The sequence below is a fragment of the Mesorhizobium sp. RCC_202 genome (assembly GCF_041355295.1).
In the GTDB taxonomy this organism is placed as follows: Bacteria; Pseudomonadota; Alphaproteobacteria; order Rhizobiales; family Rhizobiaceae; genus Mesorhizobium.
The window spans coordinates 1-55,455 of sequence record NZ_JBFUPO010000007.1 but is presented as its reverse complement, the minus strand read 5'-3'; the positions used below and the strand labels follow the sequence as shown (position 1 = coordinate 55,455).

At 63.9% G+C, this 55,455-nt stretch carries 54 protein-coding genes and 1 tRNA gene (1 of these 55 only partly in view); 21 read left to right on the top strand and 34 right to left on the bottom strand.

The window, feature by feature from the left end; translation table 11 throughout:
• From AB6802_RS17280 to AB6802_RS17230, 11 genes are all read right to left on the bottom strand, one after another.
• A protein-coding gene (locus AB6802_RS17280; RefSeq protein WP_371011360.1) for a hypothetical protein crosses the window boundary here: on the bottom strand, positions 1 to 3,163 show its 5' portion. 269 nt of this gene lie to the left of the window's left edge; only the first 3,163 of its 3,432 coding nucleotides appear in the window; the start codon lies at positions 3,161 to 3,163; its stop codon lies beyond the left edge, outside the window.
• Positions 3,164 to 3,174: 11 nt separating this feature from the next.
• Positions 3,175 to 4,929: a hypothetical protein gene (locus AB6802_RS17275; protein ID WP_371011359.1), complete on the bottom strand. Its 1,755-nt coding sequence runs from the start codon at positions 4,927 to 4,929 to the stop codon at positions 3,175 to 3,177.
• A 551-nt stretch (positions 4,930 to 5,480) separates the two neighbouring features.
• A tRNA-Leu gene (locus AB6802_RS17270) sits at positions 5,481 to 5,565 on the bottom strand.
• 121 nt (positions 5,566 to 5,686) lie between these two features.
• Positions 5,687 to 6,307: a 2,3-bisphosphoglycerate-dependent phosphoglycerate mutase gene (locus AB6802_RS17265; RefSeq protein WP_371011358.1), complete on the bottom strand. Its 621-nt coding sequence runs from the start codon at positions 6,305 to 6,307 to the stop codon at positions 5,687 to 5,689.
• 84 nt (positions 6,308 to 6,391) lie between these two features.
• Positions 6,392 to 7,213 carry a 4-hydroxy-tetrahydrodipicolinate reductase gene (gene dapB, locus AB6802_RS17260; RefSeq protein ID WP_371011357.1) on the bottom strand — a complete coding sequence of 274 codons (822 nt, stop codon included), beginning with the start codon at positions 7,211 to 7,213 and terminating at the stop codon, positions 6,392 to 6,394.
• Positions 7,210 to 9,060: an ABC transporter ATP-binding protein gene (locus AB6802_RS17255; RefSeq protein WP_371011356.1), complete on the bottom strand. Its 1,851-nt coding sequence runs from the start codon at positions 9,058 to 9,060 to the stop codon at positions 7,210 to 7,212. Before AB6802_RS17255 ends, dapB begins: the two co-directional genes overlap by 4 nt.
• Before the next feature lie 138 nt (positions 9,061 to 9,198).
• Positions 9,199 to 10,218 carry a glucokinase gene (locus AB6802_RS17250; protein ID WP_371011355.1) on the bottom strand — a complete coding sequence of 340 codons (1,020 nt, stop codon included), beginning with the start codon at positions 10,216 to 10,218 and terminating at the stop codon, positions 9,199 to 9,201.
• Between the two features lie 80 nt (positions 10,219 to 10,298).
• On the bottom strand, positions 10,299 to 11,318 hold the full coding sequence (gene mepA, locus AB6802_RS17245; protein ID WP_371011660.1) for a penicillin-insensitive murein endopeptidase: 1,020 nt from the start codon (positions 11,316 to 11,318) through the stop codon (positions 10,299 to 10,301).
• A 150-nt stretch (positions 11,319 to 11,468) separates the two neighbouring features.
• The gene (locus AB6802_RS17240) at positions 11,469 to 12,365 is read right to left on the bottom strand and encodes an SDR family oxidoreductase (protein WP_371011354.1); all 897 of its coding nucleotides are present in this window, start codon (positions 12,363 to 12,365) and stop codon (positions 11,469 to 11,471) included.
• An 8-nt stretch (positions 12,366 to 12,373) separates the two neighbouring features.
• Entirely contained in the window at positions 12,374 to 13,528 is a 1,155-nt protein-coding gene (gene queG / locus AB6802_RS17235; RefSeq protein ID WP_371011353.1) for a tRNA epoxyqueuosine(34) reductase QueG, read from the bottom strand.
• Complete coding sequence (locus AB6802_RS17230) at positions 13,509 to 14,201, bottom strand: glutathione S-transferase family protein (protein ID WP_371011352.1); 693 nt, start codon at positions 14,199 to 14,201, stop codon at positions 13,509 to 13,511. Before AB6802_RS17230 ends, queG begins: the two co-directional genes overlap by 20 nt.
• A gap of 212 nt (positions 14,202 to 14,413) precedes the next feature.
• Between AB6802_RS17230 and AB6802_RS17225 the strand changes: the two genes are divergently transcribed.
• The gene (locus AB6802_RS17225; RefSeq protein ID WP_371011351.1) at positions 14,414 to 15,220 is read left to right on the top strand and encodes an undecaprenyl-diphosphate phosphatase; all 807 of its coding nucleotides are present in this window, start codon (positions 14,414 to 14,416) and stop codon (positions 15,218 to 15,220) included.
• A 234-nt stretch (positions 15,221 to 15,454) separates the two neighbouring features.
• Here the strand turns inward: AB6802_RS17225 and AB6802_RS17220 are convergent, their stop codons facing one another.
• Together AB6802_RS17220 and rsmI are read right to left on the bottom strand one after the other, a co-directional pair.
• Positions 15,455 to 15,835, bottom strand: a complete 381-nt coding sequence (locus tag AB6802_RS17220) for a YraN family protein (protein ID WP_371011350.1) — start codon at positions 15,833 to 15,835, stop codon at positions 15,455 to 15,457.
• Positions 15,825 to 16,733: a 16S rRNA (cytidine(1402)-2'-O)-methyltransferase gene (rsmI, locus tag AB6802_RS17215; protein WP_371011349.1), complete on the bottom strand. Its 909-nt coding sequence runs from the start codon at positions 16,731 to 16,733 to the stop codon at positions 15,825 to 15,827. Before rsmI ends, AB6802_RS17220 begins: the two co-directional genes overlap by 11 nt.
• 160 nt (positions 16,734 to 16,893) lie before the next feature.
• On the opposite strand from rsmI, the gene AB6802_RS17210 reads away from it, so the two are divergent.
• Entirely contained in the window at positions 16,894 to 17,082 is a 189-nt protein-coding gene (locus tag AB6802_RS17210) for a hypothetical protein (protein ID WP_371011348.1), read from the top strand.
• On the opposite strand, the gene AB6802_RS17205 is transcribed toward AB6802_RS17210, so the two are convergent.
• The 6 genes from AB6802_RS17205 to rph all read right to left on the bottom strand — a co-directional run bounded on the left by AB6802_RS17205 (position 17,079) and on the right by rph (position 20,994).
• Entirely contained in the window at positions 17,079 to 17,399 is a 321-nt protein-coding gene (locus AB6802_RS17205; protein ID WP_371011347.1) for a low molecular weight protein tyrosine phosphatase family protein, read from the bottom strand. The genes AB6802_RS17210 and AB6802_RS17205 overlap by 4 nt on opposite strands.
• A gap of 30 nt (positions 17,400 to 17,429) precedes the next feature.
• Positions 17,430 to 17,750, bottom strand: coding sequence for a hypothetical protein (locus AB6802_RS17200; RefSeq protein ID WP_371011346.1), 321 nt, complete (start codon positions 17,748 to 17,750; stop codon positions 17,430 to 17,432).
• Positions 17,751 to 17,845: 95 nt separating this feature from the next.
• Positions 17,846 to 19,024: a radical SAM family heme chaperone HemW gene (gene hemW, locus AB6802_RS17195; protein WP_371011345.1), complete on the bottom strand. Its 1,179-nt coding sequence runs from the start codon at positions 19,022 to 19,024 to the stop codon at positions 17,846 to 17,848.
• The gene (gene rdgB / locus AB6802_RS17190; RefSeq protein ID WP_371011344.1) at positions 19,021 to 19,683 is read right to left on the bottom strand and encodes an RdgB/HAM1 family non-canonical purine NTP pyrophosphatase; all 663 of its coding nucleotides are present in this window, start codon (positions 19,681 to 19,683) and stop codon (positions 19,021 to 19,023) included. Before rdgB ends, hemW begins: the two co-directional genes overlap by 4 nt.
• On the bottom strand, positions 19,683 to 20,093 hold the full coding sequence (locus AB6802_RS17185) for a VOC family protein (protein ID WP_371011343.1): 411 nt from the start codon (positions 20,091 to 20,093) through the stop codon (positions 19,683 to 19,685). The genes rdgB and AB6802_RS17185 overlap by 1 nt, the downstream gene beginning before the upstream one ends.
• A 184-nt stretch (positions 20,094 to 20,277) precedes the next feature.
• Positions 20,278 to 20,994, bottom strand: coding sequence for a ribonuclease PH (gene rph / locus AB6802_RS17180; protein ID WP_371011342.1), 717 nt, complete (start codon positions 20,992 to 20,994; stop codon positions 20,278 to 20,280).
• 281 nt (positions 20,995 to 21,275) lie between these two features.
• Between rph and hrcA the strand changes: the two genes are divergently transcribed.
• From hrcA to AB6802_RS17145, 7 genes are all read left to right on the top strand, one after another.
• A complete protein-coding gene (gene hrcA, locus AB6802_RS17175) occupies positions 21,276 to 22,373 on the top strand; it encodes a heat-inducible transcriptional repressor HrcA (RefSeq protein WP_371011341.1) in 1,098 nt (365 codons plus the stop codon).
• Between the two features lie 34 nt (positions 22,374 to 22,407).
• Positions 22,408 to 22,605, top strand: a complete 198-nt coding sequence (locus tag AB6802_RS17170; protein ID WP_371011340.1) for a hypothetical protein — start codon at positions 22,408 to 22,410, stop codon at positions 22,603 to 22,605.
• A gap of 92 nt (positions 22,606 to 22,697) precedes the next feature.
• Complete coding sequence (locus AB6802_RS17165) at positions 22,698 to 24,044, top strand: sorbosone dehydrogenase family protein (RefSeq protein ID WP_371011339.1); 1,347 nt, start codon at positions 22,698 to 22,700, stop codon at positions 24,042 to 24,044.
• Between the two features lie 145 nt (positions 24,045 to 24,189).
• Entirely contained in the window at positions 24,190 to 25,530 is a 1,341-nt protein-coding gene (locus tag AB6802_RS17160; protein ID WP_371011338.1) for a sorbosone dehydrogenase family protein, read from the top strand.
• 336 nt (positions 25,531 to 25,866) lie between these two features.
• Positions 25,867 to 26,484 carry a LysE family translocator gene (locus tag AB6802_RS17155; protein WP_371011337.1) on the top strand — a complete coding sequence of 206 codons (618 nt, stop codon included), beginning with the start codon at positions 25,867 to 25,869 and terminating at the stop codon, positions 26,482 to 26,484.
• A 190-nt stretch (positions 26,485 to 26,674) separates the two neighbouring features.
• The gene (gene cysK, locus AB6802_RS17150) at positions 26,675 to 27,655 is read left to right on the top strand and encodes a cysteine synthase A (RefSeq protein WP_371011336.1); all 981 of its coding nucleotides are present in this window, start codon (positions 26,675 to 26,677) and stop codon (positions 27,653 to 27,655) included.
• A gap of 111 nt (positions 27,656 to 27,766) precedes the next feature.
• A complete protein-coding gene (locus tag AB6802_RS17145) occupies positions 27,767 to 28,396 on the top strand; it encodes a glutathione S-transferase family protein (RefSeq protein WP_371011335.1) in 630 nt (209 codons plus the stop codon).
• A 4-nt stretch (positions 28,397 to 28,400) separates the two neighbouring features.
• Here AB6802_RS17145 and AB6802_RS17140 read toward each other — a convergent pair whose 3' ends face one another.
• The 5 genes from AB6802_RS17140 to AB6802_RS17120 all read right to left on the bottom strand — a co-directional run bounded on the left by AB6802_RS17140 (position 28,401) and on the right by AB6802_RS17120 (position 32,821).
• On the bottom strand, positions 28,401 to 29,648 hold the full coding sequence (locus AB6802_RS17140; RefSeq protein ID WP_371011334.1) for an RNA polymerase sigma factor: 1,248 nt from the start codon (positions 29,646 to 29,648) through the stop codon (positions 28,401 to 28,403).
• A gap of 7 nt (positions 29,649 to 29,655) precedes the next feature.
• Entirely contained in the window at positions 29,656 to 30,024 is a 369-nt protein-coding gene (locus AB6802_RS17135; protein WP_371011333.1) for a YciI family protein, read from the bottom strand.
• A gap of 90 nt (positions 30,025 to 30,114) precedes the next feature.
• Positions 30,115 to 31,863: a DUF4166 domain-containing protein gene (locus AB6802_RS17130; RefSeq protein ID WP_371011332.1), complete on the bottom strand. Its 1,749-nt coding sequence runs from the start codon at positions 31,861 to 31,863 to the stop codon at positions 30,115 to 30,117.
• Between the two features lie 9 nt (positions 31,864 to 31,872).
• A complete protein-coding gene (locus AB6802_RS17125) occupies positions 31,873 to 32,325 on the bottom strand; it encodes a thiol-disulfide oxidoreductase DCC family protein (RefSeq protein WP_371011331.1) in 453 nt (150 codons plus the stop codon).
• Between the two features lie 169 nt (positions 32,326 to 32,494).
• Positions 32,495 to 32,821, bottom strand: a complete 327-nt coding sequence (locus AB6802_RS17120; RefSeq protein ID WP_371011676.1) for a hypothetical protein — start codon at positions 32,819 to 32,821, stop codon at positions 32,495 to 32,497.
• Between the two features lie 162 nt (positions 32,822 to 32,983).
• Between AB6802_RS17120 and AB6802_RS17115 the strand changes: the two genes are divergently transcribed.
• Positions 32,984 to 33,847, top strand: coding sequence for a Ku protein (locus tag AB6802_RS17115; protein WP_371011330.1), 864 nt, complete (start codon positions 32,984 to 32,986; stop codon positions 33,845 to 33,847).
• Between the two features lie 12 nt (positions 33,848 to 33,859).
• Complete coding sequence (gene ligD, locus AB6802_RS17110) at positions 33,860 to 36,364, top strand: DNA ligase D (RefSeq protein WP_371011329.1); 2,505 nt, start codon at positions 33,860 to 33,862, stop codon at positions 36,362 to 36,364.
• Between the two features lie 239 nt (positions 36,365 to 36,603).
• On the opposite strand, the gene AB6802_RS17105 is transcribed toward ligD, so the two are convergent.
• On the bottom strand, positions 36,604 to 37,278 hold the full coding sequence (locus tag AB6802_RS17105) for an ArsR/SmtB family transcription factor (protein ID WP_371011328.1): 675 nt from the start codon (positions 37,276 to 37,278) through the stop codon (positions 36,604 to 36,606).
• A gap of 166 nt (positions 37,279 to 37,444) precedes the next feature.
• Here AB6802_RS17105 and AB6802_RS17100 point away from each other — a divergent pair, with 166 nt between their 5' ends.
• Positions 37,445 to 37,783, top strand: a complete 339-nt coding sequence (locus AB6802_RS17100; protein ID WP_371011327.1) for an NIPSNAP family protein — start codon at positions 37,445 to 37,447, stop codon at positions 37,781 to 37,783.
• Positions 37,784 to 37,867: 84 nt separating this feature from the next.
• Entirely contained in the window at positions 37,868 to 38,212 is a 345-nt protein-coding gene (locus AB6802_RS17095; RefSeq protein ID WP_371011326.1) for an antibiotic biosynthesis monooxygenase, read from the top strand.
• Between the two features lie 161 nt (positions 38,213 to 38,373).
• Here AB6802_RS17095 and mbfA read toward each other — a convergent pair whose 3' ends face one another.
• On the bottom strand, positions 38,374 to 39,357 hold the full coding sequence (gene mbfA / locus AB6802_RS17090) for an iron exporter MbfA (RefSeq protein ID WP_371011324.1): 984 nt from the start codon (positions 39,355 to 39,357) through the stop codon (positions 38,374 to 38,376).
• Positions 39,358 to 39,524: 167 nt separating this feature from the next.
• On the opposite strand from mbfA, the gene AB6802_RS17085 reads away from it, so the two are divergent.
• Positions 39,525 to 39,848, top strand: a complete 324-nt coding sequence (locus AB6802_RS17085; protein ID WP_371011322.1) for a hypothetical protein — start codon at positions 39,525 to 39,527, stop codon at positions 39,846 to 39,848.
• Positions 39,849 to 40,186: 338 nt separating this feature from the next.
• Positions 40,187 to 41,161: a threonine/serine dehydratase gene (locus AB6802_RS17080; protein ID WP_371011321.1), complete on the top strand. Its 975-nt coding sequence runs from the start codon at positions 40,187 to 40,189 to the stop codon at positions 41,159 to 41,161.
• A 68-nt stretch (positions 41,162 to 41,229) separates the two neighbouring features.
• On the opposite strand, the gene AB6802_RS17075 is transcribed toward AB6802_RS17080, so the two are convergent.
• The 4 genes from AB6802_RS17075 to AB6802_RS17060 are packed head-to-tail and all read right to left on the bottom strand — an operon-like array spanning position 41,230 to position 44,934.
• The gene (locus AB6802_RS17075; RefSeq protein ID WP_371011320.1) at positions 41,230 to 42,366 is read right to left on the bottom strand and encodes an ABC transporter permease; all 1,137 of its coding nucleotides are present in this window, start codon (positions 42,364 to 42,366) and stop codon (positions 41,230 to 41,232) included.
• The gene (locus AB6802_RS17070; protein ID WP_371011319.1) at positions 42,363 to 43,283 is read right to left on the bottom strand and encodes an ATP-binding cassette domain-containing protein; all 921 of its coding nucleotides are present in this window, start codon (positions 43,281 to 43,283) and stop codon (positions 42,363 to 42,365) included. The genes AB6802_RS17075 and AB6802_RS17070 overlap by 4 nt, the downstream gene beginning before the upstream one ends.
• Positions 43,280 to 44,233: an HlyD family secretion protein gene (locus tag AB6802_RS17065; protein ID WP_371011318.1), complete on the bottom strand. Its 954-nt coding sequence runs from the start codon at positions 44,231 to 44,233 to the stop codon at positions 43,280 to 43,282. The genes AB6802_RS17070 and AB6802_RS17065 overlap by 4 nt, the downstream gene beginning before the upstream one ends.
• Entirely contained in the window at positions 44,230 to 44,934 is a 705-nt protein-coding gene (locus tag AB6802_RS17060; protein ID WP_371011317.1) for a CerR family C-terminal domain-containing protein, read from the bottom strand. The genes AB6802_RS17065 and AB6802_RS17060 overlap by 4 nt, the downstream gene beginning before the upstream one ends.
• 90 nt (positions 44,935 to 45,024) lie before the next feature.
• On the opposite strand from AB6802_RS17060, the gene AB6802_RS17055 reads away from it, so the two are divergent.
• Together AB6802_RS17055 and AB6802_RS17050 are read left to right on the top strand one after the other, a co-directional pair.
• A complete protein-coding gene (locus AB6802_RS17055) occupies positions 45,025 to 45,498 on the top strand; it encodes a CYTH domain-containing protein (protein WP_371011316.1) in 474 nt (157 codons plus the stop codon).
• On the top strand, positions 45,495 to 46,421 hold the full coding sequence (locus AB6802_RS17050; protein WP_371011315.1) for a CHAD domain-containing protein: 927 nt from the start codon (positions 45,495 to 45,497) through the stop codon (positions 46,419 to 46,421). The genes AB6802_RS17055 and AB6802_RS17050 overlap by 4 nt, the downstream gene beginning before the upstream one ends.
• 40 nt (positions 46,422 to 46,461) lie before the next feature.
• On the opposite strand, the gene AB6802_RS17045 is transcribed toward AB6802_RS17050, so the two are convergent.
• Entirely contained in the window at positions 46,462 to 47,259 is a 798-nt protein-coding gene (locus AB6802_RS17045; RefSeq protein WP_371011314.1) for a helix-turn-helix domain-containing protein, read from the bottom strand.
• A 112-nt stretch (positions 47,260 to 47,371) separates the two neighbouring features.
• On the opposite strand from AB6802_RS17045, the gene AB6802_RS17040 reads away from it, so the two are divergent.
• The 3 genes from AB6802_RS17040 to AB6802_RS17030 all read left to right on the top strand — a co-directional run bounded on the left by AB6802_RS17040 (position 47,372) and on the right by AB6802_RS17030 (position 49,705).
• Entirely contained in the window at positions 47,372 to 48,226 is an 855-nt protein-coding gene (locus AB6802_RS17040) for an SMP-30/gluconolactonase/LRE family protein (RefSeq protein ID WP_371011313.1), read from the top strand.
• Between the two features lie 99 nt (positions 48,227 to 48,325).
• Positions 48,326 to 48,706 carry a nuclear transport factor 2 family protein gene (locus tag AB6802_RS17035; protein WP_371011312.1) on the top strand — a complete coding sequence of 127 codons (381 nt, stop codon included), beginning with the start codon at positions 48,326 to 48,328 and terminating at the stop codon, positions 48,704 to 48,706.
• A gap of 78 nt (positions 48,707 to 48,784) precedes the next feature.
• Positions 48,785 to 49,705, top strand: coding sequence for a DMT family transporter (locus AB6802_RS17030; RefSeq protein WP_371011311.1), 921 nt, complete (start codon positions 48,785 to 48,787; stop codon positions 49,703 to 49,705).
• Positions 49,706 to 49,725: 20 nt separating this feature from the next.
• Here the strand turns inward: AB6802_RS17030 and AB6802_RS17025 are convergent, their stop codons facing one another.
• The 3 genes from AB6802_RS17025 to AB6802_RS17015 all read right to left on the bottom strand — a co-directional run bounded on the left by AB6802_RS17025 (position 49,726) and on the right by AB6802_RS17015 (position 52,574).
• Complete coding sequence (locus AB6802_RS17025) at positions 49,726 to 51,435, bottom strand: SulP family inorganic anion transporter (RefSeq protein WP_371011310.1); 1,710 nt, start codon at positions 51,433 to 51,435, stop codon at positions 49,726 to 49,728.
• A 76-nt stretch (positions 51,436 to 51,511) separates the two neighbouring features.
• Positions 51,512 to 51,781 carry a helix-turn-helix domain-containing protein gene (locus tag AB6802_RS17020; protein ID WP_371011309.1) on the bottom strand — a complete coding sequence of 90 codons (270 nt, stop codon included), beginning with the start codon at positions 51,779 to 51,781 and terminating at the stop codon, positions 51,512 to 51,514.
• A gap of 91 nt (positions 51,782 to 51,872) precedes the next feature.
• Entirely contained in the window at positions 51,873 to 52,574 is a 702-nt protein-coding gene (locus AB6802_RS17015) for a phosphatase PAP2 family protein (RefSeq protein WP_371011659.1), read from the bottom strand.
• 615 nt (positions 52,575 to 53,189) lie between these two features.
• Here AB6802_RS17015 and AB6802_RS17010 point away from each other — a divergent pair.
• Positions 53,190 to 55,187, top strand: coding sequence for a PhoX family phosphatase (locus tag AB6802_RS17010; protein WP_371011308.1), 1,998 nt, complete (start codon positions 53,190 to 53,192; stop codon positions 55,185 to 55,187).
• Positions 55,188 to 55,455 lie beyond the last annotated feature (268 nt).

The window sequence follows — 55,455 nt, the reverse complement described above, 5'->3', positions numbered from 1 at the left end:
CGGATATTTCTGGTCCGACATCTCGAATCGTTGCCCTCACTGCTGGATTTGGGTCGTTTTCGTCCTGATCGGCGTACTGTATTTCAATACTATTAGGGCAAGACACATCAGCCAGCGATGAAGTTTTTCCCGTTTGGCCATTTTGTTGCCCGCAATATGTTTCATCACGAAATATAACGATTTTTTTTAAATCAACATCCAACGAAAAGGGGCCTTTGTTACACTTTCGAAGCCGTATATCCGGCCTACCTCTTGCAGATACATCTGTATATTTACAGATATCCGCTTGGTCCCACTGAATTTCGTTCTCCTCGCCGGCCGGTATGTGATCGTCAGGATCACTGAGCCCCGTAGTCGTCCACAAGATGACATCACCTAATGAATCTGGTTTGCTTTGCGAGCCGTCCGATCTATATGCGGCGCCACTTTCCTGACATCGTTCAGCCTTGGGAATGATTGTCGCCCAGAATCCGATGACAGGCGCCGATCTGAATAGATATGCGCATAATTGAAGGGTTGGATCCGCTAACCGCGTCAAAAATCCGCCAGGATTTTTCAGCTTCAGCAAGCGAGCCGAATTTTCTGCAGAACTTGGTATCCTCGGAAAAGACAGCAATGTTGCGGAACGCCAAATTTGCACGGCATTTACCCTTGTGCCGAACCACAAGTTCCATTCTCTGTCACTCGATTGGCACAACCACCCTTCGCCGGGTTGATCGTCAGCTAGCAATTGTCGGCAGGCCGCCAGTTCGTCTTTCAGCTTGAAGTGTTCTATCTCCGTACCGATCCCCATCGAAAGGAATTGAATATTCATATCCGAGCCAAAAGTCCTCCTGGTTGCTTCATCTATGCTTCCCGCGATTTCTCTAAGTAATATCTTTTGACGCTTAGACATGAGTCCGAAACTAGACGCATACTCGGTGTAAGTTCTCTGAATAACATATTCAAGCATTCTGTCATGAATAACGCTTCTTGTGGGTGGGCTGATTGCCTCATTAGCCTCAAGAGTAAGTAATGTAAAATGTGATATTAGCCCTTGCGAATACATTGCGAAAATCAAAAAGGAAGATATTACAAAAAATAAGCTTACACGGGTTATAATATTAATGTTCCTTTTGAAGGATTTACCGTGACGCTCCCACCATTTCGCCCATAGTCTGGCCTGCCTTATCTCCTCTATGCTCGACATCTGGGCGCCTATGCTCGACATCTGGGCGCCGAGCACGCCTTGTGCCCAGGCCTGGCTGTACGGCGCGTCATCCGCGAATATTTCATCAAGGGCATACGCATTCACCGCCGGAATTACCTCCGCCACTTTGGCGGCCAGGCCGAAATGGAGCCACTTCGACTCGGTCCAGTGTTGCGTTCCCAGGCTTTGGACGCTCTTTGCCGTATTAAGAAAGGCCGTTTCAATGTCGTTTTTCTTTTCCAGCCGTGCCCGGTATTCGCCCCAATTGCGGATGAAGGCCTCATGGGTGACATTATATTTCGGTGGGTCTCCCGGCGTCGGCGAAGGAAGTGCCTCGATCATGCCGGCGGTCACGAATTGTCCTAGCGCGTCGGCCAGGCGAGACCGCAATTCGTCCATAGCGCCATCAGTCCGACCCAATCGCTCGGCGCCTCCCGAAGCCTGCAGCATGCTGTCGATGGTAACAAAGCGGCGCACCGGCTTGCCGTTGTCGTCGAGCTGAGCAAGAGCGGTGAATGCCGCCCTCAGGATGTCTTCCGCGTTCCTGGCGAGGTCGGCGGCTGCTATGGCTCGATTGGGCGCGGCGTAGTTGACGAATATGTTCTTTGCTTTTGTGAAGACGCCGTTGGCATTGGCGTTGAGGCAGCGCTCCAGTTGGCTCTTGCCGACTTCACCCTGCGTTTTGACCCATCCCGGCACGGTCTCGAGATGCCGGGTGCCGATCTCGAACATCGCGCCGGCATCGCTGTCGCGGCGCCGGATCCAGTCGTTGACAGCGCTTTGCCACACCAGCGGCAGCATGTGCTGCAGCAAGGGCAGTCGATCGGCGGTGTGCACCGCCGCGTCGCCGGCCTGCCAATATGCATTTTGCAGCGCCCGGACAGTCTCCTGGGTATAGGGAGCAAACGACCTGTTCGAAGCGATATCAAGCGGCAACTGCCACAGTCTGGCGAGACGTTGGGCCGGATCGACAATGACGGATTCGATGTCCTCGCCGGCAACCAGGTCGACAAGGTACATCGACGAATTGATGACCTGCGACATGCCGGCATATTCGGAGAACCGGTGGATCTCCTCGCTGCGCATGGTCGCGACCGCGAACAGGCGCTCGGGCTTGTAGTCATGGATATCGCGCACCAGCTTGATCAGCGCCTCGCGCCCGGCCGCATCACACTCGTCGCGGAAGACTTCCTCGAACTGGTCGATATGCAGGAACAGCAGCGGCGAAACGCTGCGCTCCACACCGAAGCTCGCCGCGCCGTCGAAGGCCTTTAATGCGTTGTCGACGAAGTCGAACAGCGCCGAAGCCGAAATCGTGCCGGGACGCGGAGATATCTTGCGCGCCAGCCAACGCCGGACGCCCCCTTCAGCGGCCTCGCTGTTGTCGGCCCACTCAATGCCGAGACCCCGCGCCACCGTTGCTATTCTTTCGCCTGCCTGCTTTACCGAGGCGGCCTTTTCGTCGGCCGGCCTTTCGGAGAAATCGCCCTTGCCGTCGGAGGCATCACCGGTTTTGCCGAAAGAAAGCTCCACAAAGGGGCGCAGCAGCTGCCAAAGCGAATCGAGCAGCTGCTGGACCGGGTCGGTCTCAGGCCGCGTGTCTATGACATACCAGGCCCCCCACTGATCCTCGATCGGAATGCTGTTCAGTTCGGCGATAAGCCCGGCCCGGGTAAGCGAGGATTTGCCGCTGCCGGACCCGCCCACGACGAAGGTCATTCTTCCGGAGCTGCCCGCCTCCGTGCCGCGCCGATCGGCAAAGAACTTTTTCAGGTCCTGCTTCTGGTTCTCGCGGCCGCAGAAGAACCGGTTCATGTCCACCCTGAAGCTGCGCAGCCCCGGATAGGGAACGGTCGTCAGAATGCCGGGGCGCTGGGGTGTGCAATACACCTCCCCGCCCTGCCATCTGCGCACGAAAGTCTCAACCAGGCTCTCGGGACGGGCGACTGTTGTCGTCGGATCGGCCGTTTCCATCGACTGCCCCTTCAGGCTTGCAGCATCTCGTCGACCGTGTCCTTCAGATACCTCACATTCTCATCGTCGAAGGTCCACGCACCGGGGCCGCCGCGAAGCTTGAGCAGATTCCAGCGGCGGACCGTGAGCCCTTCGGCGAAGCGAAGACCGTCGAATTCATCGAAATTCTGGAAGAGCACTGCGATGCGCAGAACCTTGGGCTCGTGTCCGGGGAAATAGGCGGCGAGATTCCGGTCGATCATCGCGTCCCAATCCTCAAAATGGCTTATGGTGCGCTGCTTGTCGCCGGGCGCCACTCGCTGATCGTGCGCGGCGACGATGTTGAGCCTGGCTCGGTCGAATTTGCGGATGCTTTCGGGCAGAATGCCGAGAGATACCGGCACCGTATCGTCCTCCTCCTGCTCGGCGGCTTCTCTCAGGCCCTGAAGGCTTGCGGAAAGCAGGTTGCGCTTGGGATCGTCGGCCGGCAGATCCTCGAAACGGGTACGTATCGTGGTTCCGGGAATATCCTTGAAGCCCGCGAGATTTAGCAGCGTCGCGCCAATAGACTCCAACGGCCCGACAAGCGGGTATTCACCATCCTCGGCCGATATCATATCCGGCCAATCCCCTTCCGGGCGCCAATAGACACGTTTGAACTTCCCGGCCGTTTCCTTCGCCGTCTGGAATTCGTCCGGCCTATAGCCAAGCGCCGAGAACAAAGATGGTATCAACACGCCCTTTATCGCCCCCATCGTCGCATCCTTGCTGGCCGTGGGGCGCACGAAGATCGGTTCAGACTTGAAGAGCTGCTCTCGGTTTCCCGGGTCCAATCGCTTTGTCGCAGCCCAGCCGTCCTGCCAATATTGGACCAGCACCGGATTGCGTTTTTTGAGATAGGCAACCAAACCGAAGCCATCCAGCGGGGCAGCGGCAGCGGCAGCGGCGGCAGTTGGTTCCCCCAAAACAACGACGCCAAACGGCCCCCTGGGAACCGGGTTCGTCAGAAACCAGTTGATGGCATCTTTCTCCTTGGCCAAATCACCGCTGACATCCGGCACTTTCAGCACGAAGAACGACTTGTCGTCGAAAGGCGAATTGGCCGTGGCGAAATCGTCCCGCATGCGCCATTTGTCCCACCATGACACTGCAGCCGGACCGAAGAGCAGCAATATGAACCGCTTGCGCCGGAGGCCATGTTCGTCGACGGATTTTCGCCAGTCTTCGAAGGCGCTGACAAAGGCGCCCTGATCGGAAACGCGGGCGGCGACATCGTCCTGCGTCATAATCGCAACAAAGTGGCTGGACTGCTCTATCTGTTCCTTGGTGCGGTCGCTCACCTCGCCCCATACCTCACAAGAAAAAGGATGACATTTGGCGAAGTATTCAAACAGGCCCGATTTGACGCTCTTGTCGTAAGCCAATCCGGGGGTATACGAACGAAACCACGTCTGCCCGTCCACATCGCCTGGTTTCAGCAACGACCAGGTATCCAATAAGCGCTCATCCAAGAGGTCGCTTCTCATTCCAATGTTGTCGTTTTGAAACAGTTCAGCCAAGGATCGCAGAAGAAATGGCATCGCCTGTTTCGCTTCGACCTCGTCAAGGTATCGCTTTGTAAACTCCGCGAATCCTCCGTTTTCGTCTATCTCGGGGAATCCCGGAAGCTGGCCCACGGCCAAGCCATCGATAAACATTTCAAATTTGGTTCTGTCTGTGAATCGCCCATTTGGCGGGATAATAACTGCTCTAAGTTTATCTAGCTCTGGCCCGGTCAAATATGCCATGGGAACACCGCCTCAATACGTCCTGGCTTAAAATTTGTAGTTGGGCGGCAAAGCCGCCATCATCGGGCTGGCACCGGCAGGTCGATATGAAGCGGCGGCATATTTCGAAACAGCAACGGAAAACCCGGTCCGGCGCCGCCACACCAGAATCGCTTCACTGATATCTCATAAGCCAGCCCCTGCCCGGCTTGCCAGCTTTCAAACCCAGCTTAGTTTGCGCCGCGATTTGGCTGTTTGCAAGTCTTTGCTTAAATGGAGGCAGAAGAGGCCGTGTCGAATCTTGCTGACCTGCTTGCTGGGAAATGGGTGAGGTTGGCTATTTCATCCTCGGGCAAGACCGTTGAAGATGATTAAAAGTCTACCGATGCTCAAGCCGGCGGACGAGCATAGAATAGTGACGGGCTGTTCCAATCGGCGAGCGCTAAGAGACGTCAACAGCGCACCAACAGTTCAGTCGGCGCCGACAGACTGCCCAGTGGGCATCCGGTCAACAAAAAAGCCCGCTTGCGCGGGCTTTTAAAGGGGCCGTCATCGACGGCCCCAAAGGGATTTGGTGCCCAGAAGAGGACTCGAACCTCCACTCCTTGCGGAACACGGACCTGAACCGTGCGCGTCTACCAATTCCGCCATCTGGGCTGGTGCGGGCTCATGTAAGCGGGGGAACGAAGCCTGTCAACGCGCTTTTTTCAAGCGCTTGCCGCTTGCCGGCTTACGGCCGTGAAAGGCCGCCCGCCCAAACCCGCCGGCAGCAATGCGCTCAGCCTTCCAGCACCTCTTTCGAGGCCACGGTGGAATCGGCGTTGAGCTTGTAGATCACCGGCACGCCGGTGCCGAGCTCGAGCTTGACGATCTCCTCGCCGCTCTTGCCGTCCAGCGCCATGATCAGCGCGCGCAGCGAATTGCCGTGGGCGGCGACCAGCACGGTCTCGCCGCGCAGCACATGCGGCTGCACCTCGTGCAGGTAATAGGGCCACACGCGCGCGCCGGTGTCTTTCAGGCTTTCGCCGCCGGGCGGCGCAATGTCGTAGGAACGGCGCCAGATATGCACCTGCTCCTCGCCCCATTTCTGGCGCGCGTCATCCTTGTTGAGGCCGGAGAGGTCGCCATAGTCGCGCTCGTTGAGCGCCTGGTCGCGGATGGTCGTCAAATCGCTCTGGCCGACGACGTCGAGAATATGCTGGCAGGTCTTCTGCGCCCGCTTCAGTGCCGAAGTGTAGGCGATGTCGAATTTCAGCCCGAGCGCCTTGAGTTTTTCGCCGGCGGCAAGCGCTTCGGCATTGCCCTGCTCGGTCAGGTCGACGTCGCGCCAGCCGGTGAACAGGTTTTTCAGGTTCCATTCGCTCTGGCCGTGGCGCACGAGCACGAGAGTTCCCGACATGTCATCTCCTCGTTTCGGATTTGAGCAATTCCAGGAAAAGTGTGTAGCGGTTTTCCGTCCGGAATTGCGTAAAGAAAAACAACCTCAGCTCAGCCCGAGCACATCCCGCATTGAGTAGAGTCCGGGCTTCTTCGCGCGCGCCCAGAGCGCCGCTTTCACCGCCCCACGGGCAAAGATCGCGCGGTCCTCGGCATGGTGGGAAAGCGTGATGCGCTCGCCGGTGCCGGCAAGGATCACGGAGTGATCGCCGACCACCGAGCCGCCGCGCAGCGTGGCAAAGCCGATCGTGCCCGTCTTGCGCACGCCGGTATGGCCGTCGCGCACGCGCACGCTGTTGTCGGCAAGATCGACGCCGCGTCCCTTAGCGGCTGCATCGCCGAGCAGCAGCGCCGTGCCCGACGGTGCGTCGACCTTGTGCCGGTGGTGCATTTCCAGGATCTCGATGTCGAAATCGTCGGCGTCGAGCGCCCGCGCCGCCTGCTCGACCAGCACGGCCAAAAGGTTGACGCCAAGGCTCATATTGCCGGATTTGACGATGGTCGCGTGGCGCGCGGCCGCCTCGATTTTTGCATTATCGTCCGCCGAGCAGCCGGTGGTGCCTATGACATGGACGATGCGCGCCTGCGCGGCATAGCCGGCGAATTCGACGCTTGCGGCGGGCATGGTGAAATCCAGCACGCCATCGGCCTTGGCGAAGGCCGGCAGCGGGTCGTCGACGATCGGCACGTTGATGATGCCGATGCCGGCGAGCTCGCCGGCATCCTTGCCGAGATAGGGCGATCCGGGCCGCTCGACCGCGCCGGCGACGCATGCGCCAGGCATGGTGTGGATGGCGCGGATCAGCGTCTGGCCCATGCGGCCGGCCGCGCCGACCACCACCAGACCCATATCGCCCGTTTCGCTCATGCCTTGCTCCCGACCGCCTTCTTCACGCGCCGCGAAGTTTGTACGGGCTTGCTGTCGTCGACAAGCCCCAACCCCTTCTTGCCCTGGATGCGGTGGAAGCGGGCATAGATGCTGTGCGGATCGGCCATCAGCGAGGCATGCGTGCCTTCCTCGACCAGCCGTCCCTCTTCCAGCACGATGATATGGTCGGCATTGACCACGGTCGACAGCCGGTGCGCGATGACGATGGTCGTGCGCCCTTCCATGACATGGGTCAGCGCCTCCTGGACACGCGCTTCCGCTTCGTTGTCGAGCGCCGAGGTCGCTTCGTCGAGCAGCAGGATCGGCGCCTGGCGCACGATGGCGCGCGCGATCGAGACGCGCTGGCGCTGGCCGCCCGACAACGTCGAGCCGCCCTCGCCGACCGGCGTGTCGTAGCCCTTCGGCTGCTGGCGGATGAACTCGTCGGCGGCGGCCAACCTCGCCGCCTGCTCGATCTCGGCATCGGTGGCGGAGAGCCGGCCGTAGCGGATGTTGTCGCGGATCGAACCTTCGAACAGATAAGGCGCCTGCGAGACATAGGCGATCGATTGCCGCAGCGACCGCTTCGTCACCTTGGAGATGTCCTGGCCGTCGACCGTGATACTGCCCTTGTCGACATCGTAAAAGCGCTGCAGCAGCGCCACCATGGTCGACTTGCCGGCGCCCGAAGCGCCGACGACCGCCGTGACCTTGCCGGCGGCGGCGGTGAAGCTCAGGTCCCTGAGCACCGGCATGTCGGTGCTGTAGCCGAACGTCACATTATCGAAGCGCACCTCGCCGGTGGTGATCCTGGCTTCGACGGCGTCGGCCGCATCGCTCTGCTTCGGCTCGAGGTCGAGCAGTTCGTAGATCATGCGCGCATTGACCAGCGCGCGTTCCATCGTCACCTGCATGCGGGCGAGGCGGCGTGCCGGATCATAGGCCAGGATCAGCGCGGTGATGAAGGAAAAGACCGAGCCCGGCGGTTGCCCAAGCACCAGCGCCCGGTAGCCGGAATAGCCGACGACCGCGGTGACGGCGAGGCCGGCCAGCATGTCGGAAATCGGTGACAGCCGCTCCGAGACACGCGCGATCTTGTTGCTGCGCCGCTCGGCGGTGTCGGCCATGATGCCGATGCGGCGCGCCAGTTCGTCCTCCATGGTGAAGGCCTTGACGATGGCGATGCCTTGCGTGGCCTCCTGGACGGATCCGCTCAGCCGCGAGTTGATCAGCACGGACTCCCGGTTGATCTTGCGCACCCGACGGGTGATGTAGACGACGGCCCAGATCAGCGGCGGCCCGATCAGCAGCGAGCTGAGCGACAGCACTGGATCCTGATAGACCATGAGGCCGATAAGGCCGAGCAGGGTTACCGCGTCGCGGGTGATCGAAATCAACGTCAACGACAAGAGATCGCGGATGCCGCTGACATTCTCGTCCAGCTGCGCCGCCAATCGGCCGGAGCGTGTGTCGTTGAAGAAGTTGACGCCGAGCTTCATCAGATGGTCGAACGTGCGCTTCTGGTAGCGGGCGATCAGATTGTTGCCGATCGTGGCCAGAACCACCGCCTGGCCGTAACCAGCAAAGCCGCGCACGATGAAGGCGCCCATGATGCCGGTGCAGATCCAGACCACCGAGCCGCCGCTCCGTTCGTAGAAGATCTGGTTGACCATCGGCGACATGATCCAGGCCGAGAAGGCGGTCGCGCCCGAAACCAGCAGCGAGCAGACGATGACGATCGCATAGGCCCCGCGATGGTCACGGCCATTCTCGGCGATGATGCGGCGAAGCACGGCGGTGACTTCGCCGGGGCGCGCTTTCTGTTTTTTGGGGGTTAGAAAGGTCAAATCAAGAGCGCTTTGTGGTTCTCACGGGGACGGGGAGGCTGCAAATTCGGCACTCCTCTTAGCGCCCCGGCTCCGGCTTGCCTATGGCGAAACTTCGTCGCGGGCCTGGATTGCGGGCCGGAGCCGCTCCCGGCACGCCTAGACCCGCCAGTGCCGCCCCGCCGTCTGCACGCCGAACAGCGAAGGCGTCCTTGCATAGGCGGCAAGCCCAAGCAGCGCCGCCAGCGGGTGGGTGATGACATAGACCGGCATTTCGCGCATCAGCGCGCTGTGCGGCGCCTTGTCCTCGAAGGCGGCGCGGAAATTGCCTGATTTCAGGGCCGGCACGATCTTTTGCGCGATGCCGCCGGTGAGGAAGACGCCGCCACGGCTCTTGAACACCAGGGCCAGGTCGCCCGCGGTGCGGCCGAGGCAGGTGACGAACAGCTCCAGCGCCTCTTGCGCCACCGCGTCGGATTGGGAGAGCGCGGCGGCCGTGACCTGGGCCGGGGTCGTGAACGGCGCGGGCTGGCTGTCGGCCATGGCGACGGCGCGATAGACATTGACCAGCCCGCGGCCGCACAGGATCTGCTCGCCCGAGATGCGGCCTTCGAGCTTCTCGATATGCGCAAACACGTCGAAATCGCGCGGCGTGCGCGGGCCGATGTCCATATGCCCGCCTTCGCCCGGCACCGGTATCCAGTGCTGCAGCGCGTAGATCAGCCCGGCGACGCCGAGCCCGGTTCCCGGACCGAGCACGACCCGGCTGGCATTCGGCTCCGGCGTGCCGCCGCCGATCTTTTCCATATGCTCTTCGCCGAGCGCCACGACTGCCAGCGCCTGCGCCTCGAAATCGTTGAGCACCACGACTTCGCTCAGACCCAGAGTGCGAAACATCTGCTTTGGCTTCACCACCCAGGGGCAGTTGGTGAGCGGGATCTCGTCGCCATCGACCGGCCCGGCGATCGCCAGCACCGCCGAATTCGGCTGGATCGATGAGCGGTCGAGCACGGCTGCCTGGATCGCCGCGTCGATGGTAACGAAATTGGCCGTCTGCACGATGTGCGGCTCGGTCGGCTCCGAATTGGCGTCGAGCACGATCGAGAAGCGCGCATTGGTGCCGCCGATGTCGCCGATCAGGACCGGAAATCGCAACGCTTTCTCGTCTTCGCCTGCCATGCTCTTTCCTTGCGGCCACCAGCGCCGTTTCAATCGATTGACTAGCGCATGACCCTGGAAAGGGGAAGCCCGCTTGCGCGTCAGTTGCCGGGTCGTGGACGCGGCACCGGAATGCCGATCTTCGGCGTCGGCGCGAAGGCGCTTGCGGCGTCGGGCAGACTTCCCGCCCCGCTGGAGATCGTCTCCGCCGGTGCGTCCGGCACTGGTTCCGCCACGGCGATCGCGGTGGCGCTGCCGCCACGGTAGGTCACCGCCTCCAGCGACGGCGCGTCCGGTGCGTCGAGCACGTCCTGGCACTGCTTCGGCAAATTGGCCATCGTCATCAGGTCGCGCGCCTTCGGCGCGTCCGGGTTCTTGTTCGGCCGCCACGGCTCCTCGGTGAACCACCAGGCCAGCGGCTTGCCGCAGCCATCGTCGTCAGGCGTCGTCTCCTGCGCCTTGCAGAAGGGCGAGCCCGGCTGGCAGCCGATGCGCATGTGGAAATGATAGTCATGGCCCCAGAACGGCCGGATCTTGCGCAGCCAGGAACGGTCGCCGGTGACCGTGTCGCAGAGCTTCTTCTTGATGCCGGGATTGACCAGGATGCGCTCGACCTCCGGATAGCTTGCCGCGCGCTTGAGCAGCTTTGTGTGCTGCGGCGTCCACAATGCGTCCTTCACCAGATGCGTCTTTTCGTCGACCATCAGCGTTGCGCTCATATTTTCGCGCTGTGCGGTCGTCAGTGGGCGGTTGGGCATCGGCGTCAACCAGATGTCGGCGTCGAGGCCGATCTGGTGCGAGGCGTGGCCGGTCGTCATCGGCCCGCCGCGCGGCTGCGCGACATCGCCGATGAGAAGGCCGGGCCAGCCATCCGCATGGGCATCCCGCGCGAGTTTCTCGATCAGCGCGATCATCGCCGGATGGCCCCAGCGGCGGTTGCGCGACGGGCGCATCACTTCCCAGGTCGGCCCGTCCATCGGCAGCGCCACGCCGCCGGTGAAGCAGCCTTTCGAATAGAAGCCGAAGGATTGCGCTGGCGCTATCGGCGGCAGTTTTCTTGCGCCGAACAGGTCTTTCGCGCGCGGCTCGGCCGAAATCGCGCCGGCCGCCAGCGCGGTCATCGCCACCAGCGCCAGCGCGGCGGTCAGAAACGGTTTGCGGTCAGGCAAGGATCGCAAATTCACCGGTTGGGACCCCCTCCAGACTATTCGCGGCAAGTTAGATGCACTCGATCAGGCGCGAATCATACCATGTCCTGCGGCTCGCTTCGATCACGAGCGTTTCATCGCGCTGCGCGGCTCGCCATTCCGCCAGGTGCCGTCGGCCCACATCCGCTCCAGCGCCACGCGATAATTCGGATACCGGAAGCGATAGCCGGCAGCCTTGATGGCCGTGTTGGCGACGCGCTTGTTCTCGCCATAGAAGGACCGCGCCATGGGCGAAAGTTGGGCGGTCTCGAAGGCAATTTCCGGCGGCGGCTCCACGCCCATCAGCCCGGCGGCATAGGCAACGACATCCTGCGGCGGCGCCGGCTCGTCATCGGTGACGTTGAAGACGCCGCCGGTGTCGCCCTCGATAAGCCGCCACAGCGCGCCGGCGATGTCGTCGCAATGGATGCGGTTGAACACCTGGCCCGGCTTGACCAGCCGCCGCGCGGTGCCGTCCTCGAGATTGACCAGCGCGTTGCGGCCGGGGCCGTAAATGCCGGACAGCCGCAGGATCGCGACCGGCTTTTCGATCGCCTGGCCAAGCTTGAGCCATTCCTGTTCGGCCGCGACCCGCATCACCGAGCGCTTCGACACCGGTTTGCACTCGGCTTTTTCATCCACCCAGGCGCCGTCATGATCGCCATAGACACCGACGGTGGAGAGATAGCCGATCCATCGAAGCGCCGGCATTCCGGTCCGGACGGCCGCACCGGCAGCGTCGAGTACCGGATCGCCGGCTTCATCCGGCGCGACCGAAATGACGAGATGCGTCGTTGTTGCCAGCGCGTCCTCGATCTCGTTGGTTGTGGCTCCGTCGAAAAGCAAGGGCTCGATCCCGGCCGACCTCAGGGCGTCGAATTTTTGCAGCGAGCGCGTGGTCCCAAGGACAGGGGCGCCCCGCTGGTTGGCGCGCGAAAACGCCTTGCCGGAATAGCCGGCGCCGAAAATGAAAACCTGCATGTCGCTCCTCAATGAACCGCAGCGTCCGACTGCACCGACAACCATTCTTCGCGCACCGTTGCGTCGTCCTCGGCTTCCACAGCCGACGCGGCGAGGTCGCCAAATTCGCGATCCGAGAGCAGCCGCGACAGGGCCCAGATTGCCGCACCCCGCACCAGCGGCGAGGCGTCGTCAAGCAGCCCGCGCACGATGCCGGCCAGCGCTGCATCGCCAGAATTCCCGGCGGCGATCAGCACGTTGCGGATAAAACGGTCGCGGCCGATGCGCTTGATCGGCGAACCCGAGAAGAAGGCGCGGAACGCCGCATCGTCGAGTGTCAGCAGCTCCGAAAGCTTGGGCTCGCGCAAATCGTCGCGCGCGGACAGCTTGGCTTCCGAAGCCGCCTGAGCGAACTTGTTCCACGGGCAGGCGGCAAGGCAGTCGTCGCAGCCATAGATGCGGTTGCCGATCTTTTCGCGGAACTCGCGCGGGATCGGCCCCTTGTTCTCGATAGTCAGGTAGGAGATGCAGCGTCGCGCATCGAGCCGGTAGGGCGCCGGAAAGGCGTTCGTCGGACAGGCATCGAGGCAGGCGCGGCAGGTGCCGCAATGATCGATCTCCGCTCTGTCGGGCTCGAGCTCGGCCGTCGTGAAAATGGTGCCGAGGAACAGCCATGAGCCATGCGCGCGGCTGACGAGATTGGTGTGCTTGCCTTGCCAGCCGAGGCCGGCGGCTTCCGCCAGCGGTTTTTCCATCACCGGCGCCGTATCGACGAACACCTTCACGTCGCCGCCGGCCTTTGCCACGATCTTGCCGGCGATTTCCTTCAGCCGGCCCTTCATCACCTCGTGATAGTCGCGGTTGCGGGCGTAGACCGAGATCGCGCCGCGATCGCGGCTTGCCTGCAGCGCGCGCGGATCATGGTCAGGCCCGTAGTTCATCGCCAGCACGATGATCGAGCGCACCTCCGGCCACAGCGTCGAGGGTTCAGCTCGCCGTTCAACCGTCTCGGCGATCCAGTCCATCGAACCATGAAAGCCATCGGCGATGAACTCGGCCAGCCTGGCCGGGGCCAGTGGGATCGCGCCCGGCGTGGTGACGGCGACCGCGTCGAAGCCCGCGCGGCGCGCCTCGGCGTCGACCAGCGCGCGCAGGCGGGTTTGTTCAGAAGTCGAGGTCCGCATAATGCGATACCGGCGACAGGCCGCGCACCCGGTCGGAGAGCAGGGGCCGGAAAGACGGCCGCGATTTCACGCGCGTGTACCATTCGCGCGCGGCGGTGTGGTCGCGCCAGTCGATCTCGCCGAGATAGTCGAGCACCGAAAGCGTCGCCGCCGCCGCGAGATCGGCATAGGTCACCTTGTTGCCGGCCAGCCAATGGCGCGTGCCGGCCAGCCAGTTGGTGTATTTCATATGCTGGCGGATGTTGGCGCGCGCGGCGCGGATCGCGCCCGAATCGGGCGAGCCGCCGCCCGCTGTCTCCGGCATCACCGGCTTCAGCACGCGCTCGCGCACCAGATGGCGGGTGACCTCGCTTTCGGCCTTGTTGAGATACCAGTCGGTCAGCCGGCGGATCTCCGCGCGCTGCATCGGGTCCTCGGCGAAAAGCCGCTTGTCGCGCTTCAAGACTCCACGCGTCTCGTCGAGATATTCGGCGATCACCATTGCGCCGACGATCGGCACGTCGCCCTCCGCAAGCAGGATCGGCAGCGTGCCGGCCGGGTTCAGCGCCAGGAATTCCTTGCGCCGCGTCCACGGCTTTTCCTCGATCAGGGCCAGCTCCTCGCCATACTCGCCGAAGGCGAGGCGGACGAACCGGCAGGTGGCGAACATCGGATGGTGGAAAAGCGTCAGCATGGTTCCGCGATGATAGGGCGCACTGGCAAATCGCCGGCCACGCCGGTAAGTCTTGGCCGCCCGATTCCAGGGGCTGTCATGGGTGTTGCGACCTATAGGGGGACTTCCGCCCCGTGACAAGCAAGGCCGTCCCCTGGAGCATATGTCGTCCGAAAACCGCTTCACACTTTTCGCCATCATGCTTTAGCCGTCATCCGAGATCAGAGGTTGCCATGGAAAGCCAGACCATCGTCGAAGCGCTGCTGCTTGGGTTGCTGGAGGGCCTGACCGAGTTCATCCCTGTCTCCTCGACCGGCCATATCCTGCTTGCCGGTCATTTCCTCGGCTTTCACTCCACCGGCAAGGCCTTCGAGATCCTGATTCAGCTCGGCGCCATCCTGGCCATCCTCAGCGTCTATTTCAGCCGGCTCTGGCAGATGCTCGTCAAGCTGCCCAGCGACCCGCAAACCAGGCATTTCGTCATCGGCATCCTGATTGCTTTCCTGCCGGCGGCGGTGATCGGAGCGCTGGCGCATGATTTCATCAAGACCGTCCTGTTCGAATCGCCCAGGCTGATCTGCATCATGCTGATCATCGGCGGCGTGGTGCTGCTGGTCGTCGACCGCATCAATTTCAAGCCGGTCCATCACGACATCGAGCGCTTTCCGCTGAGCCTCTATCTCAAGATCGGTCTGTTCCAGTGCCTGTCGCTGATCCCCGGCACCTCGCGCTCCGGCTCGACGATCGTTGGTGCGCTGCTGATGGGCGTCGACAAGCGCGCGGCGGCGGAATTCTCCTTTTTCCTCGCCATGCCTACCATGGTCGGCGCCTTCGCCTTCGATCTCTTCAAGAACCGCAACGTGTTGACCTCGGCCGACCTGCCGATCATCGCCATCGGCTTCATCGCCGCTTTCGTCACCGCGCTGTTCGTGGTCCGCTTCCTGCTCGATTACGTCTCGAAGAACGGCTACTCGCTGTTCGGCTGGTGGCGGCTGGTGGTGGGCGGCGTCGGGCTGGTGGCGCTGATGATCTGGGGGTGAGTTGAGGCAGGCAGTTTTCTGCCGTTACGTCGAGTTCCTTCGCGCCCCCCTCTGCCCTGCCGGGCATCTCCCCCACGAGGGGAGAGATCAGCAGCGTCGCCTGCGACGCTTCTCCTTGAACGTTGGCGATTGGCGAAAGCGACGGCGACATCCGATCTCCCCCCTCGTGGGGGAGATGGCCGGCAGGCCAGAGAGGGGCGCTGTCCCACCAGCCTATCGCCGTTGAGCAGCCCCTTAGTTCCTTCCATAAAATGCGTTCTCGACATGCACCGGCCAGCGCCAGGGCAGCACCGCCACCATGTCGAAACGCATCGAAAGCTTCCCGTAGTCGGGCTGGCGCGACAGCCACAAATCGGCGGCGCCCTCGATGCGCCGCTCTGAACTGTGCGCGATGGCTTCCATCGCTTCCATCAACGTGCGGCGCGCCTTGACTTCGACGAACAGCACGAGGTCGCCGCGCCTTGCGATCAGGTCGATCTCGCCGAGCTTGGTGCGATAGCGGCGGGCGAGGATGCGGTAGCCTTTCAGCATCAGGGCCAGCGCCGCCAGCCACTCGCCGCGATGGCCGCGCCGATAGGCCTGCTGGCGGTGACGGGCCGGACGCTTAGTCGCCACTCTCGCCTCCGCCGGCGTCCCTGAGTTCGAGCAGCCGCCGGTAAAGCGCCTGCTTCTGGCCGCCGGTCATCTTTGCCGCCTCCGCCGCCGCCTTCGACGCCGGCATTTCGGCGGCGAGCGACAACAGCAGCCGATCGATGTCGGCCGGTTCGTCCACCTTGGCCTCGGCCGGGCCGACGCAGATGACGATCTCGCCTTTCGGCGTGTCGGCGGCCGCGTAGTGGCCGGCAAGCTCGGCAAGCGTGCCGATGCGCATTTCCTCGAACGCCTTGGTCAGCTCGCGGCCGATCGCGGCTTTGCGCTCGCCGCCCAGCACTTCCACCATGGCGCCGAGCGTCTCGGCCAGCCGTCTTGGCGATTCGAAGAAGATCAGCGTTGCCGGCACCGCCCTGAATGTCTCCAGCTTGGTCAGCCGCTGCCCGGTCTTCACCGGCAGGAAACCGGCAAACAGGAAGGCATCGGATGGCAGACCCGAGGCTGTCAGCGCCGCGAGCGGCGCGGACGGTCCGGGGATCGGCACGACGCGGATGCCCTGATCCTGCGCCTCGCCGACCAACCGGTAGCCGGGATCGGAGATCAGCGGCGTGCCGGCGTCCGAGATCAACGCCACGCTCCGCCCGCCCGCCAGCGCTTCGATCAGCTTCGGCCCGGCTTCATCAGCATTGTGCTCGTGATAAGCGGTGGTGCGCCGGCGGATGCCGTAGCGTTCGAGCAGCACGCGCGAGACGCGTGTGTCCTCGCAGGCGACGATGTCGGCGCTGGCCAGCGTTTCGAGCGCGCGCAGCGTGATGTCGGCCAGATTGCCGATCGGCGTCGCCACCAGATAGAGCGCTGGCGCCAGCGGCCTGGCGGCGATCTCCGTCTGCCCGATAAGATAGCTGCGTTTGTCGCCGGTCACCGATCACCCCTAACAATCCAGCCTGTTTCGCATGGCTCACGCCTCGTTGCAAAATGTGAGGTCGACCACAGGAAACTCGCCATGCCTTTGCCACAGTGAGGAACGAAACCGGCTTCAGCGAATTTCATCCCTGATTCCCCGGAGGAGGCAGGACTGCACGATGCCCAATCGCTTCGATATCTTCATCAGCCGACTTGAAACGAAAAGCGCCCGCCAGGGCATTCCCCCACATCCGATCGCCGTTGAGCACAGCGCGCGCCGCGAAAAGGCCGACCTGAAGCCGGTCCGCCACGGCGAGGCCCATGGCGAGAAGAACCGCGGCAAGCATCGCCAGAAGCACGATGCTTAAAGGTATCGCGGCACCTTGGCCTCAAGCAGCCGCACCAGTTCCGGGTCCATGAATTCGTAATTGTCCGGGATGTCGAGGCAGATGACGCGTGCGCGCTTCAGGCTTGCCCTGAACCTCTTCTGCAGGTTGTTGCGATGCGCTTTCTCCATGACGAAGATGAAGTCGGCCCAAGCGACGAGCTCATGCGTCAGCGGATTGTCGGCGTCGTGATTGGTGCCTGCCGATTCGACCTCGATGTCGCGACGCTTGGAAAACACCTGCTCGGCCGTCGGGCTGCGCAAGCGGTTCTGGCTGCAGACGAAGAGGACGTTCTTCAAAACCTGCCACTCTCGATTCGAGCGCCGCAGTTATTCATCCCACATATCTCGGATTGTCTTGGTCAGCGGTATGTACTGATCGAGGGTGAGTCCGTTTAGGTCGAATTCTATCGAATCGTCTTTTGCAATTGCCCTCAAATTTATCCCAACGTAGGCCATGAAGTTGCGCACCACATCAAACTCGCTCAGGCCCGATGTTTTATGCTTCTTCGATTTCTGGTTTCTGACGAACACGATCACTGCTTCATATAAGTCGGGATACTCATGGGATTTCGAAATCTCGGTCAATCCAAACTCAAAAACGTCATCTGTGTTTAAAGTTCGCAGCGTCTCATGGATCAGGAACTTCATGGCAGGCCCCATTGGATGCACGGAAATGACATTCGGCTAGGCAAGCCAAATATCTAACATCATCGCGCAGACTGACAAATCAGTTGGCCGCTGCTCTACCTGGCTAGGTCCGCCACAACAGCATCGAGCACGATCATGCCGGTGCTCGTGGCGCGCAGGCGCGCATTGCCGACGGGGGCCACCAGCCCTTCCTCCTGCAGCACCGACAGCCGATCCGTCGAAAGGCTGCGCCCGGCAAACGCCTCGTAACGCTGAAGGTCGATGCCTTCGGCAAGCCTCAGCCCCATCAGCAGGAATTCGTCGGCTTCCTCCGAACGCGTCAGGATCTCACCGCCGGTGACGCCATGTCCACGGGCTTCGACCAGATTGGTCCAGGTCTCCGGCATTCTCTCGGCAATGGTCACGGTGCGGCGTCCGTTCTCGACGAAGCGGCCATGCGCGCCCGGTCCGACGCCGACATATTCGCCATAGCGCCAGTAGGTCAGATTGTGCCGGCTTTCCGCGCCCGGCCGCGCGTGGTTGGAAATCTCATAGGCCGGCAAGCCATGCGCCGCCGTCACCTCCTGGGTCAGCGCATAGAGATCGGCGGCATGGTCGTTGTCGGGCAGCGTGAATTTGCGCGCCGCGTAAAGCGCGTGGAACGGCGTCCCTTCCTCGATGGTGAGCTGGTAGAGCGACAGATGGTCGACGGCGTAGCCGATCGCCTGCTCCAGCTCCGTCGCCCAAGCTTCCGGCGTCTGGCCCGGCCGTGCATAGATCAGGTCGAAGGACAAGCGGGGGAATATGTCGCGCGCGAGTCCGATGGCATGCAGCGCCTCCTCGACATTGTGCAGCCGTCCAAGGAAGCGCAAATCCCTGTCGTTCAGCGCCTGCACGCCGAGCGAGACACGGTTGACGCCGGCGGCGCGGTAGCCGCGGAAGCGCTCGGCCTCGACCGAAGACGGGTTGGCCTCCAGCGTCACCTCGATACCGGCGGGCACCGTCCAGTTCTTCGCCACCGCGTCGAGCACCGCCGCCACCGTTTCCGGCTTCATCAACGACGGCGTGCCGCCGCCGAGGAAAATGCTGGTCACCTCGCGCGGCCCTGTGCGGTCGCGCATGGTCGCCAATTCCGTTTCAAAGGCGCGCGCGAAACGCTCCTGGTCGACCGGCTGATGGCGGACATGGCTGTTGAAGTCGCAATACGGGCATTTGGCCGCGCAGAACGGCCAATGGATGTAGACGCCGAAGCCGGGGCCGCGGTCAAGCTGCATCGTCTGGCCGATCCCGATCATGTCGAACCGAGCCGCTCCAGATCAAGTCTGGCCTGCGCGAATTTCTGGAAGGCGCGAGCGCGGTGCGAAAGCGCCGTCGCTTGTCCGGGCCTCCAGCCGTGTTTTTCTTGCGCGCTCATCTCGCCGAAGGTTTTGTCGAAGCCATTGGGCAAAAACACCGGATCGTAGCCGAAACCGAGCGAGCCGCGCGGCGGCCACACCAGCGTGCCTTCGACCTCGCCGCGATAATATTCCGCCTCGCCGTCCGGAAACGCCAGGCAAATGACCGCCACGAAGCGGCCGTTGCGCTTCGAGGGCTCGGTCGCGCCAACATCCTGTAGCGCTGTCTCCGTCCTCTGCATCGCCATGCCGAAATCGCGGGAGCCGTCGGGCTTCTCGGCCCAGTTGGCGGTGTAGACACCAGGCGCGCCGTCGAGCGCGTCGACACAAAGGCCGGAATCGTCCGACAGTGCCGGCAGGCCGGTCGCCTTGGCTGCCGCGAAGGCCTTGATGTAGGCGTTTTCCTCGAAGGTCGTGCCGGTCTCGTCGGGTTCCGGCAATCCGTACTCCTTGGCCGATTTCGCCTCGAAGCCGAACGGGCGCATCAGGTCGGCGAATTCGCGCAGCTTGCCTTCATTGTGGCTGGCGACGACGATCTTTTGTCCGTTCAGCGAATGCATCAGAGGGCCCAGATCCTTGGTTCGGCGAATTCGATCGAATTGCCCGACGGGTCGCGGACATAGATCGAGCGCCCGCCCTGCGGCCATTCGAAATCGCTTTCGATGGCAATGTTGTTGCGCGTCAGATGCTCGCGCCATTCGGCGATCTCGTCGGCGCTGGCGGCAAAGCAGAGATGGCCCTCGCCGGCCGTGCCATGTGGCGGCACCTTCAGCCTGGCGTCCGGCGCCGGCGGGATTTTCGTCGCTTCGGCGTTGAAGAGCAGAAGCACGCCGCTGCCGCAGCGGAAGAAGACGTGCCGGCCTTCGACCTTGCCCAAGGCTTCGAGGCCGAGGATATCGCGGTAGAACGCTTCGGCGGCGGTTAGATCGGTGACGTAAAGGGCAGATTCCAAAATTGCGGAGGGTATCACGAGGTCCCCCTCTCTGCCCTGCCGGGCATCTCCCCCTCAAGGGGGGAGATTAGCTGCGGCCGCGCCGGCACCACTCCTGCAACATTGGTGATTGGCGAAAGCCGTCGTGACATCCAATCTCCCCCCTTGAGGGGGAGATGGCCGGCAGGCCAGAGAGGGGGGCCCAGGCTCGGCATTGGAAATCCTACGCCACAGCCATCTGCTGCAAGCTCACCAGGCGCGAAATCCCCTTCTTCGCCAGCCCCATCAGCGCCGCGAACTGCTCCTCGGAGAAAGGCTCGCCCTCGGCGGTGCCCTGGATCTCGACGATGCCGCCCTTGCCGGTCATGACGAAATTGGCGTCGGTGCCGGCGGAGGAATCCTCGATATAGTCGAGGTCGATGACTGGCTGGCCGTCATGGATGCCGCAGGAAATCGCCGCGACATGGTCCTTCAGCACCTTGGCGACGCTGGCCATCTGGCGCGCTTCCATCCAGCGCAGGCAATCATAAAGCGCCACCCAGCCGCCGGTGATCGAGGCCGTGCGGGTGCCGCCATCGGCCTGGATGACGTCGCAGTCGACGGTGATCTGCTGCTCGCCCAGCGCCTGCAGGTCGACAACGGCGCGCAACGAACGGCCGATCAGCCGCTGGATCTCCAGCGTGCGGCCGCCCTGCTTGCCGGCCGACGCCTCGCGGCGCATGCGCTCGCCGGTCGAGCGCGGCAGCATGCCGTATTCGGCCGTCACCCAGCCCTTGCCGGAATTGCGCATCCAGGCCGGCACCTTTTCCTCGAGGCTGGCCGTGCACAACACATGCGTGTCGCCGAACTTCACCAGGCAGGAGCCCTCGGCGTGCTTGGAGACGCCGCGCTCGAAGGAGATGGCGCGCATTTCGTCGGCTTGGCGTTTGGAGGGGCGCATTCGGCCTGCTTTCTTCTCGTTTTCCGGAATCGTGGCCGGCTTGTAGACGCATGCGCCGCCAGTCGCAAAGGAAAACAGCTCGCAAGGAAAAGGACGGCGCAAGGAAAGCCGCCGGGTGACCGCAAACGCGGCACCTGGGTGACCGCAAGGGCGGCACCTGGGTGACCGCAAGGGCGGCACCTGGGTGACCGCAAGGGCGGCACCTGGGTGACCGCAAACGCGGCACCGGGTTGCGCCATGCTGGCTTAAGTCTATATCCTTCTACAGGAGGTTTCGCCGGAATGAACAAGCCAGTCGATCCGACGTCGCAGGTCCCCGGGTTGCAGTCGCCTGTGCTTCAGTCGCTCGACATGCGTTCGCGCGACATCTTCCGGCGGATTGTCGATTCTTATTTGCGCGACGGCGAGCCGGTCGGCTCGCGCAGTCTGTCGCGCATCATGCCCTCTTCGCTGTCGCCGGCCACCATCCGCAACGTGATGAGCGATCTCGAGCATCTCGGCCTCATCTACGCGCCGCATATTTCGGCCGGCCGCCTGCCGACGCAGACCGGTCTGCGTTTCTTCGTCGATGCCTTCATGGAGCTTGGCGATCTTTCCGACGAAGAACGCCGCATCATCGAGGCGCAGGTGCGCGCTTCGGGCTCCGGCGCGACGCTGGAGCATATGCTGACCGAAGCCAGCCAGATGCTGTCCGGCATGTCGCGCGGCGCCGGCCTCGTGCTTGCCTCCAAGAACGAGGTGGCGCTGAAGCATATCGAATTCATCCAGCTCGAGCCCACCAAGGCGCTTGCGGTGATGGTGTCGCAGAACGGCGACGTCGAGAACCGCGTCGTCGATCTGCCGGCCGGCATCACCGTGTCGCAGCTGCACGAAGCGTCCAACTTCCTCAACGCCCATATCCGCGGCCGCACTTTGGCCGAGGCGCGCATCGAGATCGCCCGCATCAAGGACGAGACCAGGGCGGCGCTCGATACGTTGTCGCAGGATCTGGTCGAGAAAGGGCTGGCGGTCTGGGCCGGCGCCGACAGCGGCCTGCCGGCGCGCCTCATCGTGCGCGGCCGCGCCAATCTCCTGGAAAACGTCACCGCCCAGGCCGATCTCGAATTGCTGCGGCATCTGTTCGAGGATCTGGAAACGCAGGACGGGTTGATCCAGTTGCTCGACCTGGCCGAGGAAGGCCCTGGCGTGCGCATCTTCATCGGCTCGGAAAACAAGCTGTTTTCGCTCTCCGGCTCGTCGCTGGTCGTCGCGCCCTATCGCGACAAGGATGCCCGCGTCATCGGCGCGCTAGGCGTCATCGGCCCGACGCGGCTGAATTATGCCCGCATCGTGCCGATGGTCGACTATACTGCCCAGCTGATCTCTCGAATGCTGAGATAGGTCCGGAAGCGGGGGTCCCGCAAGGAGGTGCGAGATGGCGTTGGAATCGTTTAAGGCCCAGATCAGCCTGCTGCTCGAGGAAATGGTCAACCAGCCCGAGGACGAGCACGAGATCCAGGAGCAGCTGCGCGAAAAGCTACGCGAGTTGCGGGCCATGGGCCTGCCGCTGCCGGACGATCTGGTGGCGCTGGAAAAGCGGCTCGACGATGATCTGGATGTCGAAGAGAGCTGAACGCTGCCCTCTACGTGCATCGCTTTTTCTCGGGAATGCCGAACCCGATATCGAATGTTAGGTGGCTTCTGACTGCCACGACGGAGGAAAGCATGTTGAGGACCGCCATCCTCGCCGGCCTTGCCGTGCTTCTCGCCACCAGCGCTTTGGCGCAGCAGGCCGATCCGCCGCTGTTTACCGGCGAGAAGGCCTTCGGCAACTGGAAGAACGACCGCCCCGGCGTGCGGCGCCTCATCAAGCCGGAGGATCTGCAGAAGCCTTACGTCACGGACACCGCGTCGAATGGCAGTGATGTCGCCGATCGCCCGGAAGGAGCCAAACCGATCTTGCCGCCCGGCTTTTCGGCCGAGCTCATTGCGTCCGGCATCAGCAGCCCGCGCGTCGTGCGCGTGGCGCCGAATGGCGACCTCTTCGTCGCCGACAGCCGGGCCAACCAGATCCGCGTCTATCGCCTGGCCGAGGGTGGCGCAAAGCCCGAGGAGGCGGTCTTCGCCAAGGGCCTCACCCGACCTTACGGCATCGCCTTCTACCCGCCGGGTGACAAGCCGCAATGGGTCTATGTCGCCAACAGCGACAGTGTCGTGCGCTTTGCCTATCGCGACGGCGATCTAAAAGCGTCCGGCAAGGCGCAAACCATCGTCGACGATATACCGGCCAACCATCACTGGACCCGCGACATCGTCTTCTCCCCGGACGGCAAGGCGCTCTATCTGTCGGTCGGCTCCGGTTCCAACGTCGCCGAGGATATGAGCGCCAAGCCGAAGGGCGGTGTCGACGAATGGGCGAAGTCTAAGCCGCTGGGCGCTGCCTGGGGCTCAGAGGAGGGGCGCGCCGATGTGCTCGCCTTCGACCCCGACGGCAAGAACCGCAGGATTGTCGCCACCGGCCTGCGCAACTGCGCGGGCATGACCTTGCAGCCGGCCACCGGCGCGCTCTGGTGCGTCGTCAACGAGCGCGACGAACTCGGCGACAATATCCCCTTCGAATACGCCACGACCATCAAGGATGGCGCCTTCTATGGCTGGCCCTGGTATTATATCGGCTCCAACGAGGATCCGCGCCACAAGGGCGCCCGGCCCGATCTCGCCGGCAAGGTCACGGTGCCGGACGTGCTGCTGCAGGCGCATTCGGCGCCGCTCAACATCGCCTTTTATGAAGGCGGCAATTTCCCGGCCGGCTACAAGGGTGATGCCTTCGTCGCGCTGCACGGCTCGTGGAACCGAGGCGTCCGCACCGGCTACAAGGTGGTGCGGCTGAAGTTCAAGGACGGCAAGCCGACCGGCGAGTACGAGGATTTCGCCACCGGCTTCGTCATCTCCGACGCCGACGTTTGGGGCCGCCCGGTTGGTCTCGCGGTGGCGAAAGACGGCGCCTTGATCCTGACCGAGGACGGCAACGGCACCATCTGGCGCATCACCCATGGCGGTGGACAGTCCTGACATTCGCCACTCGGATGAGGGCGCCTCAGGCAGAGAGCTGAGCAGCGCAAATCCGCTTGCGGGAGCTTCTTCTTTGCAATGCTTGCCCAATGTATGTCGCGATGACCTAGGCTTTGATTCAACGGCGAACGACGGAGGAGAGAGTATGACACAGGTCGCCGGCCTTGCAGCTGCTGTCCTGCTTCTCGCCACCAGTGCCATCGCGCAGCAGGCCGATCAGCCGCCGCTGACCGGCGAGAAAGCCTTCGGCGACTGGAAGAACGATCACCCGGGCGTATGGCGCCTCATCAAGCCTGGCGATCTGCAAAAACCCTATGTCACGGCTAGCGCATCCAACAGCCCAGGTCTTGGCGATCGTCCCGAAGGCGCCAAGCCCAAGCTTCCGCCCGGCTTTTCGGCCGAGCTTATCGCGTCCGGCATCGACAACCCGCGCGTCGTGCGGGTAGCGCCGAATGGCGACATCTTCGTCGCCGACAGCGGGACGGACCAGATCCGCGTCTATCGCCTGACCGAAGGCAACGCCAGGCCCGCCGAAGAAGCGATTTTCGCCAAAGGCCTCGACCGGCCCTACGGCATCGCGTTCTATCCGCCGGGCGACAAGCCGCAATGGGTCTATGTCGCCAACAGCGACAGCGTCGTGCGCTTTGCCTATCGGGACGGCGACATGCAGGCGTCCGGCGAGCCGCAAATCCTGATCGACAAGATCCCAGGCGGTGGTCACTGGACCCGCGACATAGCCTTCTCGCTGGACGGCAAAACGCTCTATCTGTCGGTCGGCTCCGATTCCAACGTCGCCGAGGATATGAGCACCGCGCCCAAGGGCGGCATCGAGGACTGGGCGAAATCGCGGCCGCTTGGCGCCGCCTGGGGCTCAGAAGAAGGCCGGGCCGATGTGCTGGCCTTCGACCCCGACGGCAACAACCGCAGGATTGTCGCCACGGGCCTGCGCAACTGCGCCGGCATGGCCGTGCAGCCGGCCACCGGCGCGCCCTGGTGCGTCGTCAACGAGCGCGACGACCTTGGCGACGACATACCCTTCGAGTACGCGACCGCCGTCAAGAACGGCGCCTTCTACGGCTGGCCCTGGTATTACATCGGCTCCAACGAGGACCCGCGGCACAAGGATGCCCGTCCCGATCTTGCCGGCAAGGTCACGGTGCCGGACGTGCTGCTGCAGGCGCATTCGGCGCCGCTCAACATCGCCTTTTATGAAGGCGGCAATTTCCCGGCCGAATACAAGGGCGACGCCTTCGTCGCGCTGCACGGCTCGTGGAATCGCGGCGTGCGCACCGGTTACAAGGTGGTGCGTCTGCAGTTCAAGGACGGCAAGCCGACCGGCGAGTACGAGGATTTCGCCACCGGCTTCGTCATCTCCGACGACGCCGTCTGGGGCCGCCCGGTGGGCGTCGCGGTGGCGAAAGACGGCGCCTTGATCCTGACCGAGGACGGCAACGGAACCGTCTGGCGCATCACTTATGGTGGGTAGCTCCTCGGTACAGGGTCTCAAGGGTCAGCGCAAACGCTGGCGATTGGCGGAAGCCTCTCAACCACGGCATGGATCCTCGGGTCTGCGCGCGTCGCTTCGCTCCTTGCTCCGCCCGTGGATGACGAGGTTGGGAGGTTTCAGCCAATCTCCAAAGCATGCCATCCCACCAACGCAGACATAACCGATCGGTCAAATTCCTTTTGGTGAGGAAATCAGCGCCTGACATCGCTGGCGCAACGGATCCCGCCGCAAGGGAATTACAGTCGAACCGGCGTCATGATAAAAGCCCCGCTCCTCATCGATCCCTTCGGGGAACAATACGCCAGGCCTTAAACCATGACCCTTACCGGATTTCTCGCCTATAGCGCCGCGCTCGGCGTTGCCGCCGCCATTCCAGGCCCGGGCGTCACCGCCCTGGTCGCCCGTGCGCTCGGCTCGGGCTTCCGCTCGTCGCTGGCCATGTCGTTCGGCCTGATGCTTGGCGATCTCACTTATCTTACCGCCGTGGTGCTCGGCCTTGCCTTCGTCGCCCAGACTTTCGGCATGGTCTTCCTCGCCATCAAATGGGCCGGCGTCGCCTATCTCGCTTTCCTTGCCTGGCGTTTCTGGACCAGCGGCATCACGCCCGAAAACATCGAGGCCCGCAAAGCCAAGGGTGGGTTGGTGTCGAGCTTCATCGCCGGGCTGACGGTCACGCTCGGCAACCCGAAGACGATGATCTTCTACCTTGCCATCACGCCGACCATCGTCGACCTGAAGACGATCACGCTGGCCGACTACGCCATCCTGGCAGTGCTCACGGTCATCGTGCTGTTCGTGGTGCTGGTGCCCTATCTGGCGCTGGCCGCCAAGGCGCGCTGGTTCCTGAAATCGCCGCGCGCGCTGAAAATACTGAACCGCACCGCCGCCGGCTTCATGATGGGTGCCGCTGCCGCAATTGCGGCCCGGCAGTAAGCTCCGATCTCAGCTGGTCCTGATTTCAGCCAAACCATTCCCGAAATCAGCCGGGCCGGAAAATGCATTTCCGGCTTGGGAGGGTTTTGAGCAACCGGCCCACTCGGATATTTTCGGTCGTCGGCCTATCTTGCACGGTTGAAAGCCCTATTCTGTTTTGCCAATCGCCTTTGCCTTGGGAGCGAACCACATGAATAAGCCCGTCTCTTCCGCGCGCGTGCCCGGCCGCGGCCGCGTCTTCAATTCGATCACCGAGACGATTGGCGACACGCCGCTGGTCAGGCTGGACAAGTTCGCCAAGGAAAAGGGCGTCGTCGCCAACCTGATGGCCAAGCTCGAATTCTTCAACCCGATTGCCTCGGTCAAGGACCGTATCGGCGTCGCCATGATCGAGGCTCTGGAGGCGGCCGGCAAGATTTCGCCCGGCAAGACGACGCTGATCGAGCCGACTTCCGGCAACACCGGCATCGCGCTCGCCTTCGCCGCCGCCGCCAAGGGCTACAAGCTGATCCTCACCATGCCGGAGACCATGTCGGTCGAACGCCGCAAGATGCTGGCGTTGCTCGGCGCCGAGCTGGTGCTGACCGAAGGTCCGAAAGGCATGAAGGGCGCCATCGCTAAAGCCGATGAGCTTGCCGCCACGCTGCCCAACGCGATCATCCCGCAGCAGTTCGAGAATCCGGCCAACCCGGAAATTCATCGAACCACCACGGCCGAGGAAATCTGGAACGACACCAATGGCGGGGTCGACATCTTCGTCGCCGGCATCGGCACCGGCGGCACCATCACCGGCGTCGGCCAGGTGCTGAAGAAGCGCAAGCCTTCGGTCCATGTTGTGGCCGTCGAACCGGAAGCCTCGCCGGTGCTTTCCGGCGGCCAGCCCGGCCCGCACAAGATCCAGGGCATCGGCGCCGGCTTTGCGCCGAAAATCCTCGACACCTCGGTCTATGACGAGATCGTCAGGGTCTCCAACGAGGATTCGGTCGCCAATGCCCGTCTCGTCGCCCGCCTCGAAGGCGTGCCGGTCGGCATCTCGTCGGGCGCGGCACTGCAGGCGGCGATCGTCGTCGGCTCGCGGCCTGAGAACAAGGGCAAGAACCTTGTCGTCGTCATCCCGTCCTTCGCCGAGCGCTATCTGTCGACCATCCTGTTCGACGGGCTGGGCGCCTGAACACGCTGGACTGCTGGAAAGCCCGGGCTGGCTTCCGCCACCCGCTTGAGCAGAACCCCGCTTCCGGCTCATATCGCCGCCGGCCCGCTTGTTCGGGCCGGGGAGGATTTCATGTACAAGCTCTACACCCGCCCAGGCAGCGGAGGCTTCGTCGTCGAGGCGGCGCTTGCCATGGCCGGCGCATCGTTCGAGCAGATCGACGTGCCGAAGAAGGATGCGCCCGATCCCGTCTTTCTCGCCATCAGCCCGCTGAACCAGGTGCCGGTGCTGACGCTGCCCAACGGTCATTCGCTGACCGAATCGGCCGCGATCTGCATCCTGCTTGCCGAGCTCCACCCGCAGGCCGGACTTGCGCCGGAACCCGGCTCCTGCGCCCGCGCCGATTTCCTGCGCTGGATGGCCTTCATGTCGTCGGTGCTCTATCCGGCGATCCTGCGGCTCTATTACGCCCACCGCTACACCGCCGATGCCGGCAATCTGCAAGCGGTCAAGCAGGCGGCGATCGCCGAGATGGATCGCGGCTTTGCCATCATCGACAAGGCGCTCGCCGGTCGCGACTGGCTGGCCGGCGACACCCTCTCGCTGGCCGACATCTATCTCGTCATGCTCGTCGCCTGGCATCCGGACATCCAGCGAGCTCGCGCGGAATGGCCGAATGTCGAGCGTCTGTGGCGGGGGCTGCGCGAGAATGCGCTGATGCGCAAGCTCAACGCGTCGCACGAGATGTGGCCTGAAAACTAAAACCTCAGTTCCGCGTCAGCTTGGCCCGCTCCGCCTGCAGGAACCGGCGCACGGCGTCATCGCGCTCGAGGCCGATCGCCCGGTCGTAGGCCTCAGCCGCTTTCGCGGTGGTGCCGAGCCTGGCCAGCAGGCCGGCGCGCGCGGCCCAATAGGGCTGGTAATCCTGCAGCCGCTTGTCGTCGCCCAGCACATAAAGCGCCGCCAGCCCGGCCGGCGTGCCCTCGGTCTCGGCGATCGCCACCGCGCGGTTGATGGCCACCACCGGCGAGCCGGCCACCGCCATCAGCGCATCGTAAAGCTGGCGGATTGCGGTCCAGTCGGTGCGGCCGCCGCGGCGCCGCGCGGTGTGGGCGGACTGCACGGCCGCCTCCAATTGGTAGCGACCGATGATGCCCCTCTGCGCGGCCTGGCCAAGCAAGCCTTCGGCCTCGTCGATCAGGCCATCGTCCCAAAGCGCTGTATCCTGCTCGGCAAGCGGCACGAAATCGCCTTGCGGGCTGCGTCTGGCCGCCCGGCGTGCCTCGGCAAACAGCATCAGCGCCAGAAGCCCGAGCGCCTCGGGCTCGTCCGGCATCAGCGAGGCGACCAATCGTCCCAGCCAGATGCCTTCGGTGGCGAGGTTGCGCCGCCGGGTCTCGGTGCCGCTCGGATCCGACCAGCCTTCCGCGAAGGTCGCGTAGATCGCCTCCAGCACGGCCCCTAGCCTTTCACCGAGTTCGGTCTGCTCCGGCACGCGAAACGGAATGCCTGTTTCGCGGATGCGGCTCTTGGCCCGCACCAGCCGCTGGCCCATCGTCGCCGGCGAGAGCAGGAAAGCCGAGGCGATTGTCGCGGCGTCGAAACCGAGGATCGTCTGCAGGATCAGCGGCGCCCGCACGCCGGCATCGATCGCCGGGTGGGCGCAGGCAAACATCAGCCGCAGCCTTTCGTCGGGGAGCTCCTCGCCGTTCATGCGCGCCTCCATTTCCTCGGCGATCAGTTGCAGATGGTCACGAGCCGCCTCGCCGGTCAGCCGCCGCCGCACGGCGTCGACATCGCGCCGGCGCGCCACCGCCAGCAACCAGGCTTCCGGCTGCGCCGGCACGCCGGTTCGCGGCCACCGTTCGAGCGCGGCCGCGAATGAGTCGGCCAGCGCGTCCTCGGCGCCGGCGACGTCGCGCGTGCGGGCGGCGAGCCAGGCGACCAGCTTGCCGTAGCTCCGGCGGGCGGCCGTTTCAGCCGCCGCCCGAGCGATCTCCGAGCGATCGTCCATCAGACAGTCATTTCCCGGCTGCGTACTCGGCCATTTCCCAGATCGGCCGCACCTCGATTGTGCCGACGCTGGCCCCCGGGCAGCGCGCCGCCCATTCGATGGCCGTGTCGATGTCGGCCACCTCGATCATATAGAAGCCGGCAAGCTGCTCCTTGGTGTCGGCATAGGGGCCATCGAGCACATTGGTCTTGCCGTCGGCCAGCCGCACCGAAGTGGTCGCTTGCGTCGGCTTCAGCCGGTCGCCTGCCAGCCAGACGCCGGATTTATGCAAGGCTTCGGTGTAGGCGCCATAAGCCGCGAGCATCTGCTGGGCCTGCTCCTTTGGCGCATTCATCATGGCGGCTTCTTCGCTGTAGATCAAAAGCATGTATCGCATGGGGCTTCTCCCGTTTTCTCGAAGGCCGCATCATCGCGGACCGTCCTATGTCGCGCGGCCCCGGCCGATTTCGACAGGCGCCGAAAATTTTCATCCCTTGCCGCGGCGAGCGCAAGGACAGCGCGTTATTCCACGATGGCGGTCTCGAACGGTTCCGCGGGCTGCCCTTCGCGAAGCCGGCTCCAGCCAGCCGCGATAGTGCACGATCAATCCGGTCAGCGGATGCGAGATCTCGACATGGAAACGGAAGCGTCCGTCCTCAACCGTTTCGTAGGACGTCGAGCGCGGGCAAAGCCACATCGGCAGCGGCAGGTCGAGAAAGCTCCAGCGGCGCAGCACCAACGAAAGGCGATTGTCGCCGGCAACCAGGGCCATGGCGAAGGCCAGCGGCCCGAAGCGCTCGACAAGCAGTCGCTCCGCGTGGTCTTGCCCGGCAAACTGGCGGCTGGAAAAGCTGTGCGTGCCGAAGCGTCGCGTCCAGGTCTCGCCATCCTTGCCGATCTCGAAACGGACTTTCACCGGCGTATCGGCCTGCGCGGCCGGAAACCCGACCAGCCAAGCGGCAAGCCGGCTAAGCATTCCGTTGCCGCGTTCGACGCTGGCGCGGCCTTCTGCCGAAGTGGTGCCCCCATGCATGGCGCGGATCTGGGCCGGCAGGCGCGGCCATGCATCACCGAGCAGCCGGGGATAGAGCGCCTTTCCCTCGTCGGCGCTGTCATCCCGGAAGCCGGTATGGATCGTTTTTGAGGCGAACAGCGCTTCGTATTCCTCGAGCTCCACGTCGCGCACCGCCGCCCGCGCACCCGGGGCGGGCATCTCGCCGTCGACCGCCTTGCGGATGATCGCCTCGACCGCCATGGCGGGGATCAGCGGCCCGTCGCCGCCTTCGGCCAACAGATGCCAGGATCGCCGGCTCGGGCTGCCGGCCTTGTCCGCGCCCTCGACAGCGACGAACATGCCGCCGCGATGCTCGCCCCAGGCGAGGCGGTTGCTCGCCCAGTGCATCAACGGCGCCAGTGGCGAAAGCGAACGGACCAGGCCGGCGCGAACCAGCCACGCCAGTCCGATCAGCGCCCGGTGCAGCACCTCCGGCACCGGACCGGCGCCCATCCAGATCGTCCCTGCCTCCGGCCACAGCGTCGCCAGCGCGCGCAAATCAGGCACGTCGACCAGCGAGAACAGCGTGTTCCTGACCGGCACACGGCCTGGTGGCGCGATCGTATAGCGCATCTGCTCGGTGAGCGGCCTGCCTTCGGCTGATTCCCCGTTCCGGGTCAGTTGCACGGGTTGGCCGCAATAGCTTGCAATGGCGCGGATGACGTTTTCGCCGACACCGGCGAAAGGCGACGGCGCGATGCCGCCGCGAATGCTATCGATCCGCGCCATGCCGGACGACAGACGCCGCACCACCGCCGCCGTCAGCACCGGGAAGCTCGACACGCCCGAGAGCACGAAGACGCCGGCCTGCTTCGCCGGCTGATCGAAAGCGGCAACGCCGGCGACGAAGTCCGAACCATCGGCAAGGTCGAGATAATGGACGCGCGCGGCGATGCAGGCGTCGATCAAGCGGTAGCGTCCCTCGCCATAGGCCTGGAAAGGGCCGCTGGCATCGACGACGATAGCGGGCCGCAAGGCGGCGAACTGGGCACCGAGATCGCCGTCGCGGTCGAAAGCAGTCGGCATGAGCCGCGCCCTGGCATCAGCCCTGGCCCGGCAAAAAGTCTCTGCCTTGTCGAGCGAGCGGCCGGCGACGAGCAGGGTCAGGCGCGGCTCGTTCAGCAGGAGATCGACGATGCGCCCACCGAAAATGCCGTAGCCGCCGACGATCAAAAGCCTCATCAGGCCCTCCTAGCCGATCAGCCGTTGCCGCAATTCGGCGGAAGGGATCTCGCAACTGTCCTTCTTGCCGAACAGCGCGTAGCGGTTTTTGGCGACACGATCATAGAGCCAGTCGCGCAGCGGGCGCGGCAGAACGAGCAGCACCTTTGCCGTGCGCCATGGCCAGCCAAGCTTGGCCATGATGGCGACGAAACTGTCCATGCGGGTGAAAGCGACGCCATCGATGATAGCGAGGTTGCTGTCGTAGTCGTCGGTCGGCAGGCCGTGCTGGCGAAACAACGCCTCGCCGAAAGGCGACTGCGCGGTGGCGAAGCGGAAGCTTTTCTCGCGATCGAGCCGGACGATCAGCCGGACGAAGCCGGAGCAGAACACGCAGACGCCGTCGAAGACGACCAGCGGCTGGCTTGCGTCATGGATCTGGGGCAGGAGATGCGGACGATCTTGGTAGGGCAGGTCGGTCATGTCGGCCCCGGCTGCTTAGTGTCTTTAGGACATTAAGCCAGCCGGCGGCGGCGTCAAAGTCGCGGTGTTGTCGCACGCCAGCCATAGGCCAGCGCGGGGCGCTCGGCGCGATAGGTCGTGCTGCGCTGGTCGGTGGCCGGCCGGCAGATTCTGCTTTTGCGGGTCATAATCAGTTCGCGCTCACACCGAGCGAGCTGCCGCGACGCGCGCAGGCCGGGCCGGGGCCGCGCATGTAGTAACGCTCCGGCCGATAGGTTGGCGCGACGAATTCGCGGATGGCGGCGGCATAGCCGGCAATGTGGTTCCAGAAGTTCATTTTACCTGTCCCTGTCCCGTTTTCGGATGTCCCTTCCGAATTGTCCGGGAGCATAGCGTCGAGGCGTGAATAGTCGGTGAACGTGATGTTAATTTCTGGTCCGAAAGTCGTTGCATCGTGGCCGGAATGCGGCTGATTCGGTGCCTTTTGTCGCGTTTGCGCATGATGTGCTTTTTGCATCACATATGTTTCGCGTTAATGTCGCTTGGGCGCGCTTCTGTTTCACCTTCGCCGGGTGCTGCGAAATTTCATTGCGCCGACGGGCACTGCCCGGTCAGCCTCTTGCGGAACCCAAGCGCGCCCTGCCCGTTGCGGTAGGATCGCATCGCGCAGGAGTTTGCCATGGCACCGCGGCCCGCCTGGAAGGGCTATCTGAAACTGTCGCTGGTCACCTGCGCCATCGAGCTGACCAATGTCGTCACCCACACGGAAAAAGTCTCGTTCCGCATCCTCAATCGCAAGACCGGCAACACCGTCAAACGCATCTATGTCGATGCCGAAACCGGCAAGCCGCTGGAGGAGGGCGAGGAGGTCAAGGGCTACGAGGTCAGCGATGGCGATTTCGTTCATATCGAAGAGGACGAGATCGAAGCGGTGCAGATCGAATCCTCGCACACGATGAGCCTCGACGGCTTCGTCGAGAAATCCTCGATCGAGCAGATCTATCTCGACACGCCCTATTACGTTTCGCCGGCGGACAAGGTCTCCGAGGAGGCCTTCGCCGTCATCCGCGACGCGATGTCGAAGAAGAAGATGGCAGGGCTTGCCCGCATCGTGCTCTACAGCCGGGAGCGTCCGGTGGTGATCGAGCCGCTGGGCAAAGGCATGGTGCTGACGACGCTGCGCTATGACAACACGGTGCGTCAGCCGGGCACTGTCTTCGGCGAGATCAAGGCGGCCAAGACCGACGATGAGATGATCGATCTCGCCGAGCACATCATCGACAAGAAGAAAGCGAAATTCGATCCGTCGAAATTCGACGACCGCTATGAGGACGCCTTGCTCGAGCTGATCCGCGCCAAGAAGGCCGGCAGGAAGGCGCCCAAGGCCAAGGCGCCGCCGAAACCATCCAATGTCGTCAACCTGTTCGACGCGCTGAAGAAGAGCCTCAACGCGGACGGCAGCGGCAGGGCCGACAAATCCTCAGCCAAGCCGCCGGCCAAGCGAGCCAAGGCCAAGGCCGCGCCCAAGCGCAGATCCGCATAGGAGCGCGGCGCCATGGCCGGTCTCGAGCAATATCAAGCCAAGCGCGATTTCAAGAAAACCGCCGAGCCGGCCGGCAAGGTCGCGCGGGGCAACAAGACCGCTGGCATTTTCGTTGTGCAGAAGCATGCCGCCACCCGCCTCCACTATGATTTCCGGCTGGAATACGACGGCGTGTTGTGGAGCTGGGCGGTGACGCGCGGCCCGAGCCTCGATCCGCATGAGAAACGGCTGGCCGTGCATGTCGAGGATCATCCGGTCGACTACGCCGCCTTCGAAGGCACCATTCCCAAGGGCGAGTATGGCGGCGGCTCGGTCATTGTCTGGGACGAAGGCAAATGGATCCCGGACGGCGATCCGGCCAAGGCGATGAAGAAGGGTCATATCGACTTCGAGCTCGAAGGCCACAAGCTCAACGGCCGCTGGCATCTGGTGCGCCTGAAGCCGCGCCCCGGTGAAAAGCGCGACAATTGGCTGCTGATCAAATCCGACGATGCCGCCGCCCGCCCCGGCACGGACATTCTTGAAGAAGAACCGAAATCGGTGAAGTCGGGACTGACGATCGAGGAGGTCGGCGCGGGCAAGGCGGCCAAGGGGCAGAAGCCCAAAGTCTGGCACTCCAACAAGCCGGCCGCCGGCAAGGCCAAGGCCGCGCAGGCCAAACGCCTCGAGTTCATCGAGCCGCAGCTGGCGACCTTGGAGAAGAGCACGCCTGCCGGCGAGGATTGGCTGCACGAGGTGAAATTCGACGGCTACCGCATGCAGGCGCAGATTGCCGGCAGCGAAGTCAGGCTGCTGACTCGCGCCGGCCTCGACTGGACCGAGAAATTCGACGGCCCGGTGACGGCAGCACTTGCCGGGCTGAAATGCCGCGACGCCATCATCGATGGCGAGGTGGTGGTGTTGGCCGACAGCGGCGTGTCGTCCTTCGCCTTGCTGCAGGCGGACCTGTCGGCCCGCCGCGCCGACCGCTTCGTCTACTACGCCTTCGACCTGATGCGGCTCAACGGACAGGATTTGCGCGCCGAGCCATTGGTCGAGCGCAAACAGGCTTTGTCCGAACTGCTCGGCGCAGAGACGCAGGATTCGGCGCTGCGCTTCAGCGACCATTTTCATGAGCCGGGCAAGGTCATGCTGCAGCACGTCTGCCGCATGGGCCTGGAGGGCGTGGTTTCGAAGCGCGCCGACGCGCCCTATCGGAGCGGCCGCGGGCTCTCCTGGGTCAAGTCGAAATGCACGCTGCGCCAGGAATTCGTCATTGGCGGTTATCTGCCGTCCGACAAGACCGGGCGCGGCCTGCGCTCGCTTTTGGTCGGCTATCACGAGGGCGGCAAGCTGCGCTATGCCGGCCGCGTCGGCACCGGCTTCTCCGGCAAGGTGGCGACGGATCTCGAGAAGAAGCTCGATGGTCTTGAAGCCAAGAGCTCGCCCTTCTCGGCAGCGGTGCCGAAGGGCAAGGGCCTGACCTTCGTCAAGCCCGAACTTGTCGGCGAAGTGGAGTTCCGCAGCTGGACATCCGACCGTATAATCCGTCATGCCTCGTTCCAGGGGTTGCGGGAAGACAAGCCGGCGGAGGAAGTCGTGCAGGAGAAGCCGAAGACAACCACCAAGGCACAGAGTGGAACAAAGCCAGGCGGAAAATCCGAGGCCTCGGCCGGAACGGCGAAAACGTCGATAAAGCTCTCGCACCCCGACAAGTTGCTGTGGCCCGACGAGAAGGTCTCAAAGCAGGATCTGCTCGACCATTACGCGCTGGTCTGGCCGCGCATGGAGCAATTCGTCGTCAACCGGCCGCTCAGCCTGGTGCGGGCGCCGGACGGTATTAATGGCCAGCGCTTCTTCCAGAAGCATGCCTCGCCCGGCATGAGCGACAAGATTCTCCGGATGAAGGATCCGGACGGCGGCGAGGAAATCCTTTTCATCAAGGATTTCGATGGCCTTGCCGCGCTCGTCCAGTACGGCGTGGTCGAGGTCCATATCTGGGGCTGCACCGTCGACGCGCTGGAAAAGCCGGACCAGATCATCTTCGACCTCGATCCCGACGAAGGCGTTGACGTCAAGGCGGTGCGCGAGGCGGCGCTTGACATCCGCAAGCAGCTCGACGAGCTGTCGCTGCCCAACCTTGTCAAGACCTCCGGCGGCAAGGGCTATCACGTCCTGGTGCCGCTGAAGCCGTCGGCGGAGTGGGATGCGGTCAAGGACTTCGCCCATGACTTTGCCCGCGCGCTGGAGCAGGCCGCGCCCGACCGTTACACGGCGACGCTGTCGAAGAAGGCGCGCACGGGCAAAATCTTTGTCGACTATCTGCGCAACGGCAGAGGCTCGACGACGGTGGCGCCGTATTCGTCGCGCGCCAAGAAGGGCGCGACAGTGTCGATGCCGGTGACCTGGCCGGAACTGGAGAAGGGATTGGCGCCGAATGCGTTCCCGCTGGGGGACGAGACGACGCTCAAGCAGTTGAAGAAGGCCGACCCGTGGGTGAATTTCTTCAAGCTGGGGAACATGTTGAAAAGGGGGTGATCGGGCAAGACGCAAAGTCGCCTATGCCGAGATCCTTCGCCCCCTCTCTGTCCTGCCGGACATCTCCCCCTCAAGGGGGGAGATTGGCAGCTTTGGCGCGGGGCCTCTTCTGCAACGTTGACGATTGGCGAAACAGAGCGTGACATCCGATCTCCCCCCTTGAGGGGGAGATGCCCGGCAGGGCAGAGAGGGGGGCCTCGCGCCGGCATGCAACGGTGTCGTTGTGCCGCGCAGCAGCCCTACCCCAGAAACACCCGCGCAAACTCCTGCCTGCCAGTCGGCGAGAACACCACGGCGCGGCTGTCCTTCTCGCGCCGGGCCCATTTCTCGGCGATGATCTTGTCGAGGATGGCGGCGCCCAGCGTTCCAGCCAGATGCGAGCGCCGCACGCTCCAATCAAGGCAGGCGCGGCACACAGGCCGTCTGGCCTTACCGTCGATCTCGATGCCGAGCGTCGCGAAATGCGAGGCGCCGGACGGCGCCAGCCTGATCGCATTGTCCTCACGCAGCAAAAGCTTCTTGTCGAACAGGCAGTCGAGCATTGCGACAGCCTGCTCGCCGGCAAGATGGTCGTAACAGACGCGCGCCACGCGCATGGCGGCGTCGCGCGGACCGGGCCGCACCCGCCTGGGGCCGACCGCTTCGGCAACGCCGGTGATCGCCTCGATCATGCCCGCCACCTGCGCGCTGGCAAGGCCGTAATAGCGATGGCGGCCCTGGCTCGCCAGCGTCAGCAGGCCGCCCTCCATCAGCTTGGACAGATGCGAGGACGCGGTCGGCAGCGACACGCCGGCCTCCAGCGCCAATTCGGTTGCGGTCAGGGCTGTGCCTCCCATCATCGCGTTCAGCATATTGGCGCGGGCCGGATCGCCAACCAGGCTGGCGACGCGGGCAATGTCTGGTCCTTCACGCATGGTTCGATCCTTGTCGAAGCATTCTCGTCAGAAGAGCATTAATCTCTAGCCAGCTCAAGGAGCCGAGAGCAACGCTCCTGACACGGAACTGCCTAGCACAAGGACGCAAGCAATGTTTCGACCGCGATCGAACCATGCTTACGGCAAAGCCAAGAAGGAGACAGACATGACCATCACTTGCTTCATCCGCTACGAGATCGACCCGTTCGGCAAGGCCGCTTTCGAGCAATATGCGCGCGCCTGGGGCCAGGCGATTCCGCGTTGCGGCGCCGACCTGATCGGCTATTTCGGGCCGCATGAAGGCTCGGCCACCACCGCTTATGCCGCCTACAACATCGAGAGCCTTGCCGCCTACGAGGCCTATCGCGCCCGGCTTGCCGCCGACCCGGCCGGCAAGGCAAACTACGAGTTCGCGCGCCGCGAGAAATTCATCCGCAAGGAAGACCGCATCTTCCTGAAGCTGGTGTCCGGGCCGCATGGGCCGCAGCAGCTGTTTCAGGCCTAGAGCAATTCCAGGAAAAGTGCATAGCGGTTTTCCGTCCGGAATTGCGTAAGAACAAATAGTCATGGTCAAGGAAAGGATCGAGGCATGATCGCAGTCATCTTCGAGGTCGAGCCGGCCGAGGGCAAGCGCGATGCCTATCTCGGCATCGCCGCCGAGCTTCGGCCGCTGCTCGACGGCATCGACGGCTTCATCTCGATCGAGCGCTTCCAGAGCCTCGCCGACCCGAAGCGGGTGCTCTCGCTGTCGTTCTGGCGCGACGAGGAAGCGGTGAAGGCCTGGCGCAACACCGAGGAGCATCGCCAGGCGCAGCAGGCCGGACGCGGCGGCATCTTTGCCGGCTACCGGTTGCGCATCGCCCATGTCGTGCGCGATTACGGGCTGACGGAGAGGGAAGAGGCGCCCCAGGACAGCAGGGCGGTGAATGGGTGATCTCCCCTTCTCCCCTTGTGGGAGAAGGTGGATCGGCGCGGTAGCGCCGAGACGGATGAGGGGTGTTCCAGCGGAGTGAGACGTTGGTTTTCCCTGGAGCACCCCTCATCCGACCTCGCTTCGCGAGGCCACCTTCCCCCACAAGGGGGGAAGGAAGAGACCTATGCATTGCCGATCAGCACCCCCGCGCCGAACACCAGCGCGCCGCCGAGCACCACCTGGAAGGCGGCGCGCCAGAACGGGGTCTGCATGTAGCGGTTCTGGACAAAGGCGATGGCCCAGAGTTCGAAGAACACGACCACCGCGGCCACCGCCGTCGCCGTCCAGAATTGCGGGATGAGATAGGGCAGCGCGTGGCCGAGCCCGCCCAGCGTCGTCATCAGGCCGACCGTCAGTCCGCGCTTGATCGGCGAGCCGCGCCCCGACAATTTGCCGTCATCGGAAGCAACTTCGGTGAACCCCATCGAAATGCCGGCGCCGATCGAAGCGGCAAGTCCGACCAGCAGTGTCTGCCAGGTGTCATGCGTGGCAAAGGCGGCGGCGAAGATCGGCGCCAGCGTCGACACGGACCCGTCCATCAGCCCGGCCAGTCCCGGCTGCACATAGGTCAGGATGAACTGGCGCTGCTCGGCGGTCGCTTCTTCGGTTTTGACCGTGCCTGGCACATGTTCCTGTTCCAGTTTGTGGGCCGAGCTTTCGTGGCTCTGTTCGGCCACGGCAAGCTCATCGAGCAACTTGCGCGTCGAGGCGTCCGTGGTTCGCCTGGCTGCCGCGACATAGAAACGATAGGCCTGCTGCTCCATCGCCTCGGCCTGGCGCCGCACATGCTCGATGCCGAGCGGCTTCACCAGCCAGTCGGGCTTGCGCTCGAAATAGCCCCTCACATGCTCGCGCCGGATCAGCGGGATGCGCTCGCCGAAGCGCCTGCGGTAAAGCTCGATGAGCGAATCGCGGTGGCCGTCCTCCTCCTCGGCCATCGCCTCGAACAGCTTCGCCGATTGCGGAAAGTCGTCGGCCAGGCCATCGGCATAGGCGCGGTAGATGCGCCCGTCATCCTCTTCGGACGAGATGGCCAGGGCCAGGATCTCCTGCTCCGAGAGCGAATCGAAGGAGCGGCGGCCGAAGCCGAAAACACGGGAAAGCATGATGGTATCACTCTAGTTTAGAATTGTTCTAAACTAAGATTTCAGCCGCCGGACGTCAATTGCCGGCAAGGCGGATTGCTCCCGAATGGTTGATCCAGCGCCTCTTCATTATTGCCGAATGTTTGCCTATATAGACGGCAACAGCCAAAATCGAAGGAACCCAAGGGATGACGGACAAAAAACCGCCGCACGCATTCGACGCGAAACCCGTTCTCGACCTCATTGCCAGCATCGAGGCCGACCTGCAGCGCCTGAAGGGCCTGGTCGAGGAGCAGGTCGAAAAGTTCGATCCGGCCAACCCGCACAACAAGACGCCGGAGGGCAAGCTCACCGAGGAAGGCGTCGAGTGCTGCTATCGCATGTTCGACGAAGGCAAGTCGCGCTATTCGGTCGCCCAGCAGATGAAGATCTCCTTCGCCGCCGCCACGCACCGCTTCAACAATTGGCGCAAGCTGGGCGGCAGCAAAAGGACAACCACGCTGCTGGGATGAGGAGCGGTCCGGGCAGCGGACGAAAAGCCCCGGGGCAGGCGCCGATCGCGAACCTCAGCGCTGCCCCTCATTGCCCTGCCGGGCATTTCTCCCCGTAACCGGGGAGAAAGAGCAGGTCGCTGCGTCGCCGCCTTCTGTCCCGACGCTGGCGATTGGCGAAATCGCCGATGACAGCCCCTTCTCCCCGTTCACGGGGAGAAGATGGCGGCAGCCAGATGAGGGGCGGCGCCAGCGGTGGCCATAATTTGCTTACCTTGTAACCATCACATTTTTTCGTTGGCGTGCCGCCGCGGTTTCCGTGCAGCATTGGCTACCGATTTCTGTGAGGGCTTAAAACCATGACCAACTTGCCAGGCATTTCCGATATCCGCGCCGCCGCCGACCGGCTGGCCGGTCTGATCGTCGAGACGCCATTGATCGAATCGCCCGAGCTCAACAAACGCTATGGCGGCCGCATCCTGTTCAAGCCGGAGACCTTGCAGCGCACCGGCTCCTTCAAGATCCGCGGCGCTTACAACAAATTGTCGTCGTTGAGCGCGGAAGAGCGCAGCCGTGGCGTCGTCGCTTTCTCCTCCGGCAACCATGCGCAAGGCGTGGCGGCTTCGGCCGCCCTGTTCGGCGTCAAGGCGGTCATTGCCATGCCGGCCGACGCGCCGGCGCTGAAGATCGGCAATGTCCGCAAGATGGGCGCCGAGGTGGTGCCGTTCGACCGCTTCAAGGATGACCGCATGACGGTCGTTCGCCCCTATATGGAGAAAGGCATGGCGCTGGTGCCACCTTTCGACGATCCCGCCATCATCGCCGGCCAGGGCACGATCGGGCTGGAACTGATGAGGCAGGCCGAGGCGCTCGGCGTCAGCCTCGACGCCGTGGTGATCCCTTGCGGTGGCGGTGGCCTGACCAGCGGCATTTCGGTTGCGGTCAAGGATGCCTCGCCGGGCACCGCCGTCTGGGCGGTCGAGCCCGAGCATTTCGACGACACCCGCCGTTCGCTGGTGAAGGGCGAAAGGGTCTCGAACGAACCGGGCTACAACTCGATCTGCGATGCCATCCTCACCGCCGAGCCCGGATTGATCACCTTCGAGATCAATCGCCGCAATCTTGCCGGCGCCATTGCCGTTTCCGACGCCGCGGTCGCCCAGGCGATGCGCGACGCGATGGCCCACCTCAAGCTGGTTGTCGAACCCGGCGGCTGCGTCGCGCTGGCGGCGCTGTCGTCGGGCGAGATCGACCTCGCCGGCAAATGCGTTGCCGTGGTTCTGTCGGGCGGCAATGTCGATTTCGGCACCTATGCCGGGATCATGGCGGCGTAAGTGTGCTGCGGCCCGCACGCGGGAAGCGCCGTGACCCTCCAGCGTTAAAAGCTTTCCGCCGTGCTTGATTAATCCAACGTGCGCCTGAACCGCACCAGCGCCACGCCGGCAAACAGCGCCACGAAAGCCACCAGCCAGCCGATCTCGGTCGCCACCGCCGGCAGCTCGGCGCCCTTCAGCATGACGGCCCGGGTGATGCGCAAAAAATGCGTCAGCGGAAAAATCTCGCCCAGCGTCTGCGCCCAGCCCGGCATGCCGCGATAGGGGAACATGAAGCCCGACAGCATGATCGAGGGCAGGAAGAAGAAGAAGGTGAGCTGCAAAGCCTGCATCTGCGTGCGCGCGATCGTCGAGATCGTGTAGCCGAGCAGCACCAGCGCCAGCACGAACACCAGCACGGCGGATAAAAGCAGTGACATCGACCCGGTGAAGGGGATGGCGAACAAAAGCTTCGACGCCGCCAGCACCACCAGAACCTGCACCGCGCCGACCGCCAGATAAGGCAGCACCTTGCCCAGCATGATCTCGAGCGGGCTCGACGGCATGGCCAGAAGGTTTTCCATCGTGCCGCGCTCGGTTTCGCGCGTCAGCGCGATCGAGGTCATCATCACCATCGTCATCTGCAAGATGACGCCGAGCAGGCCAGGCACGATGTTGTATTGCGAGATGCCTTCCGGATTGTAGCGGCGATGCACGACGACATCGAGCTGGCCGCGCGCCGCTTCCTTGGCGGTTTCCTGCGTGCCTTGCGCCCGCAGCAGCGCCTGGCCGGCCACTGTGCTCAGCGTCGAGATGGCGCCGCTGGCCACCGCCGGATCGGTGGCGTCGGCCTCGATCAGTATCTGCGGATTGTCGCCGCGCTCGACGCGCCGCGCGAAATCGGCGGGAATGGTGACGACGAAGGCGACGTCGCCATGTTCCATCAGGAACTCGGCGTCGGCCGCGCTCACGGCCACCTGGTCGAAGCGGTAGTAGCCGGTCGTCTGCAGCGCCGAGACCATCGCGCGGGTGTAAGGGTCGCTGCTGGTCGCCACGAGTGCTGCCGGCAGGCTCTTCGGGTCGTTGTTGATCGCGTAACCGAACAGCACAAGCTGGATCAGCGGCACGCCCAGCATCATGGCGAAGGTGATGCGATCGCGCCGCATCTGGATGAATTCCTTGATCAACAGCGCACCGAGCCGGGCGAAGGAGAACACCGCGTTCATGCCATATTGTCCTTCGAGCCGGACATGAACTGGATGAACACATCCTCGAGGCTGGTCTCGCCGGGCCTTACGGTGACGCCCTTGTGCTGCTTCTCGATATCGGCCAGTGCCTTTTCCAGCGCTGCCTTGTCGGAGCCGACGACATGCAGCGTGGCGCCGAACGGCGCCACCTGGTCGACGCCGGGGCGGCCTTGCAGCGCTTCGGCCACCTGGTCGAGACGCGGTCCCTGCAGCACGAAGGTGGTCAGTCCGGCATTCTTCACCACCTCGTCCACGGTGCCGGTGGCCAGCATCTTGCCGTAGGAGATGTAGCTGATGCGGTGGCAGCGCTCGGCCTCATCCATATAGTGGGTGGAGACCAGCACCGTCAGCCCGCCGCTGGCCAGCCGGTGGATCTCGTCCCAGAATTCGCGCCGCGCCTTCGGGTCGACACCCGCCGTCGGTTCGTCGAGCAAAAGCAGCTTCGGCTTGTGCATGATGCAGGCGGCCAGCGCCAGCCGCTGCTTCCAGCCACCGGAAAGCGTGCCGGCCAACTGGTTGCGGCGCGTCGTAAGCCCCAACTCCTCCAGTGTGCGCGACACATAATCCTCGACCGGCCTCAGTCGGTAGAGCCGCGCCACGAATTCGAGATTCTCGCCGATCGTCAGATCCTCGTAGAACGAGAATTTCTGCGTCATGTAGCCGACTTCGCGTTTGATCTTGAGCGCGTCGCTGCGGATGTCGAAGCCGAGCACCGTGCCGTCGCCCTCGTCCGGCGTCAGCAGTCCGCACATGATGCGGATGGTCGTCGTCTTGCCGGAGCCGTTCGGCCCGAGGAAGCCAACGATCTCGCCTTCGGCCACCGTCATCGTCACATGGTCGACAACGGTCTTGTCGCCGAAGCGCTTGACCAGGCCATGAACGTCGATGGCGTTCATTTTGCAAGATCCGCCAGATCGACATCGACGATCTGTCCGGGCTGCAGCGGGCCGGCATTGCCCTCGGGCCGCGCCTCGACGAGATAGACCAGCTTCTGCCGGGCCTCGAGCGAATAGATCACCGGCGGGGTGAATTCCGGATCGGGCGAAACATAGCTGACGCGCGCCTTCAGATCCGTTCCGCAACCGTCGCAACGGACGGAAAGCAGCGTGCCGACCTTGACCGACGAAAAAGCTGTTTCCGGGATGTAGACGCTGAGCTTGACGGCGCCGTCCGGCAGCATCGAAATCACCGGCGCGGTCGGCCCGGCGGTATCGCCGGGGTTGCGGATGACGTCGTTGACGCGGCCGGGTGAGGCCGCCGTCAGCACCCGTTTGGACAGCCGCCACTGTGCCTGTCCCAATTCGGATTGCGCTTGCTTGACCTGGTTCTCGGCGGCCTTGATCGTCTCGGCCCTCGCCGGCAGATTGCCGACGGCGAGATTGGCCTCGGCCTGGCCGACCTGCGCATCGGCAGTTTCCAGCGAGGCGGATGTCGTGTCGTAATCGGCCTGCGTGCCGGCGCCGCGCCTATAGAGGTCGCTGGCGCGGTCATATTTGCGCTTGGCGTCGGCGGCCTGCGCCTTGGCCATGTCGACTTCGGCCTTCAACACCGCGATTTCTTCCGGACGCTTGCCCACCTGCAGGTCGGCAAGCTGCGCCTGCGCCTGCGCAAGTGCCGCTTGAGCCTGCGCCACGGCGATCTCGGCGTCGGCGTTTTCCAGCGTCGCCACCGAGGCGCCGGTCTCGACGCGGTCGCCGCGCTTGACCGTCACCGTTTCGACCTGCGCCACCTCGATTGGCGCCAAGAGCACGTATTCGCCTTCGACATAGCCGACAGCGAGCGGCGCGGTTGGCGCGCAGGCGCCGAACAGCTGGGCCGCCAGCGGCAGCGAACAGAAGAAACTCATGATTTGCCTCCCTTGCGGATCGCATCTCGCGCCGCCAGCATGGCTTTCAAATTGCCTGTCGCGACCGCCACCACCTTGGCGGCCTCGCCCTTGCCGATCTCGCGCCAGCCCATCCTGCGCAGCACCGCTTCGCGGCCGATGCGGAAATAGATGACCTGGCCGATCAAGGTGAAAACGGTGAGCTTGGTGGCCTCGCTTTCGGCCGGCTCGCCGGTTGCCCGCTCCCAGACCTGGCACAGCCGCCGGTGCGTCGGCTCGAACACGCCGGCATAGATCCGGTCGAGTGCGGCGGTCGGATGCGAGAGCTCGCGAAGTATGAATTGTACGATCTCGCCGGCCTGCGGGCTTGCCACGATAAAGCCCACCATCGCCTCCAGCGCGGCGAAGAGCTGCGCCCGGGCCGCTTCGGGGTTCGCGGGCGCGGCTGCCTGGCCGGCAGCGCCCAACGCCTGGCCGGCGACGGCCTGGATGGTATCGACGATGTGGTCGGCGGCGGCGATCCGCAGACCTTCCTTGCCACCGAAATGATAGGCGATCGAGCCGATATTGGCCTTCGCTTCCGCCGCGATCTCGCGCGTCGAGGTGCCGTCGAAACCTTGTCGTCCAAACAGCTTGAGCGCCGCGGCCACCAGCGCCGCGCGCGTCTGCTCGGCGGGAGGCGCTTCCTGGCGGGGCATTTTGGTGTTCGGCGGTTTGATCATTTTTACTGCTTTAATCAATCGATTGATTAAAGTCAAATCATTTCCAGCCCGGCTTGCCTTCTCGATCCGTGCACGCTTTAGTGCGCGGCCATGGGCAAGGAAGTCGAGCGCAAGTTCCTGGTCTCCAGTCCCGCCTGGCGCGGTCTGGTCGAAGCGGAGATTCGCATCCGTCAGTTCTACGTCGCCGCCCAACCCGGGCGCACGGTGCGCGTGCGCATCAGCGATGGGCGCTCCGCCAAGCTGACGCTCAAGTTCGGCGATCGGGCGCGCGAGCGCGACGAGTTCGAATATTCCATCCCGCTTGCCGAGGCCGAGGAACTGATGGCGTTTGCCGTCGGACGTGTCATCGAGAAGACACGTCACCATGTTAGGCACCGCGGCTATCTTTATGAAGTCGATGTGTTCGGCGGAAAGCTCGCGGGCCTGGTGGTCGCGGAACTCGAGACGCCGGACGACGTGCCTGACGAAATGCTGCCCGACTGGCTCGGTCACGAGGTCACCGGCGAGTCGAAATTCTACAACGCGTCGCTGGCCCTCGGGGGGATTCCGGAGATCGCCGCATGAGCTTCCGTATAGATCCGCGCTTGCCGCTGACCGGCGAGGTCAGGCGCATATTGGCCGACGAGATCGGCAAGGCGCTCGCCCATCTCGAGGCGGCGCGCGAAAAGCCGGAGCAGGGACTGCACAAGTGCCGCAAGCGGCTGAAAAGCGTGCGCGCCTTGTTGCGCCTGGTTCGTTCCGGAGACGAACCGTTCTGCCAGACCGAGAACGAGTGCTACAAGCAGGTCTCGGCGCTGCTCGCCGGACCGCGTGAGGCGACCGCGCTGATCGAGACCATCGATCGCCTGGCCGGCGCCTTTCCGGAGCAGTCCGCCGGCGGTGGGCTCGATCCGGTGCGCGAACGGCTGGTGATGCGCCAGCATGAACTGCATGCCGGCCTCGACGCCGCCATAAACGCTGCCGTCGCCGCCTGCCAGGAAGGCCTGGAGCGTGTCGACAGGCTGGCGCTGCTCGACCAGCCGGAGCAGGCCGCCGACATATTGGCCGACGGCGCCCGCGCCACCTTGCGGCGGGCGAAGAAGGCGCTGGACAAGGCCGAGTCACGCGGCGAGGCCGAGGATTTCCACGACCTGCGCAAGGCGGCCAAGACCCACTCGATGCATCTGTCGCTGCTCGGGCGGCTGTGGCCGACGCCGATCAAGGCGCGCCGCAAGGCGGTCGACAAGCTCGGCGAGGAGCTCGGCGAGTTGCATGACGTGTTCGTCATGCGCGCGCTGCTCGATGCCGATGGCGATCCGCTCGGCCCGGCCGACGAAACGAAACTGTTGCGCAAGCTTTTGAAGCGCTCGGAAAAGAGTCTCGCCAAATCCTGCCTCGCCGACGCCGCCGATCTCTTCGGCGACAGCCCCAAGCGCTCGGCCAGGAAACTCGCGCGCAAGGCGCGCGACGACCTCGCGGCCCCCCAGGAAGAAGCCAACATGGCGTGACGCCAGCTATGCTTGGCGGATCGTGCGCTGGCTTGCTGTGCTATGCCGGTAGCGGCTGCTTTCCCTTCATCGCTCCGGCATCCGCCCGCGCACCCGCATCCCTCGGATGCGGCCCGATCGGCATGATCGCGGGAAACGGCGTCGCGCCGAAGGCAAAGGTCCATTTGTAGCCGACAAGCTGCTCCTCGGGCGTGGTGTGCTGGTCGTGATGGGCAAGCAGCCTGGCGCGATCGGCGAGTTCTTCGGCCTCGCGCTTCAGCATCTCGGCCGTTTGCGGCCGCATCCGCCTGGAGAAGCTGACGAAGGTTGCCTCGTGATCCAGATGGCGGATCGCCCAGCCGATGAAATTCTTGTTGGTCATTTCGAAATGCGGCTTCAGCGGCCCTTCGAAATTCCACTGGATCGGCGTCTCGATCAGCAGCCTCGCCGACAGGCCGCGCCCGAGCGCGATCAGCCCGAGCTCTTCGAGGTCGCGCAGATAGAGGAACATCGAGGCCTCGCTCAGGCCTTGCGAACGCATGATGCCTTCGGGTGTGAATTTCTCCGACAGCATGACGAAGATGAACAGCAGCGCCGGCCGCGCCGCCAGCCTGTGCTCGATCTCCGGCCCGACGCGGTTGGCCGGGCCCGGGCCGCGGTTCATCGCGCCCAGCACGTTTTCCAGCTCGACCTCGGCCGCCGCGCAAATCTCCATCAGCCGGTCGAGCTTGCAGTTCTGCTCATGGAAGATGCGTTTCACCGTCGGCTCGGAAACGCCCATGCGCTCGGCCAGCATGCGATAGGTCAGGCCTTTCGCCTTCAGCGTCCGTTTCAGCGCCTCGAAGATCGGGCCATTCATGGAATGCACCTCATATGCGGGATTTCGTATCGGTATTCGATACTAGCGCCGAAGTGGCTTCCAGAAAAGTATCGAAAAACCTAGCTCTCCGTCATCACCACAGGAGAGCATCATGAAAACCCTCATCGCTTCCACCGTCTTCGCCACCATTGCCGCAATGTCGGCTGCCCAGGCTGGCGAGATCTGGCGCGCCACTGGCTTCGAGCAGCCGGAATCGGCGCTTGTCGATACCGCCAACAACCGCATCGTCGTCTCCAACATCGTCGGCAATCCCGGCGACGCGGACGGCAATGGCTATCTCTCGCTGCTGTCGATGGACGGCAAAATCATCATCCGCCACTGGGTGGGCGGCATGGATGCGCCCAAGGGCATGGCGATTTCCGGCGGCAAGCTCTACGCCGCCGATATCACCAAGGTCCGCATCGTCGATCTCGCCAGCGGTAAGCTGATCGAGACCATCGATGTGCCGGGCGCTGTGTTTCTCAACGACATGACGCAGGACAGCGCCGGCAAGGTCTATGTCAGCGACATGCTGGCCGACACCATCTACCGTATCGATGGTGACAGCCCGGAATTGTTCGTCAAGGATGCGCTGCTCGCGTCGCCCAATGGCGTCTTCGCCGATGGCGGCAGGCTGATCGTCGCCTCCTGGGGCAAGGGCATCAACAAGACCGATTTCAGCACCGCGGAGCCCGGCGGCCTGCTGTCGGTCGACCTCGCCACGAAGACGGTCACGCCGCTGCCCGGCGCGCAGAAATTTGCCGACCTAGATGGTGTCATCGCTATCGGCGACACCATCTATGCCACCGCTTACATGACCGGCACGCTCTACAGCTATCATGACGGCGGCACGCCGCAGGTGGCCGCCACCTTCAAGCCGGGCAGCGCCGATATCGGCACCGACGGCAAGCGCATCTTCGTGCCGCTGATGGGCGAAGGCGAGATCGCGGCGCTGAGCCTCGATTGAGATAGCTGTCGCGGGCTCGCTCTCGAAAGCCTCCCTACCAGCCACGCGATGGACCGTGATACGACGGTCCATCGCGTGACGCGCTCAAGGAGGTTTGCCATGGAAGATCATGAGATCAGGGCAGCCCTGGATCGCCACTGGGCTGCCTCCGACGCCGATGATTTCGAGGCCGAGCACCTGATTTACCGGGAGGATGCGGTGCTCGACTGTCCGCAATCGGGCGAGCGCATCCGCGGGCGCCACAATATCCAGGCCTCCCGCGCCGCGCAGCCGAACCAGAAGCGCTTCACAGTGCGGCGCATCATCGGCGCCGGCGCGCTCTGGGTGACGGAATACATCCTGACCTATGACGGGCGACCCTCCTACACCGTCTCGATCATGGAATTCGTCGACGGCAAGGTGGCGCGCGAGACCCAGTATTTCGGCGACCCGTTCGAGCCTGGGCCGTCACGCGCGCAATGGGTCGAACGCATGCCGTGACCGCCAATCACGATTGGACCGCCATATCGCGCTGGCTGCCATCTGGTACCGCCGTTCGCTCCGGGCTATCCGGCCGCAATGAGCCAAGCCGTGAAGACATCCAGCCTGAGCGGCGCCCCGACGATCCCGGTGCTGGTCTGCGCGCTGGCGATCTGCCTGCTGTCCGGGATGGATGCGGCGATGAAGTCTCTGGTCATCGCCGTCGGCATCTACAACACGTTGCTCTGGCGCAGCATGGTCGCGACCGTGGTTGCCGGCGCGGCCTGGTCGACGGGGCCACGTTCTTGGCCAACGGTTTCGGTGCTGAGGCTGCATGCGCTGCGCGCCGCGGTGGTCGGGATGGTCCTGGTTTTCTTCTTCTGGGGTCTCGCCAGGCTGCCGCTCGCCGAGGCGATCGGGCTCAGCTTCATCGCGCCGCTGTTTGCCCTTTTCCTTGCCGCGCTGCTGTTGGGTGAGCGCATAAGGCGCCAGACTATATGGGCCTCGCTCGCCGGCCTCGCCGGCGTAGCCGTCATCCTGGCCGGCCAGTTCGGACGCGAAAGCTATTCGCATGACGCCCTGCTTGGCACGGCGGCGGTGCTCGTATCGACGGTGTTCTATGGCTACAATCTGATCCTCGGCCGGCGGCAGGCGCTGTTGGCCAAGCCGGTCGAGATCATGCTGTTCCAGAACCTTTGCGTCGCGGTCGTCCTGGCCCTCGCGGCACCTTGGCTTGCCGTTGCACCTCCAGGCAATCTCTGGCTTCCGCTCGCCGGCGTGGCGATGCTGTCGCTCGCCGGCCAATTCCTGATGAGCTGGTCCTACGCCCGCGCCGAAGCGCAATATCTGATCCCGACGGAATACTCGGCCTTCATCTGGGCGATCGGGCTTGGCTGGTTCTTCTTTGGCGAGAAGGTGGCCTGGACCACGCTGGCAGGGGCATGCCTGATCGTTGCCGGTTGCCTGGTCGCCGCGCGCACCAACCCGAAGCTGGCCGAGCCGATCGAAGCGACGGTGTGAGGAAGCCTGGCGGCGATCGTCTACGCAGTCTCCGTTTTTCCTTTCAACTGCGCCCGCGCGTCGCGGATCGAGGCGGCATAGGTCACCAGCGGCCGCTTGACGCCGTGGTTGATCAGCGTGCGTCTTATCGGCGGCGCGGCACCCGCGATGATGAAGCGCACGCCGGCGCGCTTTGCCTTGTGCGCGGCGCTCTCGATGACGTTGGCGGCGGTGGAATCGAAGAAAGGCACCGCCGAACAGTCGAGGATGAAATTTTTGCGCTGGTCGGCGATGCGGTCGAGCACCGTGCCGACCGTCGAGGCGGCGCCGAAGAAGAATGCGCCGGAGATGCGGTAGACGACGGTGTCGGCATCGGCGGCTTCGCTGGGATCGTAGGCGCTCGGCTGATCGGCGACGTCCTCCGGCACCAGGGGCTGGTCGGCTTCGACGGCGATGGACTTGGCCATGCGGTCGATGAACAGGATCGAGCCCAGCACGAAGCCGACGACGATGCCTTCGGTGAGATCGCGGAAGACAACGATCAGGAACGTCGCCAAAAGCACCAGCGCGTCGCCGCGCGAGGCCTTGAGCAGCGTGGCGAAGGCCTGCTTTTCGAACATGTTCCAGCACACGACGGCGAGCACGCCGGCGAGCGCCGACAGCGGGATGTAGCTGGCCAGGGGCGCAGCCACCAGCATCAGCACAAGCAGGATCGCCGAGTGCAGCATGCCTGCGACGGGCCCATGCGCGCCGGCCCGCACGTTGGTGGCGGTGCGGGCGATGGTGCCGGTGGCGCAGATGCCGCCGAACAGGGCCGACGCGATGTTGGCGAAGCCCTGCGCCACCAGCTCGCAATTGGAGCGGTGACGCCGCCCGGTCATGCCGTCGGCGACGACGGCAGATAGCAGCGATTCGATGGCGCCGAGCAGCGCGAAAGCGATCGCGTCCGGCAAGACGTCGATCATCCTGCCGATGCTGACCGGCGGCAGCGTCGGCCATTGCAGGCTGCGCGGTATGCCGCCATAGCGCGTGCCGATCGTCTCCGCCGGCAGCGCGAACAGCGCCACCAGCAGCGATGCAATACCGATGGCGATGAGCATCGCCGGCCATTTCGGCCGCCACTTTCGCAGAAGGACGATTGTGACGATGGTCAGCGCCGCCACGAACGCCGCCGACGGGTTGACCGTGCCGATTGCTTCGCCGATCGCCGCCAGCTTGGGCACCAGCGGTCCGGGCTCCTTGCCCGCCAGCTTCAGCCCGAGCAGTTCGACGATCTGGCCGGAGAAGATGATGACGGCGATGCCGGCGGTGAAGCCGACGGTCACCGGATAGGGGATGAACTTGATGTAGGTGCCAAGCCTGAGATAGCCGATGGCAAGCAGGAAGACGCCGGCCATCATGGTGGCGAGCAGCAGCCCGTCGACGCCGACGCGGGCGACCGTCGCCGCCACCAGCACGATGAAGGCGCCGGCCGGTCCGCCGATCTGGAAGCGGCTGCCGCCGAGCGCCGAGATGATGAAGCCGCCGACGATCGAAGTGTAAAGGCCACGCTCCGGTGTGACGCCGGAGCCGATGGCGATCGCCATCGACAGCGGCAGCGCCACGATGGCGACGGTGATCCCGGCAATGACGTCGGCCCGGAAATGCGCCGATGTGTAGCCCTCGCGCAGCACCGTCATCAGCTTGGGCGTGAACAGGTCGGCGAATGTCGGCCGCGCCTGGTGGGGGATTGCCTGCCTGGCCTGATCCATGGACTGAATTCCGCTCCCAAAGCGGCGGGATCGTCGGCTTGATGTCGGCGGTCGCCGTCGCGACTTTCTTGCCGACTCAGCCTTGCGGGTTCTGCGGCGCGATGGTTTTGAGGCGCACGCCCCTGCCGCCGCGCTCGCTGGTCTGGTTGTCGCCGATCAGTTCCACCCCGGCTTCATCGAGGGCCTGGATGACCTTCATCAGCGTATCGACCACGCCGCGAACGACACCCTCGCTCGCTTCCATGCGCTGTATCGTCGGAAGCGAGACGCCGGCGCGCTCAGCGAGCGTCCTCTGGTCGATACCAGCCAGCGCCCGCGCGGCGCGCATCTGAGCGGCGGTGATCATCTTCCAGAGCCCATGTCTGAGTCTGCAGTATCAATGGATAATATAATCATAGTGATGTTTCAAGCATCATTAAATAGGGATGAGACATAGGTCACTCACTGTCCGCCACCACCTTGCGTCGCTGCAAAAGCCGCGCGACCAGCCAGCACAGCATGGCCCAGGCAAAGCCGGCGCACCAACCGGCAAGCACGTCGGATGGCCAGTGGACGCCGAGATAGACGCGGCTCGTGCCGACCAGCACGGTGACGAGCACGGCAAGGCAAAGCACGAAGATCTTGGTCCGGCTGTCCGGCAGGAAGCGCGCGGCCAAGGTGCCGAGCGTCAGATAGGTCACCGCCGACAGCATGGCATGCCCGCTCGGGAAGGACAGCGAGGTCTCGTCGACGAGATGCGAGACGAGGTCGGGCCGTGGCCGGTCGACCTCGAGCTTGAGCAGGCTGGACAGCACTTGCCCGCCGGCCACCGCAACGAACATGAACAGCGCCGTCGCGGGCCTGCGGATCAACAGCATATAGATGATCGTCGCGGTCGTGATCAGCACCAGCACCGCCGAGCTGCCGAGCGCGGTGATGTCGCGAACAGCGCCTTGCAGCCAGAGCGGGCCGAGCGGATCGTCCGGCTGCCCGGCATGGCGGAAGGCGAGCAGGATTTCCGTGTCGAAAGCATGCGGCGCGGCGGCGCGCGCAACCTCCATCAGCTCGACGAAGCCCCAAAGTGCTGCGGCGATCAGCAGCCCGGCCAAAAGCACCGGGAATTCCATTCTGTTGAGCAGCGTGTCGACCGAGGATTTCATAGCGACCAAGGTTTCGTTGACGCGACATCCGACGGAAAACCGCGTCACACTTTTCGTAGGATTGCTTTTAGAGCCTCTGCATATAGGCCCGAGCGTGATGAGCGCGACGGCGGCGATGGCCAGGACGACACCGGTCGCCTGAATGGCGTTGAGCCGCTCGCCGAAGAAGACCAGCGCCACGACATTGACCGACACGAGCTGGATCACCGCCGACAGGCTGAACGACACCGACATGCCGAACTCGCGCACCAGCCGCAGCATGATCAGATTGCCGGCCGTGTAGAGCGCCAGTGTCAGCAGGATCTTGCCGAGGCTCGGCTCCAGCCCCCACTGCTTGGCCGCCATCGCCGCCAGCAGGAAGGTCACGGTCGACATGCCGAGTTGCGCCAGTCCCCAGAAACTCACTTTTCATCCCCTGTCGAAGCGGCCATCGCCGCGCGTGCCGCAGCCCTTGTTTCGGAAGCGCGCCAAGCCGTCAAGCTGACCGCGAGCTCTCGTCAGCCGGCAAACAGTTCTCGACCATCGATCACGACAATGTCACGAAAATGTGATCGACAGCCTATAGGGGTCGAAAGTCAAAACTCCAGCCACCCCAAGAAGCCAGAGGAACAGCCGATGTCCGTGACCCCTGAAACCCGCTTCCGCACCAGCCAGCTCGAGGAGAATGACGGCCCGTCCGTCAATTCCAGCGACAACCGCACCATGGGCGAGATCATCGCCGCCCGCTTCTCGCGCCGTGGTTTCCTCATGGGCTCGCTCGCCGTCTCGGCCATTGCCGCCACCGTCAGCCCGCTGGCGCTGATCGCCGCTGATGAGGCGCGCGCCGCCGAACGCTCGGCCTTCAAATTCGACGAGCTCGAGGCGGGCATCGACGACAGGCACCATGTCGCGCCGGGTTACGACGCCGATGTGCTTTTGCGCTGGGGCGATCCGCTGTTCGCCGATTCGCCTGAGTTCGACCCGACCAAGCAGTCGGCGGCGGCCCAGGCTCGACAGTTCGGATACAACAATGACTATGTCGGCTACATCCCGATCGACGGCTCGGCCGAGCATGGGCTGCTGGTCGTCAATCACGAATACACCAACCCGCATCTGATGTTCCCGGGCATCGTCAAGGTTGTCGAGAAGGATGGGAAGAAGAAGGCCGAGGTCGCGCCGCTGTCGAAGGAGCAGGTCGATGTCGAGATGGCCGCGCATGGCGGCACCATCGTCGAGATCCGCAAGGACGGCGGCAAGTGGCAGGCGGTGCGCGACGGCAAACTCAACCGCCGCATCATGTCGACCACCGAGATGGCGCTGTCCGGCCCGGTCGCCGGCCATGACCGCGTCAAGACCAATGCCGATCCGTCCGGCACCAAGGTCATCGGCACGATGAACAATTGCGCCGGCGGCGTCACGCCCTGGGGCACCTATGTGATGGCCGAGGAGAACATCCATGGCTATTTCTCCGGCGAATTGCCCGAGGGCCACAAGGAGGCCGCCAACTACAAGCGCCTCGGCATCCCGGAGGGCGCCTATGAATGGGGCGCGCACTACGACCGCTTCAACCTCGCCAAGGAGCCGAACGAGCCGAACCGTTTTGGCTGGATCGTCGAAGTCGACGTCAACGACCCGACCTCGACGCCGCGCAAGCGCACCGCCATGGGCCGCTTCAAGCATGAGGGCGCCGAATCGATCGTCGCCAAGGACGGCCGCGTCGTCTTCTATCTCGGCGATGACGAGCGTTTCGACTACGTCTATAAATTCGTCACCAAGGGCACGTTCAACCCGAACGACCGCGCCGCCAACATGAACCTGCTCGACGACGGCACTTTGCACGTCGCCAAATTCGCCGAGGACGGCTCGGTCGAGTGGATGCCGATCGTCTTCGGAGAAGGCCCGCTGACGGCGGCGAACGGCTTTGCCGGTCAAGCCGACGTTTTGATCGAAACGCGGCGCGCCGCCGACCTGCTCGGCGCCACCAAGATGGACCGGCCCGAAGACATCCAGCCCAATGCCGGCAACGGCAAGGTCTATGTCATGCTGACCAACAACACCAAGCGCAAGGCCGAGCAGGTCGACGTCGCCAATCCGCGTGCCGACAACGCCTTCGGCCACATCATCGAGATCGTCGAGGGCGGCGGCGACTTCACCGCCACCAAGGGCAAGTGGGAAGTGCTGCTGAAGTGTGGCGATCCTTCCGTTGCCGATGTCGGCGCCACCTTCTCGACCGCGACGACGGCCAATGGCTGGTTCGGCATGCCGGACAATTGCGCGGTCGATTCCGCCGGCCGGCTGTGGGTCGCGACCGACGGCCAGGGCCCGAAGGCCACCGGCCGCACCGATGGCCTGTGGGCGGTCGACACCGAAGGTGCCGCGCGGGCGACTTCGAAACTGTTCTTCCGCGTGCCGATCGGCGCCGAAATGTGCGGCCCGTTGTTTACGCCCGACGACCGGACGGCGTTCGTCGCCGTCCAGCACCCGGGCGACGGCGGCGAGGACTGGGAAGGTTTCGGCCGCCCGTCCTACTACGAGAATCTGTCCACCCGCTGGCCCGACTTCAAGCCCGACATGCCGGTGCGGCCCGCGGTCGTCGCCATCACCAGGCAGGGCGGCGGCAAGATCGCGGTGTGACCCGCGGCGCGGCGTAGGGAAAGAAGCGATCGCGACATTGGAGATTGGTCGAAGCCTCCCCAAAGTCGTCATCCCAGGGCGAAGCAGGAGCGAAGCTCCGTCGCGGAGACCCTGGGATCCATTCCGTTGCCTTCGACGTAGGGCGCAGCGGAGCAGAAATCTGCTCCGTCGCGACGCTTAAAAGTCTCGGAATGGCAACTGTGTTCATGCGAAAGCTTTTTTATCTCGGATGACGGCGTTTAGGACGACGAGAAGCTTCCTTGCGACG

Coding starts and splice junctions, on each gene's coding strand:
- AB6802_RS17275 (WP_371011359.1), bottom strand. CDS start 4,929: ATGGCATATTTGACCGGGCCAGAGCTAGATAAACTTAGAGCAGTTATT.
- AB6802_RS17265 (WP_371011358.1), bottom strand. CDS start 6,307: ATGTCGGGAACTCTCGTGCTCGTGCGCCACGGCCAGAGCGAATGGAAC.
- dapB (WP_371011357.1), bottom strand. CDS start 7,213: ATGAGCGAAACGGGCGATATGGGTCTGGTGGTGGTCGGCGCGGCCGGC.
- AB6802_RS17250 (WP_371011355.1), bottom strand. CDS start 10,218: ATGGCAGGCGAAGACGAGAAAGCGTTGCGATTTCCGGTCCTGATCGGC.
- mepA (WP_371011660.1), bottom strand. CDS start 11,318: ATGACCGCGCTGGCGGCCGGCGCGATTTCGGCCGAGCCGCGCGCGAAA.
- AB6802_RS17240 (WP_371011354.1), bottom strand. CDS start 12,365: ATGCAGGTTTTCATTTTCGGCGCCGGCTATTCCGGCAAGGCGTTTTCG.
- queG (WP_371011353.1), bottom strand. CDS start 13,528: ATGCGGACCTCGACTTCTGAACAAACCCGCCTGCGCGCGCTGGTCGAC.
- AB6802_RS17230 (WP_371011352.1), bottom strand. CDS start 14,201: ATGCTGACGCTTTTCCACCATCCGATGTTCGCCACCTGCCGGTTCGTC.
- AB6802_RS17225 (WP_371011351.1), top strand. CDS start 14,414: ATGGAAAGCCAGACCATCGTCGAAGCGCTGCTGCTTGGGTTGCTGGAG.
- AB6802_RS17210 (WP_371011348.1), top strand. CDS start 16,894: ATGCCCAATCGCTTCGATATCTTCATCAGCCGACTTGAAACGAAAAGC.
- AB6802_RS17200 (WP_371011346.1), bottom strand. CDS start 17,750: ATGAAGTTCCTGATCCATGAGACGCTGCGAACTTTAAACACAGATGAC.
- hemW (WP_371011345.1), bottom strand. CDS start 19,024: ATGATCGGGATCGGCCAGACGATGCAGCTTGACCGCGGCCCCGGCTTC.
- rdgB (WP_371011344.1), bottom strand. CDS start 19,683: ATGCATTCGCTGAACGGACAAAAGATCGTCGTCGCCAGCCACAATGAA.
- rph (WP_371011342.1), bottom strand. CDS start 20,994: ATGCGCCCCTCCAAACGCCAAGCCGACGAAATGCGCGCCATCTCCTTC.
- hrcA (WP_371011341.1), top strand. CDS start 21,276: ATGAACAAGCCAGTCGATCCGACGTCGCAGGTCCCCGGGTTGCAGTCG.
- AB6802_RS17170 (WP_371011340.1), top strand. CDS start 22,408: ATGGCGTTGGAATCGTTTAAGGCCCAGATCAGCCTGCTGCTCGAGGAA.
- AB6802_RS17165 (WP_371011339.1), top strand. CDS start 22,698: ATGTTGAGGACCGCCATCCTCGCCGGCCTTGCCGTGCTTCTCGCCACC.
- AB6802_RS17160 (WP_371011338.1), top strand. CDS start 24,190: ATGACACAGGTCGCCGGCCTTGCAGCTGCTGTCCTGCTTCTCGCCACC.
- AB6802_RS17155 (WP_371011337.1), top strand. CDS start 25,867: ATGACCCTTACCGGATTTCTCGCCTATAGCGCCGCGCTCGGCGTTGCC.
- cysK (WP_371011336.1), top strand. CDS start 26,675: ATGAATAAGCCCGTCTCTTCCGCGCGCGTGCCCGGCCGCGGCCGCGTC.
- AB6802_RS17145 (WP_371011335.1), top strand. CDS start 27,767: ATGTACAAGCTCTACACCCGCCCAGGCAGCGGAGGCTTCGTCGTCGAG.
- AB6802_RS17140 (WP_371011334.1), bottom strand. CDS start 29,648: ATGGACGATCGCTCGGAGATCGCTCGGGCGGCGGCTGAAACGGCCGCC.
- AB6802_RS17135 (WP_371011333.1), bottom strand. CDS start 30,024: ATGCGATACATGCTTTTGATCTACAGCGAAGAAGCCGCCATGATGAAT.
- AB6802_RS17130 (WP_371011332.1), bottom strand. CDS start 31,863: ATGAGGCTTTTGATCGTCGGCGGCTACGGCATTTTCGGTGGGCGCATC.
- AB6802_RS17125 (WP_371011331.1), bottom strand. CDS start 32,325: ATGACCGACCTGCCCTACCAAGATCGTCCGCATCTCCTGCCCCAGATC.
- AB6802_RS17120 (WP_371011676.1), bottom strand. CDS start 32,821: ATGCAAAAAGCACATCATGCGCAAACGCGACAAAAGGCACCGAATCAG.
- AB6802_RS17115 (WP_371011330.1), top strand. CDS start 32,984: ATGGCACCGCGGCCCGCCTGGAAGGGCTATCTGAAACTGTCGCTGGTC.
- ligD (WP_371011329.1), top strand. CDS start 33,860: ATGGCCGGTCTCGAGCAATATCAAGCCAAGCGCGATTTCAAGAAAACC.
- AB6802_RS17105 (WP_371011328.1), bottom strand. CDS start 37,278: ATGCGTGAAGGACCAGACATTGCCCGCGTCGCCAGCCTGGTTGGCGAT.
- AB6802_RS17100 (WP_371011327.1), top strand. CDS start 37,445: ATGACCATCACTTGCTTCATCCGCTACGAGATCGACCCGTTCGGCAAG.
- AB6802_RS17095 (WP_371011326.1), top strand. CDS start 37,868: ATGATCGCAGTCATCTTCGAGGTCGAGCCGGCCGAGGGCAAGCGCGAT.
- mbfA (WP_371011324.1), bottom strand. CDS start 39,357: ATGCTTTCCCGTGTTTTCGGCTTCGGCCGCCGCTCCTTCGATTCGCTC.
- AB6802_RS17085 (WP_371011322.1), top strand. CDS start 39,525: ATGACGGACAAAAAACCGCCGCACGCATTCGACGCGAAACCCGTTCTC.
- AB6802_RS17080 (WP_371011321.1), top strand. CDS start 40,187: ATGACCAACTTGCCAGGCATTTCCGATATCCGCGCCGCCGCCGACCGG.
- AB6802_RS17075 (WP_371011320.1), bottom strand. CDS start 42,366: ATGAACGCGGTGTTCTCCTTCGCCCGGCTCGGTGCGCTGTTGATCAAG.
- AB6802_RS17070 (WP_371011319.1), bottom strand. CDS start 43,283: ATGAACGCCATCGACGTTCATGGCCTGGTCAAGCGCTTCGGCGACAAG.
- AB6802_RS17065 (WP_371011318.1), bottom strand. CDS start 44,233: ATGAGTTTCTTCTGTTCGCTGCCGCTGGCGGCCCAGCTGTTCGGCGCC.
- AB6802_RS17060 (WP_371011317.1), bottom strand. CDS start 44,934: ATGATCAAACCGCCGAACACCAAAATGCCCCGCCAGGAAGCGCCTCCC.
- AB6802_RS17055 (WP_371011316.1), top strand. CDS start 45,025: ATGGGCAAGGAAGTCGAGCGCAAGTTCCTGGTCTCCAGTCCCGCCTGG.
- AB6802_RS17050 (WP_371011315.1), top strand. CDS start 45,495: ATGAGCTTCCGTATAGATCCGCGCTTGCCGCTGACCGGCGAGGTCAGG.
- AB6802_RS17045 (WP_371011314.1), bottom strand. CDS start 47,259: ATGAATGGCCCGATCTTCGAGGCGCTGAAACGGACGCTGAAGGCGAAA.
- AB6802_RS17040 (WP_371011313.1), top strand. CDS start 47,372: ATGAAAACCCTCATCGCTTCCACCGTCTTCGCCACCATTGCCGCAATG.
- AB6802_RS17035 (WP_371011312.1), top strand. CDS start 48,326: ATGGAAGATCATGAGATCAGGGCAGCCCTGGATCGCCACTGGGCTGCC.
- AB6802_RS17030 (WP_371011311.1), top strand. CDS start 48,785: ATGAGCCAAGCCGTGAAGACATCCAGCCTGAGCGGCGCCCCGACGATC.
- AB6802_RS17025 (WP_371011310.1), bottom strand. CDS start 51,435: ATGGATCAGGCCAGGCAGGCAATCCCCCACCAGGCGCGGCCGACATTC.
- AB6802_RS17020 (WP_371011309.1), bottom strand. CDS start 51,781: ATGATCACCGCCGCTCAGATGCGCGCCGCGCGGGCGCTGGCTGGTATC.
- AB6802_RS17015 (WP_371011659.1), bottom strand. CDS start 52,574: ATGAAATCCTCGGTCGACACGCTGCTCAACAGAATGGAATTCCCGGTG.
- AB6802_RS17010 (WP_371011308.1), top strand. CDS start 53,190: ATGTCCGTGACCCCTGAAACCCGCTTCCGCACCAGCCAGCTCGAGGAG.